Below are 57,671 nucleotides of genomic sequence, written 5' to 3'. Positions count from 1 at the left end.
ATGCTGCGCCAGGTAATCGAACAGCGTGGCCGTCTGTTCGAAAAAAAGCGGCAGATAATATTCGATTCCGGCGGGAATATTGCCCTTGCTGATTTCCTGGTAAAGCCTGCAGCGTGTGGGATCGCCCTCGAATTTTTCCCGGAATCCGGTGCGGAATCGGCTGCGCCCGTTATCGTCGAGTGGAAATTCCCGCGCCGGCAGCAGCCGGATCTCCTTGACCGGATAGATACTGCGCTGCGTATCGACATCAAAAGTGCGTATCGATTCGATTTCATCGTCGAACAGATCGATACGATAAGGCAGCGGGCTGCCCATCGGGAACAGGTCGATCAGTCCCCCGCGGATACTGTATTCTCCCGGTGAAAGCACCTGCGATACATGAGAATAGCCCGCCAGTGACATCTGACTGCGAAATGACTGCAGATCCAGCGTGCTGCCCTGGTTGACGAAGAATGAATGTGCCGCCAGAAATTCTCGCGGCGGCATCCGGTACAACGCGGTCGTAACCGGAATGATCAGGACATCGCAGGCGTTGTGTGCAATCTGGTAAAAAGTAGCCAGACGTTCCGAAATCAAATCCTGGTGAGGTGAAAAAATATCGTAAGGCAGCGTTTCCCAGTCCGGCAACAGGCTCACGCGCAAATCGGGCGCGAAAAAGGGAATTTCCTCGAGCAATCTTTGTGCATCCAGTGCACTGGCTGTGATGACCGCCAGTAACTGCCCAGCCGGATTCCGGTTTGCCAGCCGCGCCAGGGCACAGGCATCACTGGAACCTTCCAGACCGGTGTAACGTGGCAGCGATTCCGAAGAAAGTGGATTGAGTTTGGATGACATGATTTTGCGAACAGAGTGTTAATTGTTCAGAAATAGGACAGATATGACGCTGTGGAAAGTGCGCCCGCCAGACCGATAATGATGGCTACCGTTCCCAGGAAGCATCGCCTGGCCAGTACGTTGTTACCAGTGAAAAAGATCAGTCCCAGCTTGAAAATCAGATTGGCAATGACCCCGAGTGTGATAGCGGTAACCACTTCTACGATTTCCAGCTTGCCCAGCCCATGCAAACGCAGGCTGCTCAGCGTGATCGCATCCACGTTGGTCAGTCCGGAAATGATCGCCACGGCGTACAACCCGCTGCTGCCGGCAATGTCCGACAGCCACCCGCTGAGGAACAGCACCGCTGCATAAAGCAGGCCAAATCCCATGGCAGTAGTCAGCTCCGCCGGATTTTTCGTATCCGGCATGGGAATGATCTGCTGCTGGCTGAATTCACGCCACCAGAACAGCGAAGTGATCAATCCCAGAAAAAGCCCACCTCCCAGAACCGGCAGGAGATAAGGAAAAATCACAGGTGAAATTACTTCGGTAATCAAAGCAAGTCGGACCAGTACGACCAGATTGGCCAGTAAAATCACGACAACAGCCAGATTGGTGATATCAGGTCTATCCCCGTTGCGGCGTGTGAATACCAGCGTGGTGGCAGTGCTGGAAACCAGTCCGCCCAATACACCCAGCAGTACTGCACCGTAACGCTGGCCGATGAAACGCAGTGCAATGTAGCCCACCAGGCTGACTCCCGAGATCAGCACGATCATCAGCCAGATCTGATGAGGATTGAATGCATCGAAAGGACCATAATTCCTGTCGGGCAGAATCGGCAGGATGATAAAGCTGAGTACCGCAAACTGCAGTATCGAGATCAGATCCTTGCGAGTCAGGTTTTGTGTGATTCCCTGCAGTTCGGTTTTGAAATAAAGCAGGATGGTTGTGATGATCGCCAGCATGACAGCCAGCGTCGATTCTTCATACCACACCATCGCGCCCAGCCCGTAGCAGATCAGTACTGCGGTTACCGTGGTGGTGCCCGGATCTTCCGGCAAATCCCGTTTATCCCGATAAGAGGCAATCACCATGATTCCGACCAGTAATAAGCCACTGATCAGCAACCAGGGAGTTTGTGCCTTGTGGGATAGCATCGCGGTCAGCGTACCAAACATGGCGACCAGCGCAAAAGTACGCAATCCTGCTTTGGCAGCCGGGCTGCGTTCGCGCTCCAGGCCGATCAGCAACCCGATTGCCAGGCTGGTGGCAAATTGAGCCAGATAGCCCCGCTCCTGTTCAAGAAGAAACAGATCATCCATAGTGTGCCTGGCCGGATTCAAACCAGTGTTCCAATAATAATTGCATGCGGGTGCTTCCGTTGTATTCGTTTATCTGCACCCGGTAGACGGCATCGATCTCAGTGGGCAGCCGCTCGGTATGAAAAAACAGAATGCCATCGTACACCTGTGCAGCACCGGTTTTCCGCAGTTTCAATTTCAGATGTTTTTCCCCGACGATACGCTGATTTTCGACCCGGAAACAGCCATTGAAACTTGGTTCGGGGAATCCCTGCCCCCAGACCTGATTCGTCAGATACTGTGCCAGCTCCAGAGTCAGGTCTGTTTCTGCCAGCTCACCATCGGTTTCGATCACCTGTATCAGATCTGCAGGGGTCAGCAATGATTGCGCTACCTGCTCGAATGCGGTACGAAATTGTTCGAAATGCTGTTCGTACACTGTCAGACCGGCAGCCATGGCATGGCCGCCAAATTTGACGATCAATCCCGGGTAACGTTTTGCGACCAAATCCAGCGCATCACGCAGATGCAAACCAGGGATCGATCTACCTGAGCCCTTGATTTCACCCTCGTTACCTTGCGCAAAAATGATGACCGGCCGGTGCAGCCTGTCCTTGACGCGCGAAGCAATCAGGCCGATGACTCCCTGATGCCAGGCCGGATCGTACAGACACAGGCTGTATACGGATTGTTTCCCGTTATCTGCCGGCGTATCGGACTGGTTCAGGAGATCGATCACGTCGTCCAGTTTATCCATGGCTTCATCCCGCATGCCTGACTCGATTTCACGTCGTTGGCGGTTCAGTTCATCCAGCTCGCTGGCCAGGCGCAGGGCATGGGATTCATCCTCGGTCAGCAGACATTCGATTCCCAGTGACATATCATCCAGTCGCCCGGCAGCATTCAATCTGGGCGCAAGAATAAATCCCAGTTCATACGTGGTGACGCGGCTGAAATCCCGTCCGGCGGCTTTGAATAAGGCATGAATACCGGCACAGCAGTAACCGTTGCGGATACGCTGCAACCCCTGCTGCACCAGGATACGGTTGGTTCCCTCCAGCCTGACTACATCGGCAACGGTACCCAATGCGACCAGATCGAGCAGACTGGCGAGATTGGGTTCTTTGCCGGTCGCTGTGAAAGCGCTTCGTTCACGTAATTCCGCTCGCAACGCCAGCATGACATAAAAGATCACGCCGACTCCGGCAATATGTTTATCGGGAAAGCTGCATCCCGGCTGGTTGGGATTGACGATGACGGCTGCATCCGGCAGCCGGTCACCCGGCAAATGATGATCGGTGATGAATACCTGCATCCCCAGCCGGTTGGCTTCCTCTACGCCTTCCACACTGGCGATACCATTATCCACCGTGATCAGAATATCGGGAGGAGGAACCTGATCTGCTGCCAGGCGCACGATTTCCGGCGTCAATCCATAGCCGTATTCAAAACGGTTAGGTACGAGGTATTCCACCATGGCACCAAACTGGCGTAACGCGCGCAGGGCAACGGCACAAGCAGTGGCGCCGTCAGTGTCGTAATCAGCGATGACGAGCAAACGTTTTTTCGCGGCAATGGCATCGGCCAGTAACACGGCGATCCGTTGGATGTTCTTTAATTGCTCGAACGATGCCATACGGGCAAATGTCGTTTCGAGTTGTTCAGGATGATTTATTCCGCGCGCTGCAAAAATGCGTGCAAGTACGGACGGAAAACCATGTGCACTGAGTATTTCGTATGCGTGAGCAGGAAATTCGCGGATGGTAATGTTGGCCATAGTGCCAGCATTTTATCACCAGGCTGTAACTGGCCGTAGCTGCGGGGAAAACGAGGGAGAAAAAACAGGAGTATTTCGCTGCGGTAACGCAACTATCGGGTTACCGCAATACTCCTGCTGCTTGCCAAATTTGTATCTGTTATTTACTTGGGCGCGACTACACCGGATTCACCGGTTGCTTTGGCGGCACGTAACACAGGATAAAATTGTGTGAAGACCATGTCTGTCTTCGCATTTTCCTTGTGGCAGGCAGCACATTCCGCTGTGGGCAGATTTTTGGCTGCAGCAACCAGCGGCGTGTCAGGAACATAGAAAATATAAAAAGCCCAGTTTCCCGGCTCGTTTGCAAAGCGTTGTGAATCCTTGACCGATGCCTCGAGCCCGATATAGTCACCCATGAAGTAGCCGTTTCCACTGCCTGGGCCTTTACGGTCACCGACGCTGACCAGTTCTTTTACAGTTACCGTCCCATCTCTGAATTCACCGGTTTTTTTCCAGTGAGCATAGCTTTCCGGGTCGACATAGACTGTTCTGATTTCGGTGAAGGGTGCTTTGCCATCGTTCAATTCGTTAGGTGTTACCTGGGTACCGACCATCACCCATTCACGGTAATTTTTCGGCAGCAGCAGTTCTCCCTTGTCGTTAAACTCTGCCACACCTGCTGCCAGCAGGCTGCCGGACATGACTGCTGAAAGAATCAGGCTGCTCAAACCGCCTGTCAGTTGTTTCCTGAAGTTCATAAAGGTCTCCTTTTGGTTGATTGAAGCATTATTGTTATATCGTGGTCGGGGAGATAGTTACCCGACTGATGGTGCAGCGCAGCTTACGTCAGGTTTGTCGTAAACAGGCTTGCCAGTGCGGCGCCCGGATCCGGTGCCCGCATGAATGTTTCCCCGATCAGAAAAGCGTAAATATGATGAGATAGCATCATTTCCACATCGGCAGGGATACGGATACCGCTTTCGGTGACGACGATGCGTTCGGATGGTATGCGTCTGACCAATTGAACGGTGGTATCCAGCGTAGTCTCGAAAGTTCGCAGGTTGCGGTTGTTGATCCCGATGAGCGGAGTAGTCAATTGCAGCGCGAGATCGAGCTCATCTGCATCGTGTACTTCTACCAGTATGGCCATTCCCAGTGCTTGTGCCGTGGTTTCCAATATGCGCATCCGTTCGAGTGCACTGTCGCCCTGATTGACAGAGGCATCCTGCTGGAAAACCGGTGAAAGAAATGCTGCGACGATCAACAGTATGCAATCCGCTCCCATCGCGCGTGCTTCGTAGACCTGATATTCGTCCAGTATGAAATCCTTGCGCAATACCGGTAAATCACAAGCAGCACGTGCTTGCCGCAAGAAATCGGCACTGCCCATGAAAAACTGTTCATCTGTCAGGACTGACAGGCAGGCAGCACCATTTCGGGCATAACTGGCCGCAATTTCTGCCGGGATGAAATCTTGCGGAATCAGATTTTTCCCGGATGAGTTTTCCGCATGCCCTGATCCCTGCGGATTGGGTGCTTCTGATCGCCCGCGTAATACACCCTTGCTTGGGCTGGCCCGTTTGATCTCTGCAATTACAGCGGCACGATGCTGACTGATCCGGCCGCGTATCGCCTGGAGAAAATCACGCGGAGCAGGCATTTCTTCTGCCTGCTTACGGATTCCTTCCAGGGATTTTCGTGCCCGGGCGGCCGCGACCTCCTGTTTTTTCACGGCAAGGATGCGATCGAGAATGTCTGACATATTAAGCACTTACCTGATTGGAGAATTCAACCAATGCCTGCATTTTCTGTTTTGCAGCACCGCTGGCCAGCATGTCGCGGGCCGTTTCAACCCCGCGAGCCCAGGAATCTGCTTTTCCGGCGACATAAATTGCTGCGCCCGCATTGAGCAGAACGATGTCTCTGGCGGGCCCCGGGTGGTTATCCAGCACGGACAGAAGCATTGCCTGAGCATCTTCCGTGCTGTTCACCTGCAGAGAGGTAAGGGCGGCGCGTTCCAGTCCGAAATCTTCCGGCTGCACGCTATATTCCCGCACTTCACCCGCGTTGAGCTCTGCGATTTTGGTTGGACCGGACAGGGTGATTTCGTCCAGTCCGTCGCTACCATGCACGATCATGGCGTGCCGGCTTCCCAGCCGCAGCAGTACCTGCGCCAGTACACCGGTCAGATCGGCATGGTATACACCGAGTAACTGGTTGCTGGCGCCGGCAGGATTGGTCAGTGGTCCCAGGATGTTGAAGACCGTGCGCACGCCCAGCTCCCGCCGAACGGGGGCGGCATGTTTCATGGCATGATGAAAATTGGGGGCAAACATAAAACCGATACCCACTTCGGTAATGGAGCGGGCAATCTGGTCTGGTGTCTGGTCGAGATTGATACCAATGGCTTCCAGCACGTCTGCGCTGCCAACCTTGCCTGACACGGAACGCCCGCCGTGTTTGGCTACTTGTGCGCCCGCAGCGGCGGCCACGAAAGCGGAAGTAGTTGAAATATTGAAAGTATTGCATCCATCCCCGCCGGTCCCGCACGTATCGACCAGATGGCTCGCATCAGGCACTTCAATACGCACTGCCAGCTCACGCATGACCTGAGCGGCTGCACTGATTTCACCGATGCTCTCGCGCTTTATGCGCAACCCGGTGACCAGAGCGGCCGTCATGACCGGCGATACATTGCCCGACATGATTGCGCGCATCAGCTCAATCATTTCCTCATAAGGAATTTCATGCTGCTCGAGAATTCGAGCGAGGATTGCCTGCGGATTCACGCTTCACACATTGAAGAATGCTTTTGAACAGAGTTGCCGTGAAGGAAATTATCAAGCAACAGGTGGCCATGTTCACTCAATACCGATTCAGGATGGAATTGCACACCCTCGACCGGTAGTGCGCGATGTCGTACGCCCATGATCTCGCCATCTTCGGTCCAGGCAGAGATTTCAAGGCAATCAGGTATACTTGACCGTTCAATGACGAGTGAATGATAGCGGGTTGCCACGAAGGGATCGGGCATTCCCTGAAAAACGCCTTTACCGTCGTGAAAAACCAGTGATGTTTTCCCGTGCATGACTTTTCCGGCGCGTACGATCCGCCCCCCAAAAGCCTGGCCGATACTCTGGTGACCGAGGCACACACCCAGTATGGGAATTTTTCCACTGAACCGGTTGATCAGCTCCACGGAAATACCCGCTTCATCCGGGGTGCACGGGCCCGGTGAAATGACGACACTGGCAGGATTCAACTGCTGAACTGCCTCCAGTGTAATTTCATCATTTCGAACGACCATGACTTCTTCACCCAGTTCACCCAGATATTGCACCAGGTTATAGGTAAAGGAATCGTAATTATCAATCATCAGCAACATGGGAGGTAAAATCGTTGTTTGGCGCCCAGGAAAAACAGCCAGAGAAAAATATGAAAAAACAGCCTGAGTCTTTCTACCCAAGTATTGTCACCCAGGTTGCATGAAAGGTAAACCTGCACTATGAAAATTTCTACAGATGCTGTATCTCCCGAGCAGACACGCCGGAAGACCGGATCCGGATATAAACCAAAATCATTTCTGGCTTTGATCCTGATCGGATTTTCAATTGTCGGCCTGCCGCTGATTGGTGCGCTGGTATACAGTGCGGTACGTATCGACCAGTTATCCGAACAAAGCCGGCACAACGTTTACCAGGCGACACAGATTACCAATGGTACCAGCGTCATCATCGGTGAAATCATGGCGATGCAACGCAGTGTACAACATGCGCTGGTACTGGATGATGCTTCCCTGCTGGAAGGCTATTTTCTCGCACACACCAAATTCGAAAACATTACCAATCACCTTTCCGTTATTTCCCTTTACCCGGAGCAACGGCTGCCGCTGGAAAAACTGCGTTTGCTCGAAACCAGTCTTTTTAAGGAGATATTGAATCTGAATGAGTACCCGCAGGAGCTGCAGTACCTGCTCGAGCGTTTTGCCGGGTTGCTTACACTTGCCCAGGAATTTTCAACCAACAGCTTCCGGATGATCGGGGAAAACGTGGGCAGCATGAGTGAAATTGCCACACAGACTCGTTCGCTGGTCGAATGGGAATTGCTGATTCTGGTTCCGCTGGTTATTTTTCTCGCGCTGGCTTTTTCCGTATTCATTGCTCGTCCCATCCGTCAGATTGATGAAGCGATTGCGCAAATGGGCCGAGGCAGGCTTTCCCGTCCCATTCAAGTCAACGGGCCACAAAACCTGGTTTATATTGGTGAGCGCCTGGATTGGCTGCGACAGCGCCTGCTCAAGCTGGAAGACCAGAAAATGCAGTTTTTTCGTCATATTTCACATGAACTGAAAACACCCCTGACTGCCATTCGCGAAGGTGCCGATCTGCTGGCCGAAGGGATTACGGGTAATCTCAACCGTAAACAGCAACTCATCGCCGGGATTCTTCATACCAGCAGCATGCAATTGCAGAAACGCATCGAAGATCTGCTGAATTTCAGTGCCCTGCAGGCTGAGATCATCACGCTCGTCAAACAGTCCGTCAAGCTGGAAAAAATAATAAATAGCGCGATACAGGCACAAAATCTTTCCATTCTGAGTAAAAACCTTAAAATCAGCCTGAATTGCCCGGAATTGTCTCTGGAATGTGACAAACAGAAACTGGATATCATTCTCGATAATCTACTTTCCAATGCTGTCAAATTCTCCCCGGTTGGCGGCCTTATTGAAATAACGGCTTCATATCATGAAAACAGGGCGCAGATCGATATGACAGATTCCGGCCCGGGCGTTGATGATAGTGATGGCAGCCGGATATTCGAGCCGTTTTACCAGGGGCACAACACACCCGAGAGCCATGTCAGGGGCACCGGTCTGGGCCTGGCCATCGCAAAAGAGTATGCCATCGCCCATGGGGGAAATATCGAACTCATCCGGAATACCGGAAAACGCGGCGCCCATTTTCGACTGACTTTGCCCATCAACAGTTCTGAATCCACAACATGACATATACTTTTAAATTATTGACAGGACTGACATTATCCGTAATGTTGACAGGATGTATGCATACGCCTGTCCAGCCTGTGGATGAGCCATCCGAGCAAGCGGAGATACGAATCATCCAGGAATCAGGGAGTGATCTGAGCGAGTTGATGCACTATTACGATTCGCTGCAGAACAAGTCCAGAGTAGAGCTTTGGGAAGAATACAAATATGCGAACAGCCACTATCGGGAGAGCACCGATATGCAACAACGGCTTAAACTGCTGATATTACTGCTATTGCCGAATACCAGTTTTCAGAGTAATCGTGTCGCGCTGAATCTCGTGGAAGATCTTCCGGAACAGGCTGAAACCACTCCGGATACAACAGCCTTCAAAAACTTGCTGGTATTATTACTCAAGCGGCAGCGAGCTGCGAATTTACAAATACAAAATCTGTCCGAAAAATTACGGTCAGCAGAGACTGAAGTGAAAACGCTAAAAAATAAGATCAATGCAATCAAAATTATAGAAAAAGACCTGATGCGTAACAATACACCCTGATCAACAAGTCAAATGATACAAGACAAGAAAATTCTTCTGGTGGATGATGACAGGGATTTGCTTGAACTGCTTTCCATCCGTCTGACGGCAGCCGGGTATGAAACCACGCTTGCAGACAGTACTGAGGCAGCAATCAATTATCTCGACATTTCCCGTCCCCATCTCGTTATCAGTGACATGCAAATGGGCGGTCTCGATGGCATGGCGCTGTTCGAGTACATCCATCGCAACATTCCGACACTGCCGGTCATCATTTTGACTGCTTACGGTACTATCCCGGATGCCGTGGCAGCGACGCAACGCGGGATTTTTGGCTATCTCACCAAGCCTTACGATCCTAAAATTCTGCTGGGTCAGGTTGAACGCGCCCTCAATCTTGCCCCTGCCGTTGAAACGCTTTCCAGCACGACACCCGTTTCCTCATGGCGCAAGACCATCGTTACCCGGAGCGCGGTCATGGAAGATCTGCTTGCAAAAGTAGGCCGAGTGGCGCAAGGGGATGCCAGTGTGCTGCTGTCCGGTGAAAGCGGTGTTGGCAAGGAATTGCTTGCCCGTGCCATTCATCAGGCTTCCCGACGTTGTGATCAGCCGTTCGTTACCATCAATTGCGCGGCCATTCCGGAACAACTGCTGGAATCCGAGCTGTTTGGCCATGCCAAAGGTGCATTTACCGGTGCTGTGCGGGATCATAAGGGATTATTCCAGCTGGCTGATGGTGGCAGTCTGTTTCTGGATGAGATCGGTGACATGCCTCTGCTGTTACAGGCAAAACTGTTGCATGCGCTGCAGGAAAGAGTCATCCGGCCTGTTGGTTCCACCCAGAGTATTCCAATCAATGTGCGCATCATCTCCGCTACGCACCGGGATCTGAAATCGGAAATCCAGGCGGGAAATTTTCGTGAAGATCTGTATTACCGGCTTTTCGTGGTGGGGCTGACGATTCCCTCACTTGCCCAGCGCAGTGAAGATATTCCCCTGCTGGCCAATCATTTTCTGCGTGTATTTGCCGAGAAACATCAGAAAGATATCAATGTATTTTCCCCGGAAGCGATCAGCTTTCTGCTGGCATCCTCCTGGCCGGGTAATATTCGGCAGCTCATGAATGTCGTCGAACAAAGTGTCGTCATGAGTGCGGTGCCGCTCATCTCCGGTGAGCTTGTCCGTGATGCCATGCACAAGGATGAAGAGCAGATGACGTCATTCGATGAAGCCCGCAGACAGTTTGAAAGAGATTATCTGGTCAAGATACTGAAAATTACTGCCGGAAATGTGACTCAGGCAGCCAAGCTGGCCAAACGCAATCGCACGGAGTTTTATAAATTGCTGCAGCGGCACCAGCTTGATTTCACACTCTATAAATCGTTACAGGAAAAGGTCTGATTTTCTGTTTTATTTCGCTAATGGTGGGAATTTCGCGATGATTTCAGTGATCATGCCTTCCCGCATCACTTTCAGAGGCAGCCAGGTACCCGGTGCCTGACGCTTGACCGCATCGATGACATCGTTGCTTTCCTTGAGTGTACTGCCAGCCATTTCGAGAATCACATCCCCGGCCTGTAATCCGGCAGATTCGGCAATACTCTGTTGTTCGACCTGCAGTACGTGAGCGCCTGTGGTTTTCTTGCTGAATTCAAAACCGATCCCGAGACGTTGTTGCAAAGGGGAGCCCGATTCCGGTGTAAACGGAGCCAGGCCGAATACCGCATCTGCATAGCGGTCGGTCAGTAGTTTACAGGGCCGGTTCGTATCCCATGGCAGCAGGGAAACTATTTTTTTCACACCCATGTTTTTCAACTGATGTGGCACACCAAATCCTTTCAGGATATGTCCGGATCCCATGATCCCCACTATCAGCGGTTTCTTGTGTTTGTCGTAACTGCTCAGCACGGCATGAATTTCCTGTGCCATTGCCCGATCCCATAACTGCTGACTGACGACAAACCGCAGAAAATCCGGGTCGTAATGGTTCGGCTTCTGATTTTTTTCGGCCGTTTTCTGAGGGGCGCGGCCGTGTTGCATATAAATCGGCAGTAGAAATTCCAGGTATTCCGGTGCAGGCGGGGCTGGCCGGGTGACGCCTTCTCTGTCTTTTTCCGGTACGCCGTCAAATCCTTTGGCGGTGACAGCCCGTCTCAGGTGAATATCGATGTTGAGTGCACGCATCGGGATGCGATTCATCCGTGCGAAATGAAACAGAGGCAGATATAGACCCGCATCGGTACTCCAGACCGACTGCCATTCGGATCGGGATAAAAATTCTGATTCCGTCAGCTCACCTGCCACCCATTGATCCAGAATTTTCTGTACCCGTCGTGGAAACATCTCGAAGCCGATCACCATATCCGGGCGGGCAGCATACAAGGTAGCCAGCATCTGCAACTGCCAGCGATGATGCTCGGGGTTGATATGGGTTTCGCCCAATAACACGACTGATTTATCTTTTACTGACGCCATCACGCTGGAGAGCGTCGTTTCTCCCTTGCCAGGGATTACCCAGCTTGCGGCCGGGACACATGCGTTCCGGGTAGTTTGCTCACTTGCAGAAACGGCTTTTTTTCCTGATCCGGTTTGGGCAGAAACATCGGAGACATTCATCATTCCCCCCAGCAACAACAAACCGCTTATGGCAAGCCGCCAGTCAGACTTGAAATCGATCATTGTCATCTTTCTTTATTAGGAATTTGTAAAAACGAGTGATGGAAAACGTTGCGTTGAATCGATCAATCGACCCATTTACGGGCATTTCTGAACATTTTCATCCAGGGAGAATCTTCCGGCCAATCGTCAGGATGCCACGAATGCTGTACGGTACGGAAAACTCTTTCCGGGTGTGGCATCAGGATCGTCACCCGGCCATCGGCTGAAGTCATACCGGTAATGCCTGCGGGTGAACCGTTCGGATTCAGCGGGTAGGTTTCGGTAAGCGTGCCCCGATTATCGACAAACTGCAACGCAACATAGGGGTGTGCCGCAAGCAGTTGCTCGGCATCCCGGAATACCGCAAGCCCTTCACCATGGGCAACGGTCACCGGCAAGCGGCTGCCTGCCATGCCATCGAAAAACAACGAAGGGCTGGTTCCAATTCTGACCATGACAAAACGTGCTTCAAACTGCTCGGAGCGGTTACGTCCAAAACGGGGCCAGTGAGCCGTTCCCGGAATGATCGCCTGCAGGTGGCTCATCATCTGGCAACCATTGCATACGCCTAAAGCAAAGGTATCTGTGCGCGCAAAAAAGGTTGCAAACTCATCTCGTGCCCGTGCATTGAACAAAATCGACTGAGCCCATCCCCGGCCTGCACCAAGCACATCGCCATAAGAGAATCCCCCTCCGGCAATCAATCCTTTATATTCGGCCAACTTCACCCGCCCGGATAAAATATCACTCATGTGCACGTCTACTGCATCGAATCCGGCGCGGTCGAAAGCGGCTGCCATTTCCACATGACCGTTCACCCCCTGTTCACGCAGAATCGCGACTGCAGGACGGCTGGCAAGTATAGCCGGTGCAGAAGCAACAGATTCAGTGAGTGAAAATGTCAGTTGTGCATGCAACCCCGGATCGTCCACGTCCAGAATCTGATCGAACTCCTGCTGTGCACATTCGGGATGATCGCGCAATTTTTGCATCCGGAAGCTCGTTTCCGACCAGATACGCTGCAACGCCACACACTTTTCCTGGAATACGATTCCGCCATCAACCATCAACGTGATGTCATCCTGCCGGTTCGGACTGCCGATCGTATGGCTGATGTGCCCCAGCCCTGCATCCGCCAGAATGGTCATCACTGCGTCATGATGTCGAGCTTCGATCTGGATGACAGCACCGAGTTCCTCATTGAACAAGGTGGACAGCACTTGTCCATCCCGATCATCATCCGGCTCAGCGCTCAGTGAAATCAGCGAATCGAGTGCAAGGGTGATACCGCAATGTCCGGCAAAGGCCATTTCGCATAACGTGACGAACAGGCCGCCATCAGAGCGATCATGGTAGGCCAGCAGCAATCCGCTGCCATTGAGTGTTTGAATCGCATCAAAAAAAGCGTTGAGTTTTTCCGGGCTTTCCAGATCGGGCGTATCGTCGCCTGACTGGGTATAAACCTGAGCCAGTGCCGATCCGCCGAGACGGTTTTTGCCATTGCCGAGATCGATCAGAATCAGCTTCGTTTCGCCTTTATCCGTACGCAGTTGCGGCGTGAGCGTCTTACGCACATCGGATACTGTGGCAAATGCTGAAATAATCAGGGAGAGCGGCGCAACGACTTCTTTGGGTTGATCATCGTGCCAGGCAGTTTTCATCGATAATGAATCCTTGCCTACCGGGATGCTGATTCCCAGTGCGGGGCACAATTCCATCGCTACGGCATGCACAGCGTCATACAGGGCAACATCCTCGCCCGGGTGTCCTGCTGCGGCCATCCAGTTGGCGGATAACCGGACGGTTCCCAGGCCGGCAATCGCGGCAGCAGCCAGATTGGTAACCGCTTCTCCTACCGCCATGCGTGCTGAACTAGCCGCATTGATCACAGCCAGCGGCGTACGTTCACCTAGCGCGAATGCTTCACCCGAATACGTCTGGAAGCCCATGGTGGTAACCGCGACATCGGCCACCGGAACCTGCCACGGGCCAACCATCTGGTCCCGTGCAGTCTGGCCACCTACGCTGCGATCACCGATCGTAATCAAGAAGGATTTGTTTGCCACGGCCGGCAGGCGCAGAACACGGCGGGCAGCTTCCTGCAGCTGCATACCGGTTTTATCCAGCAGAGCAGGGTCAGGGTGGATGCGTTTGACATCACGCACCATTTTGGGCGGTTTGCCTAACAATACGGGCAGGGGCATATCGGCTGGATGAGTGGATGAACGTTCATCCGTCACGATCAGCTGGAGCTCTGCCAGTGCTTCGCCGACCACAGCGAACGGGCAGCGCTCACGTTCGCAGATGGCCTGGAACAGGGAAAGAGATTCCGGCCGGATAGCGAGTACATAACGTTCCTGTGCTTCATTACACCAGATCTGCATGGGTGACATTCCGGGTTCGTCGGAAGGAACTGCGCGCAGGTCAAACCGACCCCCCCGCCCGGCATCGTGTACCAGCTCGGGCAGGGCGTTGGAAAGCCCGCCGGCGCCGACGTCGTGAATGGCCAGAATCGGATTGGGTTGCCCGCTGCGCGCCAGTTGCCAGCAACGATCGATCACCTCCTGTGCACGACGTTGTATTTCTGCATTGCCTCGCTGCACCGAGTTGAAATCGAGCGCTTCTTCATTCGTACCGGCATCCATGCTGGAAGCGGCACCACCACCCAGCCCGATGGCCATGCCCGGCCCTCCCAGATGAATCAACAGCGTGCCTTCCGGGAAAGGTTCTTTTGCAGTATGCAACGCGGAAATCTGGCCGATACCCCCAGCCAGCATGATGGGTTTGTGGTAGCCGCGCATCCGGCCGTTGATTTCCACTTCATAAGTACGAAAATAGCCTGCCAGATTCGGACGGCCGAATTCGTTATTGAAAGCTGCGCCGCCAATCGGTGCGGTCAGCATGATGTCGAGTGCGGAGGCAATGTGTCCTGGCTTGCCATAAGCGTTGGTTTCCCAGGGCTGTATGGCTTCAGGAATCCGCAAATTGGAGACACTGAATCCGGTTAGTCCCGCCTTGGGTTTTGCACCGGATCCGGTTGCGCCTTCATCGCGGATTTCACCCCCCACCCCGGTGGCTGCACCTGGAAAGGGGGAAATCGCCGTCGGGTGGTTATGTGTTTCTACTTTGGCCAGCCAGTGTGTCAGCTCCGGTGCGTAGCCATATTGATCATTTTTTCCGGGGTAAAACCGCTCGATGATTTCCCCTTCCAGAATTGCGGCATTATCCGAATAGGCAACGATCGTGTGCTGGGGATGGCTTTGATGGGTATGCCGAATCATGCCAAACAGCGAATGCGGTTGTTGTACGCCATCGATTATCCAGTCGGCATTGAAAATCTTGTGCCGGCAATGTTCCGAATTGGCTTGCGCAAACATCATCAGTTCGACATCGGTGGGGTCGCGCTGGATACGGGTAAAATAATCCAGCAGGTAATCGATTTCGTCAGAAGACAATGCAAGCCCCATTTCCCGGTTGGCCTGCAACAGCGCGTCGATTCCCCGGCCTGTCAGATCGATTTCATTCAACATTCCCGGTTCTGAATGGTGAAACAGAAGGGTGGCTTCAGCCAGTGAGTGCAGTACTACTTCAGTCATGCGGTCATGAATGCATGCTTCGATTCGGGATAGTTGTGCGGGCAGCAGCGTTACCTGGCAGCGCAATTCGAAGGAAATACCGCGCTCCAGCCGTTCGATTCCGTTCAGGCCGCAGCAATGAGCAATATCGGTCGCTTTGGAAGACCACGGAGAAATCGTGCCGGGACGAGGTACCACCAGTAACAGCTTGCTATCCGGAAAGGGCTGTGCCTCTGTTTCATCGACGTCGAGTAACTGCCGCAGTCGATTGGTTTCTTCCTGCGTCAAATCACGCTGAACCTGGCAGAAATAGCGGTAATTGGCAGTAATGCCGGAAATTTGCGGTACGATTGCCTGAATTGAATGGAGCAGGCGTTCCAGACGAAAGGGGGAAAGCGCATTGCGCCCGCAAAATTGCAGCATCGGAATTTACCAGTCAATTGAATAAAAAACATGATTTTACACGAGTACACCTGTCACCAGATTATTGCCAGATGAATACCAGGCCCATCTACACCACTGCCGAAATCCGCAAAATAGAATCACTTGTACTATCCGTGCCCCATTCGCCGCCCCTGATGGAAAAAGCCGGGCTGGCGGCTGCAAAGGTCGCTCATACCCGATTGCTGACGGATGACAAGCAACGGATATTGATTCTGGCCGGGCCGGGCAATAACGGAGGTGATGCGCTGGTGGCCGCTCGCCATCTGCGGGAATGGGGAAGACAGGTCACACTGGTACTCACCGGTGAGGCTGAACGATTACCACAGGATGCCAGGCAAGCACTGGAACAGTGGCAATCGGCTGGCGGAACGGTAATTCCGGAGCTTCCGGACGGTGGTCAATGGGATGCGGCGATCGACGGCCTGTTCGGGATCGGCCTGAACGAAACACGTCTGCTGGCAGAAAGCTACCGGCAGCTCATTCGGCAGATCAACCAGCTCAATCTGCCGGTGCTTGCGCTCGATATTCCCAGCGGTCTGCTCAGTGATTCCGGCCGGGTGCCGGATGTGGCAGTCAAAGCAGCTATCACGACCACCTTCATCGCACTCAAACCAGGTCTGCTGACACATGACGGCTGTGATTACTGCGGCGAAATCGTGGTGTGTGATCTGGAACTGGATGTTGCTGCGCTGATTCCGCCACAAAACTGGCTGCTCGACAGAGCAGGCATTGTTCAGAGATTGCCTTCCCCAAGGCGAGCCAACAGTCACAAGGGTACTTATGGCAGGCTCGGGATTCTGGGTGGTGCCACCGGCATGATCGGCGCAGCCCTGCTGACCGGGCGGGCTGCACTCAAACTGGGGGCGGGGCGGGTTTATCTGGGGCTGCTGGCACAGGATGATGTACCGGTGGTGGATCCGGTTCAGCCCGAGCTGATGCTGCGTTCGCCCTCCGATTTTTTTAACCCGGATTTTCTGGAGGGGTTGGTCATTGGCCCCGGCTTCGGTAGCGAAATCGCCGCCTGCATTTGTCTGGAGCGGGCATTGCAAACCTGCCTGCCTCTGGTGCTGGATGCCGATGCACTCAATCTGATTGCGCAGCATACGGAATTGAGCAGCGCACTCCAGGCGCGCAAAGCACCAGCCATCCTTACCCCGCATCCGGCAGAAGCAGCTCGCCTGCTGAATACAAGCGTAACTGAAATCCAGCGAAACCGGCTGGAGGCAGCCAGAAATCTCGCCCGGAAGTTCAATTGTGCTGTCGTCCTGAAAGGAGCCGGGAGTATCTGTGCTTTTCCGAATGGCCACTGTCATTTCAATACCAGCGGTAATCCCGGGTTGAGCAGTGCTGGTACTGGTGATGTTCTCTCGGGTTTTCTGGGTGCGCTGCTGGTACAGGGGCTGCTCCCGGAAAACGCACTGCTGCTGGCCGTTTATCTGCATGGTGCAGCAGCAGATGTATTGCTGAAACAGCAGAACGGGCCGCTGGGCATGGTGGCGTCAGAGATCATCCCTGCTGCCCGTAACTTACTGAATTGCTGGATTGAGGAGGAAAATCCCGGCTGGTGATGGGCTTTTCTGCAGTACGCTACTATGCCCAGGTTGCTCAGCTATTGTTACACCACAAGAAAAATCAAGGATGGCAATCCTTCCAGCATGGCGTACCGCAAAATCTGCCATATCGGCCTGGTGTAACCGGCTACCGACATCCGGGTTTGTAAAATCTGAAGTCCGGGTATAAATCCATATTCAACCTGTATCATGAAGCGATGTTATATGATTCTAAAAATTTCAGGATTATCACTTTGTCATCATATCGCTATTGAAAAACAGGAGGGCTACCATGAAACACGAGGCAAACAAGAGAGCTGGCCGGATTGATTTTGCAGGTTGGGCAAAACGAGGCATGCTGATCGGGATGGCGGCGATTGTCACTTCGTATTCTCTGCCATTGCTGGCAGAGGACATCGGTAGTGTATCGACCCGGTTCAAGTTTCTGGGAGCCAATGACAAAATCGTGGTGGAGGCCTTTGATGATCCGGAAGTGGCCGGCGCAACATGTTATCTGAGCCGGGCAAAAACCGGCGGGATAAGCGGTACGGTGGGGGTGGCTGAAGATAAGTCGGATGCTTCTATCGCTTGCCGCCAGACGGGGCCGATCGTGCTTTCGGAGAAGATAAAAAACGGTAAATCGGATGGTGATGAGGTATTCAAGAAAAGCACTTCACTACTGTTCAAAACCCTGCAGGTGGTGCGTTTCTATGATGCCAAACGCAACGTTTTGATCTATCTCACTTACAGTGACCGCGTCATCGAAGGTTCACCACAAAACAGTATTTCGGTGATTCCAGTCATGCCCTGGCATTGAAGTTCAACAAAACCGTTCAGGGCTGGCAGCATGGCTACCGCAAGCTGCATACCCTGTTTCCGGTTTTTCAGGCGACCAGTACTTCCAGGGGAGATGCATAGGATAGCCCGAAGGCTTCCGCCACTGCCGGATGGGTTACCTGCCCACGATGGGTGTTGAGGCCGTTCATCAGTGCCTGGTTATTTTGCAAGGCAGCCAGTCCATTGTCTGCCAGCGTGGCAACATAACTGGCGGTCTGATTGTTCAGTGCAAAAGTGCTGGTGCGCGGTACCGCACCGGGCATATTGGCAACGCAGTAATGCAACACGCCATCGATTTCAAAAATGGGATTGCTGTGTGTGGTGGGGCGAGTCGTTTCTACGCACCCTCCCTGATCGACCGCTACATCAACGATCACTGAACCTGTGCGCATTTGTGGCAACATTTCCCGCGTCACCAGCCAGGGCGAGCGTCCGCCGGGAATCAAAATCGCACCGATGACCAGATCGGCCTCATAAACGGCCTGGCGTACATTGACCGTATCGCAGTAGCGGGTTTGCAGTCGCCCGGAGAAACGATCGTCCAACGCTTTCAGGCGATCATGATTGATATCCAGTGCTGTTACCATCGCACCCATGCCGGCGGCGACAGTTGCGGCATTGGTGCCGACTACTCCCGCGCCGAGAATGACTACGTTGGCAGGAGCAACTCCCGGCACACCACCCATCAGAACACCCCGGCCACCTTGTGTTTTCAGCAGATAGGTTGCACCAATCTGCACGGCCATGCGTCCCGCTACTTCGCTCATGGGTGTTAGCAGCGGTAATGCACCTGATGCAGTCTGCACGGTTTCGTAGGCGATCGCACTGACGCCAGTGGCGAGCAGTTTTTCGGTCAAAGTTCTGTTGGAAGCCAAATGCAGATAGGTGAACAGCAGCAAACCTTTCCGTAAGTACTGATATTCCGGTTCAGTGGGCTCTTTTACCTTGACCACCAGTTCTGCTGCCCAGGCATCCCCGGCATGGGTAACGATTTCCGCCCCGGCAGCACGATAATCCTGATCGGAAATCACACTACCTGCTCCCGCCCCGGTTTCGACCAGAACCCGGTGCCCGCGTCCGACCAGTGTATGCACACTGCCTGGAGTTAGCCCGACCCGATACTCATCCGCTTTCGTTTCTTTGGGTAATCCGATAATCATTGATGCTCTAAACCTTTCATGCCATTCTGATTTGTTAAACTGCAAACGTTGCGACTCTGATGCTTACGCCAGCTCCACCAGTACCGGCGCATGATCTGACGGCCGTTCCAGTTTTCTGGGCAGCTTGTCTACTTGCCAGATGGTGCAGCGATCTGCCATTTCATGACTCAGCAAAATGTGATCGATGCGTAATCCCCGGTTGCGGCGGAAAGCCATCATACGATAATCCCACCAGGTATAGGTTTTTTCCGGCTGTTCGAATAGATGGAAACTGTCAACGAATCCGGTATCGAGTAATCCGCGAAAAGCTTGCCGCTCCGGTTCACTGCACAGTACCTGTCCTCGCCAGGCTTCTGGATCGTAGACATCACGATCTTCCGGAGCAATATTGAAATCTCCCAACAATGCCACTTTGCCGTAACATGCCCGTTGCTGCTGCAGAAAGCGATTCAATTGCGACAACCACTCCAGTTTATAAATGTATTTTTCCGAATCCACATGCTCGCCATTCGGCACGTAAGCACAAATAACGCGTAAATCTCCGTAAGTTGCTGCAATCAGCCTTTTCTGCATATCATCGAAACCGGGCAACGCTGTACAAATATCTTCCCCCGTTTCTTTGCTCAGCAACGCTACGCCGTTGTATGTTTTCTGCCCGATATAGATCGAGCGATAGCCTGCTTGTGCAATGGCATCCATCGGGAAAAATTCGTCCTGAAGCTTGGTTTCCTGCAAGCACAATATATCCGGCTGGTTGAGATTCAGCCAGTCGATCACCTGTTGTAATCGAACCTTGAGTGAGTTGACGTTCCACGTGGCAATTTTCATGAACTGTTCTGATAGCAGGAAGAGTTTATTTTTCAGCGGTTACGCAGGTAACCGGGCTGAAAATACTATCACCAATTCTTGCAAATGCATCGCATGATGTTTTGTCGTGATGATTAAGTCAGGGCAGATAGCGGCTATAATGATGGCCCTTGTCAATGGAGAGAGAAAAATGAACAAAATGATCGGATTGTTGGTGGTTTCTGCGGTAATCGGATTGGCGGGCTGTGCGAAAACGGATACTTACACACCAGCGGCTGACGCCAGCGGCGAAGATATTTTTTATGCGAACTGTACCAAATGCCATAAACCGGAAACAGATGGCAAGGTGATGATTCTCAGTTCCAAGATGACTACCAAAGAAGCCATCATCGAGAAGGTTAATAAAGGGGGCATGACAATGAGTTCCTTCCCCAATATTACCGGTGAACCGGCACAACGTCTGGCTGAATTCATTCTGGCAAACAGCAAAACCAAATAATTTCCAGAAGAGAATCCGATAACGAAATTACTGATTCCATTTTCTGCTGAGGGTGGAATCAGTCCAGTCGTTCAGTTGTCATGCGCTGAGGAATACTTACCGGCCACTTCAGTTGTTTCCGGACGACTTCGGCAAAAACTTCGGCATTGCCGGGTTCACCATGAACAATGAAAGTTTTTAAAGGGGGACGGCTGAATCCTTTCAGCCAGTCCAGCAAATCCTGCTGATCGGCATGGGCGGAGAGTCCGCCGACGGTATGGATCGACGCCCGCACGGGAATCTGTTCCCCGAAAATGCGGACACTTTTGTTGCCATCTACCAGTCTGCGCCCCAACGTCCCGGCTGCCTGAAAGCCGGTAAACAAAATACTGCATTCAGGTCTGGGCAGGTTATATTTCAGATGATATTTGATACGTCCAGCATCACACATCCCGCTGGCGGAAATAATGATTGCACCGGATCGGGTGTGGTTGAGCCGGATCGAATCCTCGACTTCCTGCACAAAATGGATGCGCAGGTTTTCATTATGCTGGCGGTGCCATTGGATGGTGTCGATGGTTTCTTTGTCGAGCAGTTCACTGTGATTGAGTGTGATTTCCGTAGCGGCCAGCGCCATGGGCGAATCCACATAGACATCCATAGCATTCAGGCATCCTTGGCGCTGCAGATCGGCCAGCAGAAATAACAGATCCTGAGTACGGCCGACGGTAAAGGCTGGCACGATGATATTGCCGTGTTTTTGCAGAAATGTCCGGCAGATGATTTCAACCAGTTCATCCCGGGTATCCTGCATGCTGCGGTGGCGGCGGTTACCGTAAGTGGATTCGACCAGCAGATAATCGGCTTCTTCGATAAGTGTCGGATCACGTACGATCGGATGGCCTGGCTGCCCCAAATCACCCGAAAATACGATTTTCTTTCGTTGCGAACCGGATTTCAGCCAGACTTCGATGATGGCTGAGCCGATGATGTGTCCTGCATCACGATATCGGCAGCGTACTGAGGGATGCGGCTGACAGGTCTCATCGTAATCGATCCCCCGTATTTGCCTGAGAAATGCTTCAGCCTGGGTAACCGTATACAGTGGTGTATTTTTATGACCCGACGGACGTTTGTTACGCAAAGCCGTTTTTGTATACCATTCAGCTTCTTTTTCCTGAATGTGTGCACTGTCTTTCAAAATGATGGCAAGCAGGTCTGCAGTCGCCCGGGTCATGTAGACAGGCCCTCTGAAACCCAGTACGGCGAGGCGTGGCAACAGTCCGGAATGATCCACATGGGCGTGGGTCAGCAAAACGAAATCGATCGTTTCCGGATTGAAATTGATCGCAGTATAATTTTTGTGATCTGCATCCCGTCCACCCTGGAACATGCCGCAGTCCACCAGAAAACGTACTTCTGCCGTTTCAACCAGGTAGCATGACCCGGTGACTTCTCCTGCACCGCCTAGAAAAGTGATCTGCATGGATGTTTATATCTCGTTGAGAATGTTCAGAATAGCCTGGGCCATGAACTCCATTTCTTCTTCGTTGATGATGTACGGCGGCATGATGTAGACCGAATTTCCCATCGGGCGTATCAGGAGTTGGCGTTCCAGCCCCATTTGCGCAAACCTGTTTGTGAAATCCGGTCTGGGGTTGTCTACCTCAAACGCCCAGATCATACCGCAGTTACGAAAATGCCTGACGTTTGGATGTGTCCGGACGGACTGCAAACACTGATTGAGAAACTTGGTTTTGTGGCGATTCGTTTCAATTACATTATCTTGTTCAATGATATCAAGCGTGGCCAGAGCAGCGCGGCAGGCCAGCGCATTACCCGAGTGCGAGTGTGAATGGAGAAAAGCCTGACTGGTTTGATCGCTGTAAAAGGCGCGATAAATTGTGTCATTGGTCAGGACGACTGACAGTGGCAGATATCCTCCGCTCAACCCTTTGGCAAGACACATGATGTCTGGCGTAATTGCTGCCTGTTCACATGCAAACAGGGTACCTGTTCGGCCAAACCCTACTGCAATTTCATCCGTGATCAGATGAATCCGGTAAGTATCACAGATTTCCCGGGCTTTTTGCAGATAGACCGGGTGGTACATTCCCATCCCGGCCGCTCCCTGCACCAGTGGCTCCAGAATCAGTGCCGCTGTGCTGGCATGGTGTTGCGTGAGGTAACTTTCCAGCGCGGCAGCAGCCTTCAATGCATGCGCTTCCGGGGTTTCTCCTGCTTCGGCAAAACGCCAGTCAGGTGTGAGTACCGGATGTGCAGGGCGTAACAGCGGGGCATACACCTGTCTGAAAATGGGCACATCTGTGACCGATAAAGCGCCCAGTGTCTCTCCGTGGTAGCCATTTTGCAGGTTGATGAATTGAGTTTTTTCGGGGAAACCACTTTGCTGCCAGTAGTGGAAACTCATTTTGAGTGCGATTTCATTGGCCGATGCACCGTCACTGGCGTAGAAGCAATGGCTCAGACTGCCCGGGGTGATCGTACTCAACCGTTCCGACAGCTCGACGACCGGCTCATGCGTTAATCCGGCCAGCATGGTGTGCTCCAGCCTGCCGAGCTGATCGATGATGGCTGCATTGATGCGCGGATTGCAATGTCCGAACAGATTGACCCACCAGGAACTGATGGTATCCAGATAGCGCTGACCGTCTGCATCGTATAACCACACGCCTTCCCCTCTGGTAATCAGTACAGGAGGAAATTCTTCATGATGTTTCATCTGGGTGCAGGGGTGCCAGACGACACGGTGACTGCGCATAGCTGATTTTTTATCGTTCACGGGCTTGAAATTCCTTATGATAGTCTCTATTATTAGCACTCGTTGCTGTTGAGTGCTAATAATCTGTCTGGATGGATAGTGCTCGATAAGCGCTGAAACTACTGAATCAAAAAATCAGATTTCTTATCGTTTTCGTTAATCATTGTAGGAGAAAAGGACTATGAATATCCGCCCTTTGCATGATCGTGTAATTGTCAAGCGATTGGAGGAAGAACGCAAGACAGCATCCGGCATCGTCATTCCTGATACCGCGGCGGAAAAACCGGATCAGGGTGAGATTATTGCCGTTGGCAAAGGAAAAACGGGTGAAGATGGCAAGATCCGTGCGCTGGAAGTCAAAGTCGGCGACAGGGTGCTTTTTGGAAAGTATGCCGGCCAGGCCGTAAAAATCAAAGGTGAAGAGTTCCTGGTGATGCGTGAAGAAGACATCATGGGTGTGATTGAAGGTTAATGGATTGTTGAATAATCAACTGAAATCAGGAGAAAAGATATGGCAGCTAAAGAAGTAAGATTTGGTGATTCAGCGCGCCAGGCTGTGATCAGTGGCGTAAACGTTCTGGCAGATGCAGTTAAAGTGACTCTGGGCCCTAAAGGCCGTAACGTCGTGCTGGAACGCTCGTATGGCGCCCCGACCATTACCAAGGATGGTGTATCGGTGGCCAAAGAGATCGAACTGAAAGACAAGTTCGAAAACATGGGTGCGCAAATGGTCAAGGAAGTCGCCAGCAAAACCTCGGATACTGCGGGTGATGGCACGACGACCGCGACGGTACTGGCACAATCCATCGTCAAAGAAGGTATGCGTTACGTTGCAGCGGGAATGAACCCGATGGATCTGAAGCGCGGCATTGAAAAGGCAGTGACCGGTGCAGTAGAAGAATTGAAAAAACTATCCAAACCTTGCTCCACCAGCAAAGAAATTGCTCAGGTTGGCAGTATTTCCGCCAACTCTGATACGGAAATCGGCAGAATCATCGCTGAAGCAATGGATAAAGTTGGCAAGGAAGGTGTCATTACCGTTGAAGATGGTTCCGGCCTGGAAAATGAGCTGGATGTGGTGGAAGGAATGCAGTTCGACCGTGGTTATCTCTCTCCTTACTTCGTCAGTAGTGCAGACAAACAGATTGCGGCACTTGAAAGCCCTTTTGTGCTGTTGCACGACAAGAAAATCTCTAATATCCGTGATCTTCTGCCGGTACTGGAACAAGTGGCAAAAGCCGGCAAACCTTTGCTGATCATTGCTGAGGATGTCGATGGCGAAGCGCTGGCCACACTGGTGGTCAACAACATTCGCGGTATTCTCAAAACCTGTGCAGTCAAGGCACCTGGTTTCGGTGATCGCCGCAAAGCCATGCTGGAAGATATCGCGATCCTGACCGGCGGTACCGTCATTGCTGAAGAAGTTGGTTTGTCTCTGGAAAAAACCAGACTGGAAGATCTGGGCCAGGCCAAACGTATTGAAGTCGGCAAGGAAAATACCACCATTATTGATGGTGCAGGTGATGTCAAAACCATTGAAGCGCGCGTTGCACAGATTCGCAAGCAGATTGAAGAAGCAAGCAGTGATTATGATCGTGAGAAGCTTCAGGAACGTGTGGCCAAGCTGGCGGGTGGTGTAGCTCTGATCAAAGTGGGCGCTGCTACTGAAGTAGAGATGAAAGAGAAAAAAGCTCGCGTTGAAGATGCCTTGCACGCGACACGTGCGGCCGTTGAAGAAGGTATCGTTCCGGGAGGCGGAGTTGCATTGCTGCGTACAATCAATGCTGTCAGCAAGATCAAGGGTGACAACCATGATCAGGATTCCGGTATCAAAATTGTTCTGCGTGCAATGGAGGAGCCACTGCGCCAGATCGTGACCAACTGCGGTGACGAGGCTTCTGTAGTCGTTAACAAGGTCAAGGAAGGTCAAGGCACTTTTGGGTACAATGCAGCAACAGGTGAGTATGGCGATCTCGTTGCCATGGGTGTTCTGGATCCGACCAAAGTAACCCGTTCCGCTTTGCAGAATGCTGCATCGGTTGCCGGGCTGATTCTGACGACGGATGCCATGGTTGCCGAGCTTCCGAAAGAAGATTCACCTGGAGCAGGCGCAGGTATGGGCGGTATGGGTGGCATGGGCGGCATGGACATGTAATCGGCCCAAACCGGTCGGTCTATCTGTTTTAGTCATAAGCCACAACGGATCGGTATGTAAAACACCGGACGTTGTGGTTTTTGATTTTTTATCGGTTGCGCTGGAATAACTATATTGAATATTTTGAAAACTTGTCTGGATGACCGGAATATGCTGGCAGACCGGGTTATCCTGGTTACGGGCGCAGGGCAGGGTATCGGGCGTGCTGCTGCTCTGGCTTATGCAGAACAGGGTGCCACGGTCATTTTACATGGCCGTAAAACCGAGAAACTTGAGCAGGTTTATGATGAAATCGAAGCGCTTGGCAGAGCTTCGGCAATCATTTTGCCATTCGATTACGAGCAGGCTACTGAAGCCGGCATTACGGAGCTGGTTGAAGCAATTGCTTCTCAGCTTGGCAGACTGGATGGTATTTTGCACAATGCCGCCTGGACTTACGGCCCGATGCCGCTTGCGTTTCATACCTCAGCGCATTGGCAGACCATCATACAAGTCAATCTTCTGATACCTGCCATGCTGACGCGTGCTTGTTTTCCGTTGCTCAATGCTTCTCCTGATGCCAGTGTGATCATGACGGGAGATACTCATGGCCAGACTCCGGCAGCTTACTGGGGTGCTTTTGCAGTGGCCAAAGCAGGAGTGGAGGTGCTGGTTAAAATTCAGGCTGAGGAGTGGGAAATTTATCCAAATTTGCGCATTAACACGTTGATTCCCGGTGCCGTAGATACACCACAGCGTACCAAAACCCATCCAGGCAGCAATAATCGTATATTGCCCAAACCAACAGATCTGATGGAAACGTATCTCTTTCTGATGGGGCCGAACAGCGCTGGGATAACCGGCAAAACGTTTGACTGTCAGAAAGAACAGAGCGCATGACAGGCAGGAAATCTGTGATGTCCGTTGGAAGAGGGTATAATCGCAAAGGGTTGTGGTGTGATCGGCCGTACGATAGCCGTTACGGCTGTAAAAGCAGTAATTGAGCAATAATCGGCCCCTGGTTTGTGGGGTTATGGATCCGCTGTCTTTTGAATGACCCGGCACGCGAAAGTGGCGGAATTGGTAGACGCACCAGATTTAGGTTCTGGCGCCGATGAGGTGTGGGGGTTCGAGTCCCCCCTTTCGCACCATGAAAATGATCCGGCCAAACGTGAGGCGTGCGGCATGATCATACCGCTTGTTTAATTGACGTTACTTATCAGTTCAGGAAAATAGATGCAGACACAAGGGGAAGCCTCCAATCCACTGGAGCGCAATATTGAACTTTCTGTTTCGCGGGAAAAGGTTGAAGCTGAAGTAGGTGTGCGACTGAAGCGTTTGGCTCCCAAAGTCAAGGTTCAGGGGTTCCGTCCGGGCAAGGTTCCATTGAAAATCGTAGCCCAGCAATATGGTCACCAGGTTGAGCATGAAGTTCTGGGAGAACTGCTGCAGCAGCAATTTAACGATGCTGTTAACCAGGAAAATTACCGTGTTGCAGGTATTCCAGGTTTTGAATCGAGAAATTCCGACGCAAACGGTGCAACAAGCTATGAGTTTCGTGCAACCTTTGAAATCTACCCTGATATTGAACTGGGCGATTTAAGCTCGATTACGGTAAACAAACCTGTTCTGCAGATTGGGGATGCAGAAATCCAGAAAACACTGGATATTCTGCGTAAACAGCGGGCAACTTATGAGCCGACAGATCGTCCGGCACAAACAGGTGATCGGGTCACAATTGATTATAGAGGGGTTCTCGATGGAGAAGGATTTCCCGGCGGTCAGGCTGATGACTATAGTGTCATCCTTGGAAACGGTCATCTTCTGGAGGATTTCGAGTCTTCCATTCTAGGCATGACTGCGGGGCAGGAAAAAACGTTTGATATGACTTTTCCTGCGGATTATCCGGGGAAGGACGTCGCCGGAAAGAAGGTAAGCTTTACCATCAGGCTCAATAAGCTTGAAGCCCCAAAGCTACCGGAGGTGGATGGTGAATTTGCCAAATCTTTGGGGGTTGCGGAGGGTGATATCGACAAAATGCGATCGGAAATCAAAGCCAATCTTCAGCGTGAAATCAGTCAGCGCATTCGTACAAAACTCAAAGAGCAGGTCATGCAGTCCTTGCTGGATAAGGTTTTGATACAGGTTCCCAAGGTTCTGATCCGGCAGGAAGCCGATCGGTTGGCAGAAGAAATGCAAAATTCACGTGCAGCACGCGGCTTTCGTAAAGATCAGAGTTTATCAGGAGATGTATTTCTGGAAAAAGCTGAGCGACGTGTCAGACTGGGCCTCATTTTATCCAAGCTGATTGATACGCATGAATTAAGTGTCAAACCTGAGCAGGTCAGAAGTTTTATCGAGGAGTATGCTCAGGGTTATGAAAATCCTGAGCAGGTCATCAAATGGCATTACGCATCACCGGAACGGCTCAAGGAAATTGAACCTCTTATACTGGAAGATAATGCCGTATCATGGTTATTGGATAAAGCCAAAATCATTGATCAAAGTGTTACCTTCGACGAATTGATGGGTTATTCACATGCAACCAATGTTTGATCGAGAGAGAAACGGATTGGATACTACAGGATTAGGCCTGATCCCCATGGTCATCGAGACCAGTGGCCGGGGGGAACGTGCCTATGATATTTATTCGAGACTGCTCAGGGAAAGAATCATTTTTCTGGTGGGACCGGTCACAGAAACTTCTGCCAATCTGGTAATTGCACAGCTTCTGTTTTTAGAATCTGAAAATTCTGAGAAAGATATTTTCCTGTATATCAACTCTCCTGGTGGTCTCGTCACGGCAGGCTTGGCTGTGTATGACACCATACAGTTCATCAAGCCGGATGTCAGTACGCTTTGTGTAGGTCAGGCGGCTAGCATGGGCGCTTTTCTGCTGACTGCGGGCGCTAAAGGCAAACGCTATTGCCTGCCTAACTCGCGTGTCATGATTCACCAGCCGCTGGGTGGATTTCAGGGACAGGCATCTGATATAGAAATACATGCCAAGGAAATTCTGGCGTTGAAAAGCCGTTTGAATGAAATTATGGCCAAACATACCGGTCAAACGGTCAAAGCAATTGAGAGAGATACTGACCGTGACAATTTTCTCGGTGCAGAGGCTGCAGTAAAGTATGGCTTGGTAGATGCAGTATTGACCAGCAGAGAAGTGAAACAGGAGTAAAACCAAGTTGCCCTTGCTGAATAATGGGGCGAATTCGTTCGATGATTGCGGGGTGGAATGATGTCCGAGAAAACAAACGACGAGAAACTTTTGTATTGTTCCTTTTGTGGAAAGAGTCAGCGAGAAGTCAGGAAACTGATTGCCGGGCCTTCCGTGTTCATTTGTGATGAGTGTATCGATCTTTGTAACGATATCATTCGTGAGGAAATTCAGGTCGATGAAACTGCCAAGCTGGCTAAAACCAGTTTGCCAACCCCGCATGAAATCCGCGAAACGCTGGATCAATATGTCATTGGACAGGAATCTGCAAAAAAAATACTTTCCGTTGCGGTCTACAATCATTACAAACGGTTAAAAAATCTGTCAAAAGTCAACAACGGTGACGATGTTGAGCTTTCCAAAAGCAACATACTGCTGATCGGGCCGACCGGATCCGGCAAGACTTTGCTGGCACAGACACTGGCAAGGTTACTGGATGTTCCGTTTGTCATCGCTGATGCAACCACACTGACAGAAGCCGGATATGTCGGTGAAGATGTTGAAAACATTATTCAGAAGCTGCTGCAAAAATGTAACCACGATGTGGAAAAAGCTCAGCGTGGAATTGTATACATCGATGAGATAGACAAAATTTCACGCAAATCGGATAACCCGTCGATAACCCGGGATGTTTCGGGGGAAGGTGTACAGCAAGCGCTGCTTAAACTGATTGAAGGAACAACTGCCTTGGTACCTCCCCAGGGTGGACGCAAACATCCCAATCAGGAGTTTATCCAGATCGACACCACCAATATTCTCTTCATTTGTGGTGGTGCATTTGACGGTATCGATAAAATCATACGGGGACGTTCTGAAAAAAGCGGTATCGGTTTTGGCGCAGATGTCATCAATCAGAATGATCGCAAAGAACTAAACAAAATCCTGAAAGATATCGAGCCTGAGGATCTGATCAAATATGGCTTGATTCCAGAGTTTGTCGGGCGCCTGCCGGTGGTGGCAACATTAAGTGAATTGAACGAAGCTGCTTTGATTCAGATTCTGGTCGAACCTAAGAATGCACTGATCAAACAGTATAACAAGCTGTTCAGCATGGAAGGCGGGGTTGAGCTGGAATTTCGCGAACAGGCGCTTGTTGCAATCGCCAGAAAAGCGCTTTCCCGTAAAACCGGAGCGCGGGGATTGCGTTCAATACTTGAGGAGACGCTGCTGGATATCATGTATGACCTGCCTTCGATCGAGAATGTCTCTAAAGTGGTCATTGAGAGTGGGTCTAATCACGATGAACTTCAGCCTATCGTAATCTATGCAGAAAAACCCAAGCTGGCCAGGAGTTCGAAATAAGCACTAATTCTTTGTTGAGATTTAATTTTTTAACACGTGGTAAATACACTTGGTTTTTCAAAATGTCACCATACTTCGTCGATCCATGTTCCCTGTAAGGAGTAAATGACATGACATCAGATATTATCGACGCTGGAGAATCAAGCGAGCTGGATCTACCTTTGCTTCCGCTGCGTGATGTAGTCGTTTTTCCTCACATGGTGATCCCGCTGTTTGTGGGGCGTCCGAAATCTATCAAAGCTCTGGAAGTCGCTACTGAAGCGGGGACGAACATTCTGCTGGTCGCACAAAAATCAGCGGCCAAAGATGATCCAGCCCCTCAGGACCTTTACAGGGTTTGCTGTGTTTCGAGCATTCTGCAAATGCTGAAATTGCCTGATGGTACAGTCAAAGTACTGGTAGAAGGAAATTATCGGGCAAAAATTGAATCATTCAGTGATTCTGAAACCTCTTTTTCGGGAAAGACTATTCAGGTCAGGATCGAGGAAACGGACACCCCGGAAATCGAGGCATTACGGCGCGCGCTTCTTTCTCAATTTGACCAGTATGTCAAATTGAACAAAAAAATTCCTTCGGAAATTCTCGCTTCTTTGACTGGTATTGACGAAGCCGGGCGTTTGGCTGATACGATTGCGGCCTATCTTCCATTAAGGCTGGAACAAAAGCAGGAAATTCTGGAAATTTTTGACGTTCAGCCACGCTTGGAACGATTGCTTGGCCTGCTGGAAGCTGAGCTGGATATTCTCCAAGTGGAAAAGCGCATTCGCGGCAGAGTGAAGCGCCAGATGGAAAAAAGTCAGCGTGACTATTATCTGAATGAGCAGGTGAAAGCTATCCAGAAAGAGCTGGGAGAAGGGGAAGATGGTGCCGATCTTGAAGAAATCGAAAGAAAAATAAAAACAGCTTCTCTTCCCAAAGAAGCACTTGCCAAGGCTGAATCAGAACTGAAAAAACTGCGGCTGATGTCTCCTATGTCAGCAGAAGCAACCGTCGTGCGAAATTATATCGATACATTGGTTGCTTTGCCTTGGAAGCAAAAGACCAAAATCAGTAAAGAATTGAAACAGGCTGAGTCAATCCTCGATGAAGATCATTATGGTTTGGAAAGAGTCAAGGAAAGAATCGTCGAGTATCTGGCAGTACAACAGCGAGTTGCCAAATCCAAAGCGCCCATCCTTTGTCTTGTCGGTCCGCCCGGGGTTGGTAAAACTTCATTGGGCCGATCCATTGCTCACGCCACGAATCGCAAATTTATCCGTATGTCTCTGGGAGGAATGCGGGATGAAGCTGAAATTAGAGGACATCGTCGGACTTACATTGGCTCCATGCCTGGAAAAATTTTGCAGAGCATGACGAAAGTCGGTGTCAAAAATCCGTTGTTTCTGCTGGATGAAGTTGACAAGATGGGAATGGACTTCCGGGGTGATCCTTCATCAGCTTTGCTGGAGGTACTTGATCCGGAGCAAAACAGCACGTTTGTGGACCATTACATCGAAGTGGAATATGATCTGTCGGATGTTATGTTCGTTGCGACTGCGAATACACTCAATATTCCTCCTGCACTGCTGGATCGTATGGAAGTCATTCGACTTTCAGGTTATACCGAAGATGAAAAACTGAATATCGCAAAACGTTATCTTCTGCCAAAACAGATGAAGGATCATGGTTTGAACGAAGATGAACTGTCCATTTCTGAATCCGCACTGCGTGACATTGTTCGCTACTACACCCGGGAAGCGGGAGTACGCTCGATGGAAAGAGAAGTATCCAAGATCTGCCGAAAAGTCGTTAAAACATTGCTGGTTAAGAAGAGCAAGGAAAAGATAATCATTAATTCGCGCAACCTTAGTAAATATCTTGGTGTGCGTCGTTACACCTACGGTATGGCTGATGAAAAGAATCAAGTCGGTCAGGTTACAGGTTTGGCGTGGACAGAAGTGGGTGGAGAACTGCTGAGGATCGAAGCGGTAGTGTTACCCGGTAAAGGGAAAACGATTACAACCGGTAAATTGGGTGAAGTCATGCAGGAATCCATCCAGGCGGCGCTGTCTGTGGTCAGAAGCCGTTCAAGAATTCTGGGGATATCAGATGATTTCTACCTGAAAAATGATATTCACATTCACCTGCCTGAAGGTGCCACACCCAAGGATGGGCCAAGTGCTGGTATTGGTATCTGTCTGGCAATGGTATCAGCGCTGGCTGGTATACCCGTTCGTGCATCTGTTGCGATGACTGGGGAAATCACGCTTAGAGGAGAGATTCTTCCAATCGGCGGACTCAAAGAAAAACTCCTGGCGGCTCATCGTGGCGGGATAAGTACTGTGCTGATTCCTGAAGATAATATGAAAGATTTGAGTGAAATTCCCGGAAACATAAAAAGTAAACTGAACATCAAGCCGGTAAAATGGATTGATCAGGTACTGGAGATTGCATTGGAATATAAACCTGAAATGCTGCCATCGGATATTTCGGGCCAGGTCATTTCATCTGCATCTGAAGAGAGAGTGACAAGTGCTCCTTCAATCAAGCACTGATCACTGATCGTTCAAAAACTGCAGGGTACTTCGGAATTTCTCGAAGTACCCTGTTCTTTTTAGCGGTATTAGCAAGTTCAGGTTTTATATTTCGCAGCCAGATAGTAAATTTCACCATCACTTGATAGAATTCCAGCTTCAATCCTTAAAGAATCTTTGAGAAAGTACTGATTGGTTCACTCGATAATCGTAGTGAAACGGTGGTCTTTTGTTTTGAATACCGGTAAATGATGCCGTATTTTCCTGATGATTCTGGTTGCTGGTACAAATCGGTAATAACAATACAAAGACGGATACCGGATTCCAGAGGACCAAAGGATAATATTTTTTCATTCACATTTATTAGGAATCATAATGACCACAGAAAGCTTTCGTCCCGAAAAAAAAATAACCACATTCTATCCACCCCAGCGCACCTTAATGGGGCCGGGACCTTCTGATACCCACCCGCGAGTGCTATCTGCCATGGCACGGCCAACGCTGGGCCACCTTGACCCGGTTTTCACCGAGATGATGGAAGAGTTGAAAGGGTTGTTGCGATATGTATTCCAGACGACCAATTTAATGACTTTCCCGGTTTCAGGGCCGGGTTCGGTCGGTATGGAAATGTGTTTCGTCAATATGATCGTGCCCGGAGACAAGGTTGTCGTGTGCAGAAATGGCGTCTTTGGCGGGAGGATGATTGAAAATGTTGAGCGCTGTGGCGGGATTCCACTGGTGGTGGAGGATAAATGGGGCGATCCGGTCGACCCGCAAAAAGTGGAAGACATGCTGAAAAAGAATCCGGACGCCAAAATTGTCGCATTCGTACATGCTGAAACATCCACAGGTGTTCAGTCAGATGCACGCACAATTGCTCAGATTGCAAGAAAGCATGATTGTCTCACGATTATGGATACGGTTACATCACTGGGCGGAACGCCTGTGTATATGGATGCATGGGATATCGATGCCATTTATTCCGGCAGCCAGAAGTGTTTATCCTGCCCACCTGGATTATCTCCGGTCAGTTTCTCAGAGAGAGTGGTGGATCTGGTCAGGAATCGCACTGAAAAAGTACACAGCTGGTTCATGGATATCAGTTTACTGCTTGGTTATTGGGGAGCTTCCCGTACGTATCATCATACGGCACCCACCAACTCTCTGTATGGGTTGCATGAATCGCTGGTGATATTGTATGAAGAAGGACTGGAACGTTCTTGGGCAAGACATCGTCGCAATCACGAAGCGCTGAAAGCCGGGCTGAAAACACTGGGAATTGAATATGTCGTGGCTGAACCGTATCGCCTGCCGCAACTGAATTCTGTGTATGTTCCGGCAGGTGTGGATGAAAAAGAAGTACGCCGCAGGCTCCTGGATAGCTACAATCTTGAAATTGGTGCCGGATTGGGTGATTTTGCAGGGAAAATCTGGCGTTTCGGGTTGATGGGTAATTCCAGCAAACTCGAAAACGTTGTATTTTGCCTGGATGCACTGGAACATGTGCTGATCGATATGGGCGTGAAAGTTAATAGAGGTACGGCATCATCTGCTGCACATCAGTACTATGCTACCAACCCTGTTTTAGCATAGTTCGCCTGTATCCAAACCTGGCCGGAGCAGCAAATTTCTTCCACGTCAAAAAACGAGGAGATTTGCTGCTCCGGAAACAGGGAGTTTTTCCAATTCCGATTAGAAGCGTTACGGATACTGTTCTCCCATACAAACATTTTTTAACAGTTTTGGGTCATTTCTGATATCTGCACGCTTGTTCTCTATTTTGTTGGCTTCCAACAGCTGCTATCCATTTTCTGGCCGCCCTGCCGGCAACACGGTCTGATCCACCTGATTTTCCAAATTTCTTTCAATACCGGTAATCCAAAACATGCCTATAACCAGACTGGAGCCATGTGCGCTCGGTTTAACGATCGATCCTGATTCTCTGGAGTTTCCGGATACATCTGCTCTGATCGATCAGCCACTTGACTGGATAGGCCAGGAACGTGCCAGGCAGGCAACTTATTTTGGTCTGGAAATGGAACACCCGGACTATAACCTGTTTGTACTGGGTGAAACCGGCAGTGGCAGATCTTCCCTGTTGCGGCAAGCAATGGCAGAAGTGGCTGCCCGCAAGCCAGCACCGCGTGATTTATGCTACATGTATAACTTTGATGTTCCGGAACGGCCACTGGCATTGCATTTACCGGCAGGTAAGGGCAGTTGGTTGCGGCAGCAGCTTGCCCAATCCGTGAGCCATTTACTGCAGGAAATACCGGAGCGCCTGAGTGGGGATGATTTCAAGGTAGAAACGAGTCATATCGAAAAGCGTTTCAAACTGGAAGAAACCCGCTATTTTGAAGAACTCAATACTTTTGCGGAATCATTGTGTTTCGCACTACGGCGTGAGTCAGGGCGCCTGGTGTTTACACTTCTGGATGAATCCGGAAAACCGCTGACCGAAGAAGAAATCCTGGCATTGCCGAAAGATCGGAGAGCTGCTCTCGATCAGGATGAGCAAGTGCTGCGCAGCGAAATTGCATCTTATCTTCAAAAGATTCGTGTTCTGGAGCAAAGCCGGGATAAGGAGCTTGCCGCATTGTGCTGGGGTTGGATCGAGCCGCTGCTGGGTCAGGTATTGAATGTCGTGCTGGAAGGATTGGATCAATCCTTTTCTGATCATGCTCGATTGAAAAATCACCTGGATAACATCAAACACGACATTCTCGAAAATCTGGATCTATTCCAGTTGACTGATCTCAGCGAAGAAAAGAACCCGGAAGATCTGAAACAACTATTTGAGCGCTACCGAATCAATGTGGTAGTGGATAACCGGGATTTACTCAGCGCACCGGTCGTAATCGACGAGAATCCCTCATTCAAATCACTGATTGGCAGCATCGGGTATCAGTCTGTTGAAGGAGTGCTGGTTACAGATTTTACTCGTATCCGTGCAGGCAGTTTGTTGAGAGCACATGGTGGTTTCCTGATGTTACATCTGGATGATCTGCTGGTCGATGCTTTCTTGTGGGAAAAATTTTGTCGCTTGCTGCGTAATCACCTGTTGCAAATCGAAGAACCCTGGGCTGTCAATGTGTCAGCACCTGTCGTGCCAATCGAACCGGAAGCTGTAAAAGTTGATGTCAGGATCGTTCTGATCGGCTCGCGCGAGCAGTATTATGCAATACAGGAAGAAAACCCGGAGCTGGCACGGCGATTTCGGGTGAAAGTCGATTTTGCGGCTGCGTTTACAGCCAGCATACAAGCTTATCGTGCTCTGTCCGTTTTCATCGCTCATATCTGCCAGCAATCGTGCCTGCCGCATTTTTCGCGGGAAGCGGTGGCTTCTGTGCTGAGAACCTGTCATAGAGCTGCTGAAGATCAGAAGCGATTAAGTGCAAACTTCAGCCATACAGAAATGCTGGTTGTGGAAAGTGCCCGGCAGTGCAAAACGCGTGGGAATCTCGTTGTTGAGGCCAGGGATGTTACAACAGCCCGGCGGGCGCGAATACTGCGGCACAATTATCCGGATCAGTGTGCGCAGGAAGCCATTGCCGACGGGGATGTGGTGATTACTGTGCATGATGAAAGAATCGGACAGATCAATGGTTTGAGTCTGATCGAAATGGGCGATCACAGTTTTGGCATCCCAAGTCGTATCACAGCACATACCTTTGCAGGAGAAGATGGTTTGCTCAATATCGAGCGTGAAGTCGGTATGTCCGGTCCGATCCACGACAAGGGCGTGTTCATTCTGCAGAGTTTTCTGTCCGCTCTGTTTCATCATAATGCACCACTTGCATTCAATGCTTCCATTGTATTTGAGCAGGAATATTACGGGGTAGAGGGTGATTCCGCTTCCTGTGCAGAGTTGTATGCGTTGCTGTCAGCGTTGTCGGGGTTACCGTTTCGGCAGGGTATCGCTGTTACTGGGGCAATCAATCAATATGGTGAAATGCTTCCGATAGGGGGCATTAACGAAAAAATTGAAGGTTTTTTCAGGGTTTGTGCAACAGCTGGGCTTGATGGTACACAAGGGGTGCTGATTCCGGACCGCAATTGTCGCCACCTCATGCTGGATGATGAGGTGGTCGATGCTGTATCCAAAGGCGTATTCCACATTTACGCGATCAGTCATATGCGCGAAGGTCTGGAATTGCTGTCAGGTTTACCCGCAGGTATCAGTGCCGGCACCGATTTGCAGGAAATTATCAATTATCCGCAGGATACGGTTTTAGGGTATGCACAAAAAACATTGCGTGTTTATCGCATGGCCTGCCAGCAACCGTCACAGCGGACAAAGACGCTGCATAAACGGTCAGGTGAGCACATCGACAAGTAATTTTTGCAGTATATCGCTGCTATGATGAAAAATGATTCAGTGTTTCCAGTCTTTCTCGAATGAAAGAGGAAAAATCAGAGTAGCGCATTGATTTCCAGCAGATCATCCTCATCCAAGTCACCGACTTCAGCTTTCAGCCGAAGTCGGGCCATCAGGTAATCATAATAGGCTTGGGCAAGATCTCTGCGTGCCGAAAAATACTGCTGTTGCGCGTTGAGTACATCTATTTCCATGCGGACGCCGACCTCCTGACCTAGCATGGTTGAGTCCAGCTGGCTGCGGCTGGATGTCAAAGCCTGTTTCAATGCCTTGATCTGAGCGATACCATTGGTCACATTGAGATAATTCTGGCGAACCTGCAATGCGATTGTACGCTGCACGTTTTCCAGATCCTTGCGCGCTTTATCCCGGTTGGCCAAAGATTCCCTGACACGGGACTGCACCGATAATCCCTGAAAAATAGGAACGGTCAGTTGCAATCCTACCGATTTACTGACGAGATCGATCCCTCGCCCGGTAAAAGTACCGCCGACACCGCTCTGATCGTTATATTGTGCAACCAGATCAAGCGTTGGATAGTGACCTGCTCTGGCACGATCGATGGTCTGTTCGGAAATCTCGTAAGCGATACGCTGTACTTTTAACTGGAAGTTTCTTTCTTCCGCCAGCTGGACCCATTCGTCCATCCCGTCATGAGGTAGAGTAAGCGGATCGGCAATAATCCTGTCCAGGCTGGCATCCTGCAGATCACTAGGTAGTCGATTGATAAGAACCTGCAGCGCGCGCTGACTGATTTCCAGTTTGTTTCTGGCAGCAATTTCCTGGGATAAGGTCAAATCATAACGTGCTTCGGCTTCGTGGGTATCGACGATGGTGGAGACACCCACCTCAAAGTTCCGTCTGGCCTGTTCCAGTTGTTCATGAATCGCTTTTTTCTGGGATTCGACGACTTCAAGATCAACTTTTGCCTTGAGTACATCGAAATAAGCTTGTGCAACTCGTAAAATCAAATCCTGAGCAGCAATGACAAATTGTGCATCAGCCTGAGCCACTTCGTTTTTTGATTGCTGGTAAATGATGAAATTCTCGAAACGAATGATTGGCTGGGTGAGCGCTACAGTAAATCCCCGGTTTTTGATCTCCCTGGTCGGTGCTCCGCTGGTATCAATATACTGGTTCTGGGCAGTACCCGTCACACGGAGATCGGGCAGCAGACCTGCTCTTCCCTGAGGCAACCGTTCCTGTGCAGCTATATAGGCTGCCCGGGCTGAACCGTATTGCGCATCCTCTTCCAGTGCCTCGCGGTAAATTTGTATCAGATCGGCTGCCTGTAACTGTTCACAAAAATACAGGCACAGGCATAACAGAAAAGCAAAACCTCGCAAACTTTTCATCATCTTCGTATTTTTGTGACTTGATGGCCGTCACCGGGGTAATCAAGCAATTAACAGATGAGATTTCAAAAGTGAAAGCTCTCACGCTGAAGCGCATTTCTGAAGGGTGCGGTACAAGTCTCGAACAGGCATGTCGAACTGTAATTACCGGGCGAGGTACAGGTTATCAGCGTCGCTTCCATGACGGGTTCTTCACCAATGATGGCAAACAATCGACCTCCCGGTGCCAGATTTTGCTGAAATGCCTCTGGTAAAACGGGGGTGGAGGCAGTCAGAACGATGACGTCATAAGGTCCGTGACCGGGCCATCCACGAGCGGCATCTCCCAGTTCAAGGGTGACATTGGTAATGTCGTGCGTCTGCAGATTGATGTGCGCCATGGTATGAAGCTCGGGCACGATTTCCACACTGAAGACATGAGTCCCGAGTTTGGACAGCAATGCAGTCATGTAGCCTGTTCCGGTGCCAACCTCAAGGATTTTGTCAGTTTTTCTGATATGCAGTTCCTGCAGAATCCGTGCTTCCATTTTGGGTGTTAACATAACGGCACCATGCTCCAGCGGGATCTCCATATCCACGAATGCCATGAAACGATAAGCGGCAGGTACGAATTCTTCACGTTTGACCTGATACAGCAAATCGAGAATGTCCTGATTCAGTACATTCCAGGTTCTGATCTGTTGTTCTACCATGTTGAAGCGGGTTTGTTCGAGGTTCACCATAAATCTTATAACTCTGTTATCGATGAAAGAATCGGGCTTGCAATTATTCCATATTTACTTTAGCTTGGCAGCTGTGGCTAGGGGTCCGCATTTGCAGTTTTCTGCAAATGCCGGTGAGAGAGTCCCTTAATACCTGATGCGGATAACGCCGCCGGAGGGAAGCCAGGAGTCACTCTCCTGCTCCTTGCGGCACTTTGAGGAGCATAGCATGAAAACGCCCGTTTCTAAGCTGGAAAAATTCACCAATGACAATGCCCGGGTAGATACGGCAGCAGTACAGCCATTGCCCAATTCACGCAAGATTTATATTCAGGGTTCGCGTGCCGATATCCAGGTGCCAATGCGCGAAATCACCCAATCTGACACTGCTACCGGACGGGGAGCAGAAAAAAACCCGCCAATCTATGTCTATGATACTTCCGGCCCCTATACTGATCCTGACACTCGCATAGATATACGCCATGGCTTGCCTCCTTTGCGCGAAAAATGGATTGATGAACGCGGGGATACCGAAATTCTCACCGGACTGTCCTCGAGTTACAGTCTGAAAAGGCTGCAGGATCCCGCTCTGACGAAGATGCGCTTCAATCTGATGCGTCCGGTTCGGCATGCTAGGAATGGCGCCAATGTCACCCAGATGCACTATGCCAGACGCGGCATCATCACGCCGGAGATGGAATTTATCGCACTCCGGGAAAATCAGCGCAGAGAGCGTGTTGCTGATCTGGCAAGTAATGAGTTGTTGAACCGGCAGCATCCCGGACAGAGTTTCGGTGCAATAATTCAGGAGTGGATCACGCCAGAATTCGTTCGTGATGAAGTAGCATGCGGACGTGCCATCATTCCCGCCAACATCAATCACCCGGAAACGGAGCCAATGATCATCGGTCGCAATTTTCTGGTCAAGATCAACGCCAATATCGGTAATTCCGCACTGGGTTCCAGCATTCAGGATGAGGTGGAGAAAATGACCTGGGCGATCCGCTGGGGAGGAGATACGGTCATGGATCTGTCCACCGGAAAAAATATTCATGAGACACGTGAGTGGATTATTCGCAACAGTCCGGTTCCGATTGGAACCGTGCCCATTTATCAGGCACTGGAAAAAGTGGATGGCAAAGCGGAAGAGCTGACTTGGGAAATTTTTCGCGATACATTGATCGAGCAGGCAGAACAGGGAGTGGATTACTTTACGATTCATGCCGGAGTGCGCCTGCCTTTCATTCCGATGACAGCCAAGCGGATGACCGGTATCGTTTCGCGTGGAGGTTCCATCATGGCTAAATGGTGCCTGGCGCACCATCAGGAAAGCTTCCTGTATACACATTTTGAAGATATCTGCGAAATCATGAAGGCCTATGATGTCAGCTTTTCTCTGGGTGACGGATTACGCCCCGGTTCGATTTACGACGCTAACGATGAAGCACAGTTTGCCGAGCTGAAAACATTGGGTGAATTAACCGAGATTGCCTGGAAGCATGATGTGCAGGTGATGATTGAAGGGCCCGGCCATGTGCCTATGCACCTGATCCGGGAAAATATGGATTTGCAGCTCAAATATTGTCACGAGGCACCTTTTTATACCTTGGGGCCGCTCACGACCGATATTGCTCCCGGTTACGACCACATTACCTCGGCAATCGGTGCTGCCATGATTGGCTGGTATGGCACGGCCATGCTGTGTTACGTCACGCCTAAAGAGCATCTTGGTTTGCCGGACAAGGATGATGTCAAGGATGGAATCATTACCTATAAAATCGCCGCACATGCCGCCGATCTGGCCAAAGGCCATCCTGGTGCGCAAGTTCGGGATAACGCGCTCTCCAAGGCGCGCTTCGAGTTTCGTTGGAATGATCAGTTCAATCTGAGCCTCGATCCTGACAAAGCCAGGGAATTTCACGATGAAACATTGCCGCAGGAAGGTGCCAAACTCGCCCATTTCTGCTCGATGTGCGGGCCTAATTTCTGTTCGATGAAAATTACCCAGGATGTGCGTGACTATGCTGCGCAACAGGGAATCTCCGAGACTGTAGCGTTACAGGAAGGTATGGCCAGGAAAGCAAATGAATTCATTGAGAAGGGTGGGGAGCTTTACAGCAAACAATGATCATTTTCCACAGTTTCATTTGCTTGAACCCTGTTCACTAGACAACGATGGATTGGCTGATTCTCCTCAAAGCGCTGCTGCTTGGTATTGTCGAAGGATTGACCGAGTTTTTACCAATTTCATCTACCGGTCACTTGATACTGGCTGGAGATTTACTCAATTTCAATGATGACAAGGCCAAAGTTTTTACTGTGGCTATACAACTGGGTGCGATTCTCGCCGTTTGCTGGGAATATCGGGAGCGCCTGGTAAACATCATTCGAAATCTGGGTACCCGGCAGGCGAACCGTTTCGTAATAAACCTGTTTATTGCTTTTTTACCGGCAGCAATATTAGGTTTGCTGTTTATCAAAACGATAAAACACTATCTGTTTCACCCGATGCCGGTTGCCATTGCATTGGTCACCGGCGGAATTCTGATCCTGTGGGCAGAGCGACGGGAACACAGGATAGAGGCTGAAACAGTGGACGATATGAGCTGGAAACAGGCACTGCAGGTGGGTTGTGCACAATGCTTGGCGCTGATCCCCGGCACTTCCCGGTCGGGTGCGACGATTATCGGTGGGCTGCTTTTTGGTCTGTCACGCAAGGCAGCGGCAGAATTTTCTTTTTTTCTGGCAATTCCGGTTATGTTTGCTGCAACTTTTTACGATGTCTACAAACACCGGGAATTTTTGTATATCGATGATCTGGGGATGTTTGCAACGGGGTCTGTTGCTGCTTTTATCAGTGCGCTGATAGCGATACGCGGGTTCATACGCTATATCAGTCATCACGATTTCACCCTGTTTGCCTGGTACCGGATCGGTTTTGGTCTGATCGTATTGCTTACCGCTTATTCCGGTCTGGTTGACTGGTCTGTCGACTGATCAGCTCTGAATCCATGGTAATCCGGCAGCTTTCCAGCCGGATTGTTGTCCGCGATGACCGCTTTCATCCTTATCGCCTTCAAAACCTTCCAGAATGTTGTAGCAGTCAGTAAAACCATTCTGACTCATAAGGGCCGCCGCCTGACTGGATCGACCACCACTGCGGCAGATGAACAGTAGCACCGCATCATCTGCAATCTGACTGGTGAGCTGATCCAGAAAGCCGGAATTGGATTGCATTCCCGGGTAAGTCAGCAACTCCACTTCGATTGCTTTGGGAACACGTCCTACCCAATCCAGTTCGGCACGACACCGAACATCCACGATTCTGGTTTTCGGTAGGGCTTGTAGGACAGCATGTGCTTCAGACGGTAGCAGTGCGCCTTTGTAGGGTACTCCCATATCCTCTGCCCGTTCCCGGGCAGTTTCCAGAATTTGATCGATATCCTTCATATTTCAACGAAATCCTTATCTATAAAAACAAACCAGACTACCGTTTCTTACGCCAGACAGGATATTTATCAGAGCCCTGACTCACACTCTCTCTGCTTTCTGAATGATGACATCTTCCAGCGGAACATCCTGATGTCCGGCATGACGACCGGTTTTTACTTTTTTGATCGCATCGATCACTTCCTTGCCTTCGACAACTCTGCCGAACACACAATAGCCAAAACCCTGTGGCGTCATGTTGGTGTGATTCAAAAAATGGTTGTTGGCAACGTTGATGAAAAATTGTGCCGTGGCAGAATGTACATCGGAAGTACGTGCCATGGCGATGGTATAGGCTTCATTACCGGAACCCAGTGCAGCCTCATTCTGAATGGGTGCCAGAGTCGATTTCTCTTTCATTCCCGGTGCATAACCGCCACCTTGAATCATGAAACCGTCGATCACGCGGTGAAACAGAGTATTTTCGTAATGTCCGCTATCGACATAACGCAAAAAATTTTCGACAGTGATTGGTGTTTTGTCATTGTCGAGTTCCAAAGTAATGACGCCATGATTAGTATGTATTTTGACCATTCTGGTTTTTTCCTGGGTTTATGGATTTTCGGGGCTGACTGCAGCCGGGAGCAGTTTGATACTTTCGATGATGATCATTTTCCGAGGGACATCCCTGTTAAAAGGCCCGTTTGAGCCGGTTGGTGAACTGGCAATGTTATTGACCACATCCATGCCGCTGGTGACTTTGCCAAAGACAGTGTAGCCATATCCTTGCAGGGTGGGGGCGGTATAGTCAAGAAAGTGATTGTTTGCAACATTGATAAAAAATTGTGATGAAGCAGAATGCGGATCTTGGGTGCGTGCCATCGCAATGGTACCAATGGTGTTCTTAAGCCCGTTGGCAGCTTCATTTTCAACTGGCTGCCGGGTCGGTTTCTGGGTGTAATTCTGATCGAATCCTCCCCCCTGAACCATGAAACCGGCAATGACACGATGAAAAATCGTGCCGGTATAGTAGTCATCCTTGACGTAATTCAGAAAATTTTCGACTGTTTTAGGCGACTGATCGGGATACAGTTCCACCTGTATTGCACCGAGATTGGTTTTGATTTCGACCTTTGGATTGGCCGCAAAAGCCGAGGTTGCCGATATCATCAGACACAGAATAAAGAAAAGACCGGTGGAGGTGATCGATTTCATCGGGCGGGCAGTCTGTCGCTCAAAGGGGAAGGTTTTCATTATGTTATACTCACACGGTTTTGCCCTTGTTTTTCTCGGGGCGGGTTGTTATTGAAGGACAAGCCCCTGATTTTACCAACAAAATAAACACCTCTACAATCCAACCTTCTCTTTCGTACATTCTTCCGATGCTTAAAATTTACGATACGCTTACCCGTTCCAGGCGTGAATTTATCCCTCTTACGCCCGGTGAAGTCAGAATGTATGTGTGTGGCATGACTGTCTATGATTATTGTCACCTGGGGCATGCTCGTGTACTCGTCGTGTTTGACAGCGTTGTTCGCTGGTTGCAAACACTCGGTTACAAGGTAATTTATGTACGCAATATTACTGATGTCGATGACAAGATCATCCGCCGGGCACTGGAAAATCATGAACCTTTCAGCGCGCTGACTGCCCGTTACATTCAGGCAATGGAAGAAGATGCAATGGCCCTTGGCGTAATCAGCCCTTCTTTCGAGCCGCGTGCAACCGAGTATGTCGACAGCATGATTGCTATGATCGAATCTCTGTTGAACAGGGAGCTGGCCTACGTGGCCAGTAACGGAGATGTGTTTTACGATGTACGGCGTTTTCCTGGTTATGGCAAGCTTTCCGGGAAATCACTCGATGATCTGCGTGCTGGTGAGCGTGTGGAAATCGATACCAATAAGCGAGATCCACTGGATTTTGTGTTATGGAAAGCCGCTAAACCCGATGAACCCAGTTGGGATTCACCGTGGGGCAAGGGGCGTCCGGGCTGGCATATCGAATGTTCAGCCATGAGCGAACATTATCTGGGCGATCAGTTTGACATCCATGGAGGTGGGCAGGATCTGCAATTCCCGCATCACGAAAATGAAATTGCCCAGAGTGAAGGTGTACATGGTCATTCCCATGTGAATTACTGGATGCACAATGGTTTTGTGCGGGTGGACAATGAAAAAATGTCCAAATCACTGGGTAATTTTTTCACTGTGCGAGAAGTGCTGACTCGCTACCAGCCTGAAGTGGTTCGTTTTTTCATTGTACGTGCGCACTATCGCAGCCCGCTCAACTATTCGGATGCCCACCTCAACGATGCCAGAAGTGCGTTGGAACGCCTTTACACCGTGTTGAAGAATCATGCACCATCCCAGGATTCTGAGGTAGCCACTGCTGTGATCGACTGGGAAAATAATGTTTATGCCCGACGTTTCATGTCAGCAATGAATGATGATTTCAATACTCCGGAAGCGGTTGCCGTGCTGTTCGATCTGGCAAGCGAAGCAAACCGGACGGGTGATTCGCATTACGCCAGCTTGCTCAAGGCTTTGGGCGGAGTACTGGGCCTGTTACAGCAACCACCGCAGCAATATCTGCAATACCCTGCTCATCTGCAGGATGGCCAGTATTCCGTGGAAGAGATTGAGAATATGATCCAGCAGCGTTTGCAGGCACGCAAAGAAAGGAATTTTGCGCAGGCAGACACACTGCGCCAGCAACTGGCGGAAGCTGGCATCATTCTGGAAGATAGTCCGCAAGGAACGACCTGGCGGCGAGAGTGATGCTGTGTTGCATCAAGCTATTCGCCAGATATAAAGCACAGTACTACTGAAATCATCCAGCCGGATACACCGGTCAGGTTTGATACCCGGAACTGTAAAGGTATTACTGATAAAAAGACTGCCGGGGCGCATTTCGCGGCGTGCTTTCTCCCATAACCGGGGCATTGGTACAGGAGAAAGGTAAGCATAAACCACATCGTATCCGGACAGATCATGTTGCCAGATACTTTCCCATTTAAACTGGCAATCCTGTCTGGACAACAAGGCTCTCAGCTTACTGATCCAGCAGGGCAGTACGGCAGTTTCAATCCCGTGGTAACTGCCATGGGGTAACATCCGTGCCAGTTTGCATACCAGCCCGCCACAACCTGAACCCAGATCGATCAGTTTGAACTGGCGATCCTGCGGCAATAGCCTGGCCAGTGCGTCAACCGCTTCTCCGCTGGACAGAAAAAGTGGTACCCGGGTGCGATGTATTCTGCCGAAAACCAGCAGCGTGATAAAACCAGCCAGATACCAGTAAGCAGGTAAATTGAGTACCAGGGTCGCCGATAGCAACGCCGGAAAAAAAAGCAAATGGATGGCTGCCCACCAGACCGGCATGTGAAGCAGGTAGTAACTTGCCAGTGCAGCAATCAACCCCTGCAACCAGACCGCATGTAACAGTGTGATCGGCCACGGCAGAGTCGTTCCCAGCAGGTACGTGGCCAGAATGCTGCCTAGCAGTACCACCAGTGTTTTTTTCAGCAGCGATTCCGAAGAGCTATGCTGGCAAGTTTCAGTGGAATACAGCATTGCGTTTACTGGATGATCTGGGAATCGACTTCTTCTTTACTGTGGATATCCACTTCACCCAGACTTTCACGGGTAATGGCATCCTCGGCTTTCTTGTTCATGACAATGATGCTGATCCGGCGGTTGAAGGGGCTGAATGGATCCGCTTTATCGAACATCACTGCGGAAGACAACCCGACCACGCGCAACATCTTTTCCGGACTCATTCCGCCGGCAATCAGTTCACGCCGGGAAGCATTGGCACGATCTGCCGACAACTCCCAGTTGCTGTAACTTTTTTCACCAGTGGGATAAGGAGTGGCATCAGTATGCCCGGAAAGGCTGATTTTATTGCCGACATCATTCAGCATCTTGCCGATTTCATGCAGGATCATTTTGGTGTAAGACTGGAGTTCCGCTCTGCCCATGGAAAACATGGGGCGGTTCTTTTCATCGACGATCTGGATACGCAGACCTTCCGAAGTAATGTCGAGCAGTAACTGGCTCTTGAATTTGTTGAGTGCCGGATTGCTGTTGATTGTATCTTCAATTCTGGCTTTGAGTTTTTCCAGTTGTTCGAGCTCGAAGCGATCCTGAAGTGCCTGCAGCGCATCCATGTCGATGGATCGTTTCAGATCATCGAAATCCGATCGCTTCATCTGGCCGATTTTTTTGCTGATATCATCTCCGCCACCTTTCACCACGCTGGTGCTGTCGCCGCTGCCATCTCCTCCAAGCAATGCGACTTTCAGCGGTGTCTTGAAATATTCGGCAATACCTTCCTTATCACCCTGTGTCGTTGAGCCCAGCAGCCACATCAACAGAAAGAAAGCCATCATGGCTGTTACGAAGTCAGCATAGGCAATTTTCCAGGCGCCGCCATGATGCTGTCCCGCTATCTTCTTGATGCGTTTGATGATGATGGGTTTTTGTGAAATATCCTCAGCCATTTACGACCTCGTCAGAAAATACACTAGGAGTAAGCGGCATCATTTAGCCTTGCTTTGTTTGATGTGTTTTTCGAGCTCGGCGAAAGAAGGTCGCTCGGTAGAGAACAGTACTTTTCTGCCGAATTCGACTGCCAGCGCAGGTGCATAGCCATTGAGATTAGCCAGCAGGGTAACCTTGACGCACTCCAGCAATTTGCCGGATTCATGCAATCGCTGTTCCAGCCGATTTGCCAGTGGGCCGATAAAACCGTAGGCAAGCAAAATACCCAGAAATGTTCCAACCAGTGCCGCAGCAATCAGTTTACCCAACTCGGCTGGTGGAATTCCTACTGATTCCATGGTATGCACCACGCCCATCACCGCTGCCACGATTCCGAAAGCCGGGAGTGCATCCCCCATCTTGCTGATGACATGTACGGGCACCTCACCTTCCTGATGATGCGTTTCGATTTCACCATCCATCAGATTCTCGATTTCCAGCGGATTGAGATTGCCGCCCACCATCAGCCGTAAATAATCGGTGATGAATTCGGTGGCATGATGATCTGACAGGATTTTGGGGTATTTTCCGAACAACGGACTTTTACCGGGATCATCCACATCTGCTTCAATCGACATCAGCCCTTCCTTGCGGATTTTGCCGAGGATTTCATAAAGCAGCGTCATCAATTCCATATAAACGGACTTGGTATAGTTCGCATCCCTGAAAATATAAGGGAGTGCTTTGAAAGTGGCCTTGATTGCCTTGCCGGAGTTGCCGACAAAAAAAGCACCCACTGCGGCTCCCGCAATCATGATCAGTTCGACCGGCTGAAAAAGCGAACCCAGATGGCCACCCGCCATGGCAAATCCGCCAAACACCGAAACGATTACGACAACATATCCGATAGCTACCAGCATGACTGAAAAATCCCTTATAAATTTTCAGATTTTATCGGCTGCTGGCGGGCTGACTTTAGCTCGATCGTCCTGCCTGTCGATTGTGAAGCTTGTGTTGAATACTGGAGACAAAACGACTTTGTCTCAGGTGGAAACCAAGTGGCCAAACCAGATCAGCCATTACCCGTTCGGGTTAACAGTAGTGTAGAGTTACTTTATGAATGACGCATTGCACATCGGATTGCCTCCCTTCCTTGTACAGGCGAATAACGAGCCGCGCGTACTGGCTGCACCGGAAGCGCGCATGGGTTATGTACTTGAACTGGTGCGTGCCAACATTGCTGCGGATGGTGGGCCCTTTGCCGCCGCAGTGTTTGAACGCGACAGCGGTCTGCTGATCGCAGCCGGCACCAACCGGGTGGTGCCGGGCCGCTGTTCCGCCGCCCATGCAGAGATCCTCGCGTTATCGCTGGCGCAGGCAAAACTGGATACCCATGATCTGAGTGCCGATGGTCTGCCTGCCTGCGAACTGGTGACCAGCGCCGAGCCCTGCGTGATGTGCTTTGGTGCGGTGATCTGGTCCGGGGTACGCAGTCTGGTCTGTGCCGCACGCAGTGATGACGTCGAGGCAATAGGTTTCGATGAAGGCCCTCGGCCGGAAAACTGGATGGGTGGACTGGAAGCGCGCGGTATTACGGTTACGACCGGCTTGCTGCGAGATGCTGCCTGTGCACTGCTGCGTGAGTACAATGCCTGTAACGGCGTGATTTACAATGCACGTTGCGGGGTGCACAAATGAAGATGTGGTAACCCTCGGTCTGGAAAATATCATGGATAAGCTTATTGAAGAGGCCGTGGGATAAATTGTTGCACCTGCGCACGAGCAGTTTCAGTCAACTATCCTTCCATGTTTAGTACTCACTACCGGACATATCGATACCCGCGACTTCGCCATTCCTTACAGAGCACCACTGACTGCTGACCGTGACCTGAATTACTTCGATTTCTGTCATACATTGCTTGCAGCGACAGGAAAAATACGGAAAACTGTCGACCACGACAGTTAAAAGTTTTTCATGAAAAACAGGGAGATTCTGATCTATGAGCGGTGAAACGTTTGATCTCGACAAGCAGCAGTTGATGGAACGCGAATTTGCTCAAATGGAAAGTAAACTGCCTGGTGCGGTTTATTCGATCCGTCAGAAAGTGGCTTTGACCTGTCGCATCCTGTTCGATAACGGCCATGATTCCGGTCTGGCCGGGCAGATTACCGCGCGTGGGGAAACGTCGGGTACATTCCTGACGCAACGGCTGGGATTCGGGTTCGATGAAATCAGCGCAGGGAATTTGTTGCTGGTCGATGAGGATTTACAGGTGCTGGAAGGGGATGGCATGCCCAACCCTGCAAATCGCTTTCATTCCTGGGTTTATCGGGCGCGCTCCGATGTGCGCTGTATTATCCATACCCATGCACTGCATACAGCAGCGCTCAGCATGCTGGAAGAGCCGCTCGTTATTTCGCATATGGATAATTGTGTGTTGTATGACGATGTGGCTTTTTTGCCTAACTGGCCGGGGGTACCGGTGGGTAATGAAGAAGGTGAGCTGATAGCAGGTGCACTGGGTAATAAACGTGCGCTGTTGCTGGCTCATCACGGGCTGCTGGTCGCCTGCAGCAGCATTGAGGAAGCCTGTCTGATTGCGCTTGCATTTGAACGTACTGCACGCATGCAGTTACTCGCAAGTGCAGCCGGCAGGATTCAGCCGATCGAGCCGGTACTCGCGCGGGAAGCGCATGACTGGATTTTGCGTATGTCGCGCAGTGCGAGCGCCTTTGCCTATTACGCCAGGCGTACTCTGAAACAGTGTTCCGACTGTTTGCTGGAGTAATGATCCTCACATCACTTACTCAGCGGTTTGCCATCTGGTTTACGCTGGTGGCGTTATTGCCGATTGCACTGGTTGGCTATGGCTTGCTGCATATTTTTGAGGGTGAAATCCGCAAATCGGCCATTCAGCAGGTTTCATCGATTGCTGACAAAAAGGTCGAGCAGATTGATTCCTATCTGCGCGAGCGGATACTGGATGCAACTTTCATCCAGACAAGTGATACGACTCGCCAGGCAATAGATGAATTTTCACAGATATTCAGCCAGTTTGGTGTCGATTCTGAAACTTACCGTGCGCTGGATGCACGTCACCAGGCGCATTACGAACGCTACCTTGAAGGTACGGGTTACTACGACCTGTTCCTGATATCCCCAGACGGCTGGATTGTTTTTTCTGTCAGTCATGAATCTGATTTTGCTACCAGTCTGCTGACGGGTCCCTACCAGGATAGCGGGCTGGGCCAGGTATTTCGCCAGACAAAGGAGACGCATCAGAGCAGCTTGTCCAGCTTTGAATACTATCCGCCATCGCATGGTGCGATCGCTGCATTTGTAGCCGTACCCATCATGATCGAGGGAAATTTCCACGGGGTACTGGCACTGCAGATCTACAGCGAGCATATATTCGATGTGCTGACCAACAATGTGGGATTGGGTGAAAGTGGCGAGACGGTTGTTACCTACATGGAAAACAAGCATTTGGCCCGGGTGATGGCACCCTTGCGGGAAGATCCTGATGCTGCCCTGAAACGCACTATATCGCTGGACGAGCCGCAGTTTTCACTGGCGATCAGAAACAGTTTGAGTGGTGAACACGGCGGAGGAGTGGTCACTGATTTCCACGGTAACCCGGTGATTGCAGCATGGCGATATTTGCCACGCGTGGATTGGGGGATGGTGGTGCAGATCGATACTGAAGAAGCATTTGCTTCAGTAATGCAGATGCGTGTCATGGGTCTGGTGGTGCTTGGCCTGACTTTTCTGATGGCGATTCTGGGGGCGCTGTTGTTCAACCGGCGGGTGGTGACGCCTCTCAAAAACCTCAATGAATGCGCGCAGGCGATTAATGCCGGGAATCTCCAGCATCACATCCCCGACGAAGGGTGGGACGAAATCGGACAGCTGGCCAGTGCTTTCAATATGATGACCGAGCGTCTGGATATCAGTTACCGGCATCTGGAGGCGCGTGTGGCCGAGCGTACCGCCAGACTGGAACAGCTCAATGCCGAATTGGCGATCAAGGAAGAGGAAACCCGCTCGGTTGTTGAGCACATGGTGGACTGCGTGGTGACGACTGATGAGCGGGGGGTGATGCTCTCTGTGAATCCGGTCATGGAAAAGCTGTTCGGCTATACCGTGGAGGAAGCAATCGGACAGAATGTGGCAGTTCTGGTACCGAAACCGGATCGCGATATGCATGAATACTATATGCAGCGATACTGCCATACCGGATATGGTCAGCAATACGTGGGCCGTCCGCAACAGCCGGGCGGGCATCATGTCGGGCTGGGGCGCGAAGTCGAAGGGGTACACAAGGATGGAACGCTTCTGCCGGTGTATCTTGCGGTCAGCGAGTATTTCGTAGGTGATAAGCGGCATTTCACCGGAATTATGCGTGATATGCGCGAACATGTGAAAATCAGGCAGGATCTGGAACAGGCACGGCGTGATGCGGAACTGGCCAATCAGGCCAAATCCGCTTTCCTTGCCGCGATGAGCCATGAGATTCGTACGCCGATGAACGGTGTGATCGGCATGATCGATGTATTGAGCCAGACCAGTTTGAGCAGTTACCAGAAAGAAATGACCGATCTCATCCGGGAATCTGCTTTTGTGTTGCTCGAAATTATCGAGGATATTCTTGATTTTTCCAAGATTGAGGCTGGCAGGCTGGAAATTGAACAGAGGCCCATATCTCTGGAGAAAGTGGTAGAGCGCGCATGCGGAACGCTGACTCACATGGCTGCCAGCAAGGAGGTCGAACTGATTTTGTTTGTAGATCCGGCGCTGCCGAAAAATGTAGCGGGTGATGCATTACGCTTGCGACAGATATTGATCAACCTGATCAACAATGCCATCAAGTTTTCCAGTGGTATGTCACGACCAGGGTGTGTCATCGTAAAGGCTGTACCGGCAGATAGGGCTAATGGGGATGTCGTGACTGTCTTGTTTCAGGTTATTGATAATGGTATCGGTATGGATGATGCTACCCGTGAACGCTTGTTCACACCCTTTTCCCAGGGAGATACATCCACTACCAGACGCTTTGGCGGAACCGGCCTGGGTTTGACCATCTGTCGCCGGCTGGTTGAGCTGATGAAAGGCGATATTACTGTAGAGAGCCAGCCTGGCAAGGGTTCAACGTTTAAGGCGCGTATTCCATTCAGGATGATTCAGGAAGGGGCAGTTCAGCAGGATGAGCCTGATGAAGTGGATCTCTCGGGATTGTCATGCATAGTGATGGGGAGTGAAGATGGATTGAGTCCCCAGCTTGCAACCTATCTGAAATATGCTGGTGCTGCAGTTGAACGTATATCCGGTTTGTCTGCCACACTTGAACGGATCGGACAGCTTCCGGCAGGTGAGTGGTTGCTGGTGGCGGATGCGAGCGATGGGGAATTTCCTGTTGACGAATTACGTGCTGCATTTGGCGATCGACCTGATGCGAGTGCGGGCGACCAGCTCCGGTTTGTGATCGTCAGGCGCGGGCGGCGTCATCGTGGCCGCATGGAAGAGGAAGGCGTTGTGACGCTTGACGGAAATGTGCTGTATCGCCGAGTCTTTCTCCATGCAGTAGCGGTTGCGGCTGGCCGAGCGAAGCTGGAGGAAGATCAGACTGCTGCTGTGGAAGTTGTCAGCAAAGTAGTGCCTTTGTCACGGGAGGAGGCGCTGCAGCAGGGCAGACTGATCCTGGTTGCGGAAGATAACGAGATCAACCAGAAAGTCATTCACCAGCAGCTTACTCTGCTGGGGTTTGCTGCAGATATCGTCATCAACGGGCGTGAAGCATTGCAGAGTTGGAAAAATGGAGAGTATGCGCTGATATTGACTGATCTGCATATGCCGGAAATGGATGGATACCAGTTGACGCAATCGATTCGTTCCGAAAAAACCGGTCATTATCAAATTCCGATCATTGCGCTGACGGCAAATGCGCTCAAGGGTGAAGCGGAAAAATGTCGTGCACTGGGAATGGATGATTATCTGAGCAAACCGGTGCAACTGGAGCAACTCAAGTCGGTATTGGAGAAATGGTTGCCAAGGTCGAAGCAGACGGAACAACAGGAAGAAAGAATTCTGCCACCTTCTGCCGCGACTGGAAAAGTTGTGGTGGATATCAATGTACTCAAATCCCTGGTCGGGAGTGATCAGGCGGTTATCAACGAATTTCTGCAGGATTTTCTCCATGATACCCGCAAGATTGCCGAGCAATTGCATAGTGCAATAACGGGTGGCCAGGCAGATAAAGCAAAGTTTGCTGCACACAAGCTTAAATCTTCAGCGCGTTCGGTTGGGGCACTGGCTTTGGGAGAGTGGTGCGCACAAATGGAGATGGCTGCGAAGGAAGGCGATGTGGAAAAACTGGTAGAGTTGCTGCCAGGTTTTGAACAGGAGCTGGCTCAAGTGGAGAGCTATATCAAAAAAGTATTGGCACAGCCTGATGTCGAGGCGCAAAAGGATGAAATATGAAAATTCATGAATACCAGGCTAAAGCGATTCTCAGCCGTTACGGGGTGAGTGTGCCAGCCGGGGTTGCCTGTTTCAGCGTGGAGGAAGCGGTATTGGCTGCCGAGAAGCTGGGTGGAAATAAATGGGTGGTCAAAGCACAGATTTACGCTGGCGGACGCGGTAAGGGCGGCGGAGTGAAACTGGCAAAATCCATTGCGGAAGTCCGGCAGTTTGCTGAAGCTATGCTGTTTGCTCCGCTGGTAACGCACCAGACCGGCCCGCAAGGTCGGATCGTTCACCGACTGTATATCGAACAGGGAGTCGACATCCGCCATGAGTATTATCTGGCACTGGTGGTAGACCGTACTTCACAGTGTGTGAGTTTGATTGCAAGTGATGCCGGGGGGATGGATATCGAACAGGTTGCAGCCGGCTCGCCGGAAAAAATACACAAAATTCAGATCGATCCGCTGGCGGGATTGAATCTTCGGGATGCCGAGAGAATCGTGCGTGAGATCGATTTGCCTGAATCGTGTCAGTCGGCTGCGATAACTATGCTGGATGCGCTGTATCGGGCATTCGATGAAAATGATGCTTCGTTGCTCGAAATCAATCCGCTGATTGTCACGCCGGATAACCGCCTGATTGCGCTGGATGCCAAAATGAATTTCGATGACAATGCCCTGTTTCGTCATCCTGAAATCGTTGCCTTGCGGGATCTGGATGAAGATGATCCGCTCGAGGCAGAGGCGTCGCAGCATGGGCTTTCTTATATTCCACTGGATGGTGATATTGCCTGCTTGGTCAACGGAGCCGGTCTGGCGATGGCCACCATGGACATCATTAAACTCTATGGCGGTAATCCAGCTAATTTTCTGGATGTGGGAGGGGGAGCAACCGTAGAGAAAGTGACCGAAGCATTCAAGCTGATGCTGAGAAACCCCGGTTTGCAGGCAATACTGGTCAATATTTTTGGCGGGATTATGCGTTGTGATGTGATTGCTGAAGGGGTGGTATCGGCAGCACGTGAGGTGAAACTGACTGTTCCATTGATTGTTCGACTGGAGGGGACCAACGTGGAGCTGGGAAAAAAGATTCTGGCAGATTCGGGATTAACGATCATTTCTGCCGGCAACATGGCTGATGCTGCCAGAAAAGCGGTTGATGCAGCTGCCCGACATTGTGCTGAAGCTGCAACCGGAGGAGTGTGATTATGGCAATTCTGATCGATCGTCATACACGCGTCATGACCCAGGGAATTACCGGTAAAACCGGACAGTTCCATACCCGCCAGTGTCGTGAGTATGCCTATGGCAGAGATTGTTTCGTGGCGGGAGTCAATCCCAAAAAGGCAGGAGAGGAGCTTGAGAGTATTCCGGTATTTGCAACGGTGGAAGAGGCAAAGCAGAAGACAGGTGCTACCGTATCAGTGATTTATGTACCTCCTGCTTATGCGTCTGCAGCAATCGATGAAGCGGTGGAAGCAGGACTGGATCTGGTGGTTTGTATTACTGAAGGTATTCCTGTTCGGGATATGTTGAGGACACGAGCCCGTATGCGTGGAAAAAAAACATTGTTGATCGGGCCCAATTGCCCGGGGATCATAACACCGGGTGAATTGAAGATCGGTATCATGCCAGGCGCCATCCATCAGCAGGGCAGAATCGGAGTGGTCTCAAGATCAGGCACGTTGACTTATGAGGCAGTAGCCCAACTGAGTGAGCTGGGATTGGGGCAGTCTACCTGCATCGGTATCGGCGGTGATCCTATTAATGGCCTCAAACATATCGATGTCCTGAAGTTGTTCAATGAGGATAGTGAGACAGATGCAGTGCTGATGGTGGGTGAAATTGGTGGTACTGATGAAGAAGAATGCGCTCGCTGGGTCAAGGAGCACATGAAGAAGCCGGTGGTTGGTTTCATTGCCGGAGTAACAGCGCCTCCCGGTAAACGGATGGGGCATGCCGGTGCAATTATTGCTGGCGGCAAAGGGACAGCACAGGAAAAAATCGAGGTGATGGAGGCATGTGGGATTCGTGTGACACGTAACCCGGCCGAAATGGGTAAGCTGTTGAAATCAGTGATATAGCGAGAGGTAACAGAGTAAATGAAAAAGGAGCAAGAAATGCTGCGAGTTAATGTCGTCATGATAACGGTTGCTTTGCTGGCAGGCTGTACGATGGCTAAACGTCCGTTGCCTGGTCCCGCGCAACCGGCTCCGGATCCTGTCGTTCAGCAAAGACCATCTGGCCCGTTGCCTCCCAGTACACGGCCAGCCTACAACCTTGCCGGTTATCCCAAAGCAGCTCAGGAGGGGTATGTGGACGGCTGTGAGACAGCAAAACAGTCAGCTTACGGATTCAAGGATAAAAAGCGTTATGCTGCCGATACGCAGTATCAGATGGGCTGGAATGATGGGTTCTCCATCTGTCGCGGTAAGCACCAACAAAACTAAACTGCTTTACCGGTTGTCATGAAAAGTTTTCTGAAAGTAGCGTGGTTATTGTGGGGTGTGTTGATTTTTCCGGCTTACGCCGTTGATCTGCCGGATACGGTTAGACAGGCGCTGAAAAAGGCAGGTATTCCCGAATCGGCCGTTGGTGTTTATGTGAGAGAAGTTGGCGCTGACCGGCCGCTGGTATCGGTCAATGCAGATGTCCCAATGAATCCGGCATCTGTCATGAAGATCGTAACGACGTATGCCGGGCTGGAAATGCTCGGGCCATCCTATACATGGCGCACCGAGATCTATGCAAACGGTAATCTGGAAAATGGCAGATTGCAAGGTGACTTGATTATCAAAGGGTATGGTGATCCTAGTCTCAATCTGGAAAATTTCTGGCTGTTACTGCGCCAGATTCGTCAGACCGGGTTGCGGGACATCAGCGGCGATTTGGTGCTGGATTACAGCTACTATGATCTCCCGGCAGAGGATCCAGGCGCTTTTGATGGTAAACGCTATAAAACGTATAACGTTGCTCCGGAAGCGTTGCTGGTGAATTATCGTACTTCGACGTTACATTTGTTTCCCGAACCACAGTATGGCAGAGTTCGAGTGACAGCTGATCCGGATGGCCAATTGCTGAATGTACAAAACCATCTCAGATTGACTCAGAAAAAATGTGGTGCTGGTGGAGTACGTGTGAATATTCGTGATGATGTTCCGCAACAAGGACATGTAACAGTAGCACTTGAAGGTGATTATTCGGCTCATTGCGGCCCGACTGTGTATTACCTGAGTTTACACGAGAGCACTGCGTATATTCATCAACTGTTTACTGGGTTGTGGAAACAGCTGGGCGGTACATTCAGTGGCAGGGTGCGACGTGGAGTGGTACCGGAAACATTGCGTCCGATCAGTGTTTATCAATCTCCGCCATTGGCTGAAGTTATTCGTGGCATAAATAAATTTAGTAACAATGTAGCAGCAAAACAATTGTTTCTGTCGCTGGGGGAAGCTCAATCAAAGGGTAACGGGCTTGTTTCGCCAGATCTTGCTCGTATCGGAATACGGCAGTGGCTGTTGTCAAAAAGCATGAGCTTTCCGGAGTTGGTGCTGGAAAATGGCTCGGGATTATCGCGTAAAGAGCGTATCAGTACTCGTCACTTGAATGATTTGCTGAATGCAGCTTATTTTGCACCGACGATGCCGGAGTTCATGGCTTCCCTGGCAGTAGTCGGAGTGGATGGTACGACTCGAAAACGTCTGAAGAAATCTGCTGTCGCCAGAAAAGCACATATCAAAACAGGTACTTTGAAAGATGTTTCAGCGATTGCCGGGTATGTGCTAAACCATAAAAGAAGGCGTTATGCAGTGGCATTTACGGTGAATCATCCGAAATCGGGTGAAGCAAGAGCAGCTATGGATGCGCTTCTGGAGTGGCTATATATAAAAATCTGAAGCCGAAAACGGGAGCAAAATACTGAAATTACCAGGAAAGGGATTCGACAACAAACTACAGTACGGGCAGTCGCAGATACTGTATTCAGGTTGAAATAGCT

General features: G+C 50.7%; 46 protein-coding genes, 1 tRNA gene and 1 riboswitch (1 of these 48 cut by a window edge). Of the genes, 26 read left to right on the top strand and 21 right to left on the bottom strand.

Annotation, left to right across the window (positions count from 1 at the left end; translation table 11 throughout):
• From mfd to B5D58_RS00630, 7 genes are all read right to left on the bottom strand, one after another.
• A protein-coding gene (mfd, locus tag B5D58_RS00660; RefSeq protein ID WP_011110660.1) for a transcription-repair coupling factor crosses the window boundary here: on the bottom strand, positions 1–834 show its start. 2,631 nt of this gene lie to the left of the window's left edge; 834 of the gene's 3,465 nt are visible here — the first part of the coding sequence; the start codon lies at positions 832–834; the stop codon falls past the left edge of the window.
• 26 nt (positions 835–860) lie between these two features.
• Complete coding sequence (locus tag B5D58_RS00655) at positions 861–2,141, bottom strand: MgtC/SapB family protein (protein ID WP_041356241.1); 1,281 nt, start codon at positions 2,139–2,141, stop codon at positions 861–863.
• Positions 2,134–3,897, bottom strand: a complete 1,764-nt coding sequence (recJ, locus tag B5D58_RS00650; RefSeq protein ID WP_011110662.1) for a single-stranded-DNA-specific exonuclease RecJ — start codon at positions 3,895–3,897, stop codon at positions 2,134–2,136. The genes B5D58_RS00655 and recJ overlap by 8 nt, the downstream gene beginning before the upstream one ends.
• Positions 3,898–4,040: 143 nt before the next feature.
• Entirely contained in the window at positions 4,041–4,637 is a 597-nt protein-coding gene (locus tag B5D58_RS00645; RefSeq protein WP_011110663.1) for a cytochrome P460 family protein, read from the bottom strand.
• Between the two features lie 83 nt (positions 4,638–4,720).
• Entirely contained in the window at positions 4,721–5,641 is a 921-nt protein-coding gene (locus B5D58_RS00640) for an indole-3-glycerol phosphate synthase TrpC (RefSeq protein ID WP_011110664.1), read from the bottom strand.
• A 1-nt stretch (position 5,642) separates the two neighbouring features.
• Positions 5,643–6,668, bottom strand: coding sequence for an anthranilate phosphoribosyltransferase (gene trpD, locus B5D58_RS00635; RefSeq protein ID WP_011110665.1), 1,026 nt, complete (start codon positions 6,666–6,668; stop codon positions 5,643–5,645).
• Complete coding sequence (locus B5D58_RS00630; protein WP_011110666.1) at positions 6,665–7,264, bottom strand: aminodeoxychorismate/anthranilate synthase component II; 600 nt, start codon at positions 7,262–7,264, stop codon at positions 6,665–6,667. Before B5D58_RS00630 ends, trpD begins: the two co-directional genes overlap by 4 nt.
• Positions 7,265–7,384: 120 nt before the next feature.
• On the opposite strand from B5D58_RS00630, the gene B5D58_RS00625 reads away from it, so the two are divergent.
• From B5D58_RS00625 to B5D58_RS00615, 3 genes are read left to right on the top strand one after another with little or no spacing between them, the layout of a single operon-like run.
• Positions 7,385–8,884 (top strand): HAMP domain-containing sensor histidine kinase, encoded by a 1,500-nt coding sequence (locus B5D58_RS00625; RefSeq protein ID WP_011110667.1) that lies wholly within the window; start codon positions 7,385–7,387, stop codon positions 8,882–8,884.
• Positions 8,881–9,423, top strand: coding sequence for a hypothetical protein (locus B5D58_RS00620; protein ID WP_011110668.1), 543 nt, complete (start codon positions 8,881–8,883; stop codon positions 9,421–9,423). Before B5D58_RS00625 ends, B5D58_RS00620 begins: the two co-directional genes overlap by 4 nt.
• A 12-nt stretch (positions 9,424–9,435) precedes the next feature.
• Positions 9,436–10,803 carry a sigma 54-interacting transcriptional regulator gene (locus B5D58_RS00615; protein WP_011110669.1) on the top strand — a complete coding sequence of 456 codons (1,368 nt, stop codon included), beginning with the start codon at positions 9,436–9,438 and terminating at the stop codon, positions 10,801–10,803.
• Positions 10,804–10,812: 9 nt separating this feature from the next.
• Here B5D58_RS00615 and B5D58_RS00610 read toward each other — a convergent pair whose 3' ends face one another.
• Positions 10,813–12,087, bottom strand: a complete 1,275-nt coding sequence (locus B5D58_RS00610) for a ChaN family lipoprotein (protein ID WP_143023651.1) — start codon at positions 12,085–12,087, stop codon at positions 10,813–10,815.
• Between the two features lie 56 nt (positions 12,088–12,143).
• A complete protein-coding gene (gene purL / locus B5D58_RS00605; protein ID WP_011110671.1) occupies positions 12,144–16,058 on the bottom strand; it encodes a phosphoribosylformylglycinamidine synthase in 3,915 nt (1,304 codons plus the stop codon).
• A gap of 71 nt (positions 16,059–16,129) precedes the next feature.
• Here purL and B5D58_RS00600 point away from each other — a divergent pair, with 71 nt between their 5' ends.
• Both B5D58_RS00600 and B5D58_RS00595 read left to right on the top strand, forming a co-directional pair.
• Positions 16,130–17,647, top strand: coding sequence for a bifunctional ADP-dependent NAD(P)H-hydrate dehydratase/NAD(P)H-hydrate epimerase (locus B5D58_RS00600; protein ID WP_011110672.1), 1,518 nt, complete (start codon positions 16,130–16,132; stop codon positions 17,645–17,647).
• Positions 17,648–17,921: 274 nt separating this feature from the next.
• Positions 17,922–18,446 carry a CreA family protein gene (locus B5D58_RS00595; RefSeq protein ID WP_011110673.1) on the top strand — a complete coding sequence of 175 codons (525 nt, stop codon included), beginning with the start codon at positions 17,922–17,924 and terminating at the stop codon, positions 18,444–18,446.
• A 67-nt stretch (positions 18,447–18,513) separates the two neighbouring features.
• On the opposite strand, the gene ald is transcribed toward B5D58_RS00595, so the two are convergent.
• Both ald and xth read right to left on the bottom strand, forming a co-directional pair.
• A complete protein-coding gene (gene ald / locus B5D58_RS00590) occupies positions 18,514–19,626 on the bottom strand; it encodes an alanine dehydrogenase (RefSeq protein ID WP_041356248.1) in 1,113 nt (370 codons plus the stop codon).
• Positions 19,627–19,689: 63 nt separating this feature from the next.
• Entirely contained in the window at positions 19,690–20,454 is a 765-nt protein-coding gene (xth, locus tag B5D58_RS00585) for an exodeoxyribonuclease III (protein ID WP_011110675.1), read from the bottom strand.
• A gap of 169 nt (positions 20,455–20,623) precedes the next feature.
• Here xth and B5D58_RS00580 point away from each other — a divergent pair, with 169 nt between their 5' ends.
• Complete coding sequence (locus B5D58_RS00580) at positions 20,624–20,932, top strand: c-type cytochrome (protein ID WP_041356250.1); 309 nt, start codon at positions 20,624–20,626, stop codon at positions 20,930–20,932.
• Between the two features lie 58 nt (positions 20,933–20,990).
• Here B5D58_RS00580 and B5D58_RS00575 read toward each other — a convergent pair whose 3' ends face one another.
• Together B5D58_RS00575 and bioA are read right to left on the bottom strand one after the other, a co-directional pair.
• Positions 20,991–22,397, bottom strand: coding sequence for an MBL fold metallo-hydrolase RNA specificity domain-containing protein (locus tag B5D58_RS00575; protein WP_011110677.1), 1,407 nt, complete (start codon positions 22,395–22,397; stop codon positions 20,991–20,993).
• A gap of 6 nt (positions 22,398–22,403) precedes the next feature.
• Complete coding sequence (bioA, locus tag B5D58_RS00570; RefSeq protein WP_011110678.1) at positions 22,404–23,714, bottom strand: adenosylmethionine--8-amino-7-oxononanoate transaminase; 1,311 nt, start codon at positions 23,712–23,714, stop codon at positions 22,404–22,406.
• 160 nt (positions 23,715–23,874) lie between these two features.
• Between bioA and groES the strand changes: the two genes are divergently transcribed.
• The 10 genes from groES (at position 23,875) to B5D58_RS00520 (ending at position 37,204) form a co-directional block, all read left to right on the top strand.
• Positions 23,875–24,165: a co-chaperone GroES gene (gene groES / locus B5D58_RS00565; protein WP_011110679.1), complete on the top strand. Its 291-nt coding sequence runs from the start codon at positions 23,875–23,877 to the stop codon at positions 24,163–24,165.
• Positions 24,166–24,204: 39 nt separating this feature from the next.
• Positions 24,205–25,848, top strand: coding sequence for a chaperonin GroEL (gene groL, locus B5D58_RS00560; RefSeq protein ID WP_011110680.1), 1,644 nt, complete (start codon positions 24,205–24,207; stop codon positions 25,846–25,848).
• A gap of 114 nt (positions 25,849–25,962) precedes the next feature.
• Positions 25,963–26,727 carry an SDR family oxidoreductase gene (locus B5D58_RS00555; RefSeq protein ID WP_041356253.1) on the top strand — a complete coding sequence of 255 codons (765 nt, stop codon included), beginning with the start codon at positions 25,963–25,965 and terminating at the stop codon, positions 26,725–26,727.
• Between the two features lie 165 nt (positions 26,728–26,892).
• A tRNA-Leu gene (locus tag B5D58_RS00550) sits at positions 26,893–26,978 on the top strand.
• Positions 26,979–27,063: 85 nt separating this feature from the next.
• Entirely contained in the window at positions 27,064–28,383 is a 1,320-nt protein-coding gene (gene tig / locus B5D58_RS00545; protein ID WP_011110682.1) for a trigger factor, read from the top strand.
• Entirely contained in the window at positions 28,367–29,011 is a 645-nt protein-coding gene (clpP, locus tag B5D58_RS00540) for an ATP-dependent Clp endopeptidase proteolytic subunit ClpP (RefSeq protein WP_011110683.1), read from the top strand. Before tig ends, clpP begins: the two co-directional genes overlap by 17 nt.
• 60 nt (positions 29,012–29,071) lie before the next feature.
• Entirely contained in the window at positions 29,072–30,352 is a 1,281-nt protein-coding gene (clpX, locus tag B5D58_RS00535; protein WP_011110684.1) for an ATP-dependent Clp protease ATP-binding subunit ClpX, read from the top strand.
• A 110-nt stretch (positions 30,353–30,462) separates the two neighbouring features.
• Positions 30,463–32,886: an endopeptidase La gene (gene lon, locus B5D58_RS00530; protein ID WP_011110685.1), complete on the top strand. Its 2,424-nt coding sequence runs from the start codon at positions 30,463–30,465 to the stop codon at positions 32,884–32,886.
• Between the two features lie 354 nt (positions 32,887–33,240).
• The gene (locus B5D58_RS00525) at positions 33,241–34,458 is read left to right on the top strand and encodes a pyridoxal-phosphate-dependent aminotransferase family protein (RefSeq protein ID WP_011110686.1); all 1,218 of its coding nucleotides are present in this window, start codon (positions 33,241–33,243) and stop codon (positions 34,456–34,458) included.
• A gap of 292 nt (positions 34,459–34,750) precedes the next feature.
• Positions 34,751–37,204: a Lon protease family protein gene (locus B5D58_RS00520; RefSeq protein WP_011110687.1), complete on the top strand. Its 2,454-nt coding sequence runs from the start codon at positions 34,751–34,753 to the stop codon at positions 37,202–37,204.
• A 74-nt stretch (positions 37,205–37,278) separates the two neighbouring features.
• Here the strand turns inward: B5D58_RS00520 and B5D58_RS00515 are convergent, their stop codons facing one another.
• Positions 37,279–38,601: a TolC family outer membrane protein gene (locus B5D58_RS00515; protein ID WP_011110688.1), complete on the bottom strand. Its 1,323-nt coding sequence runs from the start codon at positions 38,599–38,601 to the stop codon at positions 37,279–37,281.
• A 62-nt stretch (positions 38,602–38,663) separates the two neighbouring features.
• Positions 38,664–39,320, bottom strand: a complete 657-nt coding sequence (locus tag B5D58_RS00510) for a protein-L-isoaspartate O-methyltransferase family protein (protein WP_011110689.1) — start codon at positions 39,318–39,320, stop codon at positions 38,664–38,666.
• Positions 39,321–39,389: 69 nt separating this feature from the next.
• Positions 39,390–39,497, top strand: a riboswitch (TPP riboswitch).
• A gap of 31 nt (positions 39,498–39,528) precedes the next feature.
• Between B5D58_RS00510 and thiC the strand changes: the two genes are divergently transcribed.
• Both thiC and B5D58_RS00500 read left to right on the top strand, forming a co-directional pair.
• A complete protein-coding gene (gene thiC, locus B5D58_RS00505) occupies positions 39,529–41,427 on the top strand; it encodes a phosphomethylpyrimidine synthase ThiC (RefSeq protein ID WP_011110690.1) in 1,899 nt (632 codons plus the stop codon).
• A 47-nt stretch (positions 41,428–41,474) separates the two neighbouring features.
• Positions 41,475–42,296, top strand: a complete 822-nt coding sequence (locus B5D58_RS00500) for an undecaprenyl-diphosphate phosphatase (protein ID WP_011110691.1) — start codon at positions 41,475–41,477, stop codon at positions 42,294–42,296.
• On the opposite strand, the gene B5D58_RS00495 is transcribed toward B5D58_RS00500, so the two are convergent.
• From B5D58_RS00495 to B5D58_RS00485, 3 genes are all read right to left on the bottom strand, one after another.
• Positions 42,297–42,749, bottom strand: a complete 453-nt coding sequence (locus tag B5D58_RS00495; protein ID WP_011110692.1) for a rhodanese-like domain-containing protein — start codon at positions 42,747–42,749, stop codon at positions 42,297–42,299.
• An 81-nt stretch (positions 42,750–42,830) separates the two neighbouring features.
• On the bottom strand, positions 42,831–43,322 hold the full coding sequence (locus B5D58_RS00490; RefSeq protein WP_011110693.1) for a peptidylprolyl isomerase: 492 nt from the start codon (positions 43,320–43,322) through the stop codon (positions 42,831–42,833).
• An 18-nt stretch (positions 43,323–43,340) separates the two neighbouring features.
• On the bottom strand, positions 43,341–43,982 hold the full coding sequence (locus B5D58_RS00485; protein ID WP_011110694.1) for a peptidylprolyl isomerase: 642 nt from the start codon (positions 43,980–43,982) through the stop codon (positions 43,341–43,343).
• A gap of 128 nt (positions 43,983–44,110) precedes the next feature.
• Here B5D58_RS00485 and cysS point away from each other — a divergent pair, with 128 nt between their 5' ends.
• A complete protein-coding gene (cysS, locus tag B5D58_RS00480; RefSeq protein WP_011110695.1) occupies positions 44,111–45,508 on the top strand; it encodes a cysteine--tRNA ligase in 1,398 nt (465 codons plus the stop codon).
• A 12-nt stretch (positions 45,509–45,520) separates the two neighbouring features.
• On the opposite strand, the gene B5D58_RS00475 is transcribed toward cysS, so the two are convergent.
• Genes B5D58_RS00475 through motA form a run of 3 tightly spaced genes read right to left on the bottom strand, consistent with a single transcriptional unit; the run spans position 45,521 to position 48,132 of the window.
• A complete protein-coding gene (locus tag B5D58_RS00475; protein ID WP_011110696.1) occupies positions 45,521–46,303 on the bottom strand; it encodes a class I SAM-dependent methyltransferase in 783 nt (260 codons plus the stop codon).
• A gap of 5 nt (positions 46,304–46,308) precedes the next feature.
• Positions 46,309–47,232, bottom strand: a complete 924-nt coding sequence (gene motB / locus B5D58_RS00470) for a flagellar motor protein MotB (protein WP_011110697.1) — start codon at positions 47,230–47,232, stop codon at positions 46,309–46,311.
• Positions 47,233–47,271: 39 nt separating this feature from the next.
• The gene (motA, locus tag B5D58_RS00465; protein WP_011110698.1) at positions 47,272–48,132 is read right to left on the bottom strand and encodes a flagellar motor stator protein MotA; all 861 of its coding nucleotides are present in this window, start codon (positions 48,130–48,132) and stop codon (positions 47,272–47,274) included.
• Between the two features lie 196 nt (positions 48,133–48,328).
• On the opposite strand from motA, the gene B5D58_RS00460 reads away from it, so the two are divergent.
• The 7 genes from B5D58_RS00460 to dacB all read left to right on the top strand — a co-directional run bounded on the left by B5D58_RS00460 (position 48,329) and on the right by dacB (position 57,570).
• A complete protein-coding gene (locus B5D58_RS00460) occupies positions 48,329–48,910 on the top strand; it encodes a guanine deaminase (protein WP_011110699.1) in 582 nt (193 codons plus the stop codon).
• Between the two features lie 302 nt (positions 48,911–49,212).
• The gene (locus tag B5D58_RS00455; protein ID WP_011110700.1) at positions 49,213–50,001 is read left to right on the top strand and encodes an aldolase; all 789 of its coding nucleotides are present in this window, start codon (positions 49,213–49,215) and stop codon (positions 49,999–50,001) included.
• Positions 50,001–53,690 carry an ATP-binding protein gene (locus B5D58_RS00450; RefSeq protein WP_011110701.1) on the top strand — a complete coding sequence of 1,230 codons (3,690 nt, stop codon included), beginning with the start codon at positions 50,001–50,003 and terminating at the stop codon, positions 53,688–53,690. The genes B5D58_RS00455 and B5D58_RS00450 overlap by 1 nt, the downstream gene beginning before the upstream one ends.
• The gene (gene sucC, locus B5D58_RS00445; protein WP_011110702.1) at positions 53,687–54,880 is read left to right on the top strand and encodes an ADP-forming succinate--CoA ligase subunit beta; all 1,194 of its coding nucleotides are present in this window, start codon (positions 53,687–53,689) and stop codon (positions 54,878–54,880) included. The genes B5D58_RS00450 and sucC overlap by 4 nt, the downstream gene beginning before the upstream one ends.
• A gap of 2 nt (positions 54,881–54,882) precedes the next feature.
• Entirely contained in the window at positions 54,883–55,758 is an 876-nt protein-coding gene (gene sucD / locus B5D58_RS00440) for a succinate--CoA ligase subunit alpha (protein WP_011110703.1), read from the top strand.
• A 36-nt stretch (positions 55,759–55,794) separates the two neighbouring features.
• Positions 55,795–56,124, top strand: coding sequence for a P-loop NTPase family protein (locus B5D58_RS00435; RefSeq protein WP_041356259.1), 330 nt, complete (start codon positions 55,795–55,797; stop codon positions 56,122–56,124).
• 18 nt (positions 56,125–56,142) lie between these two features.
• Positions 56,143–57,570 (top strand): D-alanyl-D-alanine carboxypeptidase/D-alanyl-D-alanine endopeptidase, encoded by a 1,428-nt coding sequence (gene dacB, locus B5D58_RS00430; RefSeq protein WP_011110705.1) that lies wholly within the window; start codon positions 56,143–56,145, stop codon positions 57,568–57,570.
• Positions 57,571–57,671 lie beyond the last annotated feature (101 nt).

Source organism: Nitrosomonas europaea, from assembly GCF_900167395.1.
GTDB lineage: Bacteria > Pseudomonadota > Gammaproteobacteria > Burkholderiales > Nitrosomonadaceae > Nitrosomonas > Nitrosomonas europaea.
Note: the sequence above shows the minus strand (reverse complement) of the source record. Positions and strands in the feature narration are given on the sequence as shown.

What these genes read in the sequence shown, in the direction of transcription:
- B5D58_RS00655 (WP_041356241.1), bottom strand. Translation starts at nt 2,141, where the DNA reads ATGGATGATCTGTTTCTTCTTGAACAGGAGCGGGGCTATCTGGCTCAA.
- recJ (WP_011110662.1), bottom strand. Translation starts at nt 3,897, where the DNA reads ATGGCCAACATTACCATCCGCGAATTTCCTGCTCACGCATACGAAATA.
- B5D58_RS00645 (WP_011110663.1), bottom strand. Translation starts at nt 4,637, where the DNA reads ATGAACTTCAGGAAACAACTGACAGGCGGTTTGAGCAGCCTGATTCTT.
- B5D58_RS00640 (WP_011110664.1), bottom strand. Translation starts at nt 5,641, where the DNA reads ATGTCAGACATTCTCGATCGCATCCTTGCCGTGAAAAAACAGGAGGTC.
- B5D58_RS00630 (WP_011110666.1), bottom strand. Translation starts at nt 7,264, where the DNA reads ATGTTGCTGATGATTGATAATTACGATTCCTTTACCTATAACCTGGTG.
- B5D58_RS00625 (WP_011110667.1), top strand. Translation starts at nt 7,385, where the DNA reads ATGAAAATTTCTACAGATGCTGTATCTCCCGAGCAGACACGCCGGAAG.
- B5D58_RS00620 (WP_011110668.1), top strand. Translation starts at nt 8,881, where the DNA reads ATGACATATACTTTTAAATTATTGACAGGACTGACATTATCCGTAATG.
- B5D58_RS00615 (WP_011110669.1), top strand. Translation starts at nt 9,436, where the DNA reads ATGATACAAGACAAGAAAATTCTTCTGGTGGATGATGACAGGGATTTG.
- B5D58_RS00610 (WP_143023651.1), bottom strand. Translation starts at nt 12,087, where the DNA reads ATGACAATGATCGATTTCAAGTCTGACTGGCGGCTTGCCATAAGCGGT.
- purL (WP_011110671.1), bottom strand. Translation starts at nt 16,058, where the DNA reads ATGCTGCAATTTTGCGGGCGCAATGCGCTTTCCCCCTTTCGTCTGGAA.
- B5D58_RS00600 (WP_011110672.1), top strand. Translation starts at nt 16,130, where the DNA reads ATGAATACCAGGCCCATCTACACCACTGCCGAAATCCGCAAAATAGAA.
- B5D58_RS00595 (WP_011110673.1), top strand. Translation starts at nt 17,922, where the DNA reads ATGAAACACGAGGCAAACAAGAGAGCTGGCCGGATTGATTTTGCAGGT.
- ald (WP_041356248.1), bottom strand. Translation starts at nt 19,626, where the DNA reads ATGATTATCGGATTACCCAAAGAAACGAAAGCGGATGAGTATCGGGTC.
- xth (WP_011110675.1), bottom strand. Translation starts at nt 20,454, where the DNA reads ATGAAAATTGCCACGTGGAACGTCAACTCACTCAAGGTTCGATTACAA.
- B5D58_RS00580 (WP_041356250.1), top strand. Translation starts at nt 20,624, where the DNA reads ATGAACAAAATGATCGGATTGTTGGTGGTTTCTGCGGTAATCGGATTG.
- B5D58_RS00575 (WP_011110677.1), bottom strand. Translation starts at nt 22,397, where the DNA reads ATGCAGATCACTTTTCTAGGCGGTGCAGGAGAAGTCACCGGGTCATGC.
- groES (WP_011110679.1), top strand. Translation starts at nt 23,875, where the DNA reads ATGAATATCCGCCCTTTGCATGATCGTGTAATTGTCAAGCGATTGGAG.
- groL (WP_011110680.1), top strand. Translation starts at nt 24,205, where the DNA reads ATGGCAGCTAAAGAAGTAAGATTTGGTGATTCAGCGCGCCAGGCTGTG.
- tig (WP_011110682.1), top strand. Translation starts at nt 27,064, where the DNA reads ATGCAGACACAAGGGGAAGCCTCCAATCCACTGGAGCGCAATATTGAA.
- clpP (WP_011110683.1), top strand. Translation starts at nt 28,367, where the DNA reads ATGCAACCAATGTTTGATCGAGAGAGAAACGGATTGGATACTACAGGA.
- clpX (WP_011110684.1), top strand. Translation starts at nt 29,072, where the DNA reads ATGTCCGAGAAAACAAACGACGAGAAACTTTTGTATTGTTCCTTTTGT.
- lon (WP_011110685.1), top strand. Translation starts at nt 30,463, where the DNA reads ATGACATCAGATATTATCGACGCTGGAGAATCAAGCGAGCTGGATCTA.
- B5D58_RS00525 (WP_011110686.1), top strand. Translation starts at nt 33,241, where the DNA reads ATGACCACAGAAAGCTTTCGTCCCGAAAAAAAAATAACCACATTCTAT.
- B5D58_RS00520 (WP_011110687.1), top strand. Translation starts at nt 34,751, where the DNA reads ATGCCTATAACCAGACTGGAGCCATGTGCGCTCGGTTTAACGATCGAT.
- B5D58_RS00515 (WP_011110688.1), bottom strand. Translation starts at nt 38,601, where the DNA reads ATGATGAAAAGTTTGCGAGGTTTTGCTTTTCTGTTATGCCTGTGCCTG.
- B5D58_RS00510 (WP_011110689.1), bottom strand. Translation starts at nt 39,320, where the DNA reads ATGGTGAACCTCGAACAAACCCGCTTCAACATGGTAGAACAACAGATC.
- thiC (WP_011110690.1), top strand. Translation starts at nt 39,529, where the DNA reads ATGAAAACGCCCGTTTCTAAGCTGGAAAAATTCACCAATGACAATGCC.
- B5D58_RS00500 (WP_011110691.1), top strand. Translation starts at nt 41,475, where the DNA reads ATGGATTGGCTGATTCTCCTCAAAGCGCTGCTGCTTGGTATTGTCGAA.
- B5D58_RS00495 (WP_011110692.1), bottom strand. Translation starts at nt 42,749, where the DNA reads ATGAAGGATATCGATCAAATTCTGGAAACTGCCCGGGAACGGGCAGAG.
- B5D58_RS00490 (WP_011110693.1), bottom strand. Translation starts at nt 43,322, where the DNA reads ATGGTCAAAATACATACTAATCATGGCGTCATTACTTTGGAACTCGAC.
- B5D58_RS00485 (WP_011110694.1), bottom strand. Translation starts at nt 43,982, where the DNA reads ATGAAAACCTTCCCCTTTGAGCGACAGACTGCCCGCCCGATGAAATCG.
- cysS (WP_011110695.1), top strand. Translation starts at nt 44,111, where the DNA reads ATGCTTAAAATTTACGATACGCTTACCCGTTCCAGGCGTGAATTTATC.
- B5D58_RS00475 (WP_011110696.1), bottom strand. Translation starts at nt 46,303, where the DNA reads ATGCTGTATTCCACTGAAACTTGCCAGCATAGCTCTTCGGAATCGCTG.
- motB (WP_011110697.1), bottom strand. Translation starts at nt 47,232, where the DNA reads ATGGCTGAGGATATTTCACAAAAACCCATCATCATCAAACGCATCAAG.
- motA (WP_011110698.1), bottom strand. Translation starts at nt 48,132, where the DNA reads ATGCTGGTAGCTATCGGATATGTTGTCGTAATCGTTTCGGTGTTTGGC.
- B5D58_RS00460 (WP_011110699.1), top strand. Translation starts at nt 48,329, where the DNA reads ATGAATGACGCATTGCACATCGGATTGCCTCCCTTCCTTGTACAGGCG.
- B5D58_RS00455 (WP_011110700.1), top strand. Translation starts at nt 49,213, where the DNA reads ATGAGCGGTGAAACGTTTGATCTCGACAAGCAGCAGTTGATGGAACGC.
- B5D58_RS00450 (WP_011110701.1), top strand. Translation starts at nt 50,001, where the DNA reads ATGATCCTCACATCACTTACTCAGCGGTTTGCCATCTGGTTTACGCTG.
- sucC (WP_011110702.1), top strand. Translation starts at nt 53,687, where the DNA reads ATGAAAATTCATGAATACCAGGCTAAAGCGATTCTCAGCCGTTACGGG.
- sucD (WP_011110703.1), top strand. Translation starts at nt 54,883, where the DNA reads ATGGCAATTCTGATCGATCGTCATACACGCGTCATGACCCAGGGAATT.
- B5D58_RS00435 (WP_041356259.1), top strand. Translation starts at nt 55,795, where the DNA reads ATGCTGCGAGTTAATGTCGTCATGATAACGGTTGCTTTGCTGGCAGGC.
- dacB (WP_011110705.1), top strand. Translation starts at nt 56,143, where the DNA reads ATGAAAAGTTTTCTGAAAGTAGCGTGGTTATTGTGGGGTGTGTTGATT.